General features: G+C 43.8%; 35 protein-coding genes. 17 read left to right on the forward strand and 18 right to left on the reverse strand.

Features of this window, described 5'->3' with window-relative positions:
• Positions 1 to 234, forward strand: a 234-nt coding sequence (locus F6K53_RS27640; protein ID WP_293067981.1) for a hypothetical protein, incomplete at its 5' end; no start/stop codon positions are given.
• Positions 231 to 746: a choice-of-anchor E domain-containing protein gene (locus F6K53_RS27645; RefSeq protein WP_293067978.1), complete on the forward strand. Its 516-nt coding sequence runs from the start codon at positions 231 to 233 to the stop codon at positions 744 to 746. The genes F6K53_RS27640 and F6K53_RS27645, both read left to right, overlap by 4 nt.
• Positions 747 to 796: 50 nt before the next feature.
• Here F6K53_RS27645 and F6K53_RS27650 read toward each other — a convergent pair whose 3' ends face one another.
• The 10 genes from F6K53_RS27650 to F6K53_RS27695 form a co-directional block, all read right to left on the reverse strand.
• Positions 797 to 2,287, reverse strand: coding sequence for a glycosyltransferase family 39 protein (locus tag F6K53_RS27650; RefSeq protein ID WP_293067975.1), 1,491 nt, complete (start codon positions 2,285 to 2,287; stop codon positions 797 to 799).
• Positions 2,288 to 2,303: 16 nt separating this feature from the next.
• Entirely contained in the window at positions 2,304 to 3,164 is an 861-nt protein-coding gene (locus F6K53_RS27655) for a sulfotransferase family 2 domain-containing protein (RefSeq protein WP_293067972.1), read from the reverse strand.
• 229 nt (positions 3,165 to 3,393) lie between these two features.
• Entirely contained in the window at positions 3,394 to 4,659 is a 1,266-nt protein-coding gene (locus F6K53_RS27660) for a lipopolysaccharide biosynthesis protein (protein WP_293043370.1), read from the reverse strand.
• Complete coding sequence (locus F6K53_RS27665; RefSeq protein ID WP_293021830.1) at positions 4,659 to 5,801, reverse strand: hypothetical protein; 1,143 nt, start codon at positions 5,799 to 5,801, stop codon at positions 4,659 to 4,661. Before F6K53_RS27665 ends, F6K53_RS27660 begins: the two co-directional genes overlap by 1 nt.
• A 167-nt stretch (positions 5,802 to 5,968) precedes the next feature.
• Positions 5,969 to 6,931 carry a glycosyltransferase gene (locus tag F6K53_RS27670; protein WP_293067968.1) on the reverse strand — a complete coding sequence of 321 codons (963 nt, stop codon included), beginning with the start codon at positions 6,929 to 6,931 and terminating at the stop codon, positions 5,969 to 5,971.
• Positions 6,932 to 7,038: 107 nt separating this feature from the next.
• Entirely contained in the window at positions 7,039 to 8,532 is a 1,494-nt protein-coding gene (locus F6K53_RS27675; RefSeq protein ID WP_293043376.1) for an O-antigen ligase family protein, read from the reverse strand.
• Positions 8,516 to 10,735 carry a polysaccharide biosynthesis tyrosine autokinase gene (locus F6K53_RS27680; protein ID WP_293043379.1) on the reverse strand — a complete coding sequence of 740 codons (2,220 nt, stop codon included), beginning with the start codon at positions 10,733 to 10,735 and terminating at the stop codon, positions 8,516 to 8,518. Before F6K53_RS27680 ends, F6K53_RS27675 begins: the two co-directional genes overlap by 17 nt.
• Before the next feature lie 84 nt (positions 10,736 to 10,819).
• The gene (locus tag F6K53_RS27685) at positions 10,820 to 12,265 is read right to left on the reverse strand and encodes a glycosyltransferase family 4 protein (RefSeq protein WP_293067963.1); all 1,446 of its coding nucleotides are present in this window, start codon (positions 12,263 to 12,265) and stop codon (positions 10,820 to 10,822) included.
• Between the two features lie 141 nt (positions 12,266 to 12,406).
• Positions 12,407 to 13,633, reverse strand: coding sequence for a glycosyltransferase family 4 protein (locus F6K53_RS27690; RefSeq protein ID WP_293067960.1), 1,227 nt, complete (start codon positions 13,631 to 13,633; stop codon positions 12,407 to 12,409).
• Positions 13,634 to 14,161: 528 nt separating this feature from the next.
• The gene (locus F6K53_RS27695; protein ID WP_293067957.1) at positions 14,162 to 15,619 is read right to left on the reverse strand and encodes a phospholipid carrier-dependent glycosyltransferase; all 1,458 of its coding nucleotides are present in this window, start codon (positions 15,617 to 15,619) and stop codon (positions 14,162 to 14,164) included.
• A gap of 850 nt (positions 15,620 to 16,469) precedes the next feature.
• On the opposite strand from F6K53_RS27695, the gene F6K53_RS27700 reads away from it, so the two are divergent.
• From F6K53_RS27700 to aroB, 7 genes are all read left to right on the forward strand, one after another.
• Positions 16,470 to 17,006: a hypothetical protein gene (locus tag F6K53_RS27700; RefSeq protein WP_293037434.1), complete on the forward strand. Its 537-nt coding sequence runs from the start codon at positions 16,470 to 16,472 to the stop codon at positions 17,004 to 17,006.
• Positions 17,007 to 17,197: 191 nt separating this feature from the next.
• Positions 17,198 to 18,112 carry a PEP-CTERM sorting domain-containing protein gene (locus F6K53_RS27705; RefSeq protein ID WP_293067953.1) on the forward strand — a complete coding sequence of 305 codons (915 nt, stop codon included), beginning with the start codon at positions 17,198 to 17,200 and terminating at the stop codon, positions 18,110 to 18,112.
• A gap of 733 nt (positions 18,113 to 18,845) precedes the next feature.
• Positions 18,846 to 19,577 (forward strand): peptidylprolyl isomerase, encoded by a 732-nt coding sequence (locus tag F6K53_RS27710; RefSeq protein WP_009149356.1) that lies wholly within the window; start codon positions 18,846 to 18,848, stop codon positions 19,575 to 19,577.
• 476 nt (positions 19,578 to 20,053) lie between these two features.
• Positions 20,054 to 23,029, forward strand: a complete 2,976-nt coding sequence (locus F6K53_RS27715; protein ID WP_293082869.1) for a peptidase domain-containing ABC transporter — start codon at positions 20,054 to 20,056, stop codon at positions 23,027 to 23,029.
• 439 nt (positions 23,030 to 23,468) lie between these two features.
• Positions 23,469 to 25,103, forward strand: a complete 1,635-nt coding sequence (locus F6K53_RS27720) for an HlyD family efflux transporter periplasmic adaptor subunit (protein ID WP_293025648.1) — start codon at positions 23,469 to 23,471, stop codon at positions 25,101 to 25,103.
• A gap of 143 nt (positions 25,104 to 25,246) precedes the next feature.
• Positions 25,247 to 27,634 carry an ATP-dependent Clp protease ATP-binding subunit gene (locus F6K53_RS27725; protein WP_293067892.1) on the forward strand — a complete coding sequence of 796 codons (2,388 nt, stop codon included), beginning with the start codon at positions 25,247 to 25,249 and terminating at the stop codon, positions 27,632 to 27,634.
• A 161-nt stretch (positions 27,635 to 27,795) separates the two neighbouring features.
• Complete coding sequence (gene aroB, locus F6K53_RS27730) at positions 27,796 to 28,920, forward strand: 3-dehydroquinate synthase (RefSeq protein ID WP_293067889.1); 1,125 nt, start codon at positions 27,796 to 27,798, stop codon at positions 28,918 to 28,920.
• Here aroB and F6K53_RS27735 read toward each other — a convergent pair.
• A complete protein-coding gene (locus tag F6K53_RS27735; protein WP_293025643.1) occupies positions 28,889 to 29,026 on the reverse strand; it encodes a hypothetical protein in 138 nt (45 codons plus the stop codon). The genes aroB and F6K53_RS27735 overlap by 32 nt on opposite strands.
• 191 nt (positions 29,027 to 29,217) lie before the next feature.
• On the opposite strand from F6K53_RS27735, the gene F6K53_RS27740 reads away from it, so the two are divergent.
• Positions 29,218 to 29,442, forward strand: a complete 225-nt coding sequence (locus tag F6K53_RS27740; RefSeq protein WP_293082872.1) for a hypothetical protein — start codon at positions 29,218 to 29,220, stop codon at positions 29,440 to 29,442.
• A gap of 1,096 nt (positions 29,443 to 30,538) precedes the next feature.
• Positions 30,539 to 31,204 (forward strand): hypothetical protein, encoded by a 666-nt coding sequence (locus F6K53_RS27745; RefSeq protein ID WP_293025637.1) that lies wholly within the window; start codon positions 30,539 to 30,541, stop codon positions 31,202 to 31,204.
• A gap of 11 nt (positions 31,205 to 31,215) precedes the next feature.
• Here the strand turns inward: F6K53_RS27745 and F6K53_RS27750 are convergent, their stop codons facing one another.
• Positions 31,216 to 31,494: a LapA family protein gene (locus F6K53_RS27750; protein ID WP_293025635.1), complete on the reverse strand. Its 279-nt coding sequence runs from the start codon at positions 31,492 to 31,494 to the stop codon at positions 31,216 to 31,218.
• 151 nt (positions 31,495 to 31,645) lie between these two features.
• On the opposite strand from F6K53_RS27750, the gene F6K53_RS27755 reads away from it, so the two are divergent.
• Entirely contained in the window at positions 31,646 to 32,224 is a 579-nt protein-coding gene (locus F6K53_RS27755) for a Uma2 family endonuclease (protein WP_293025633.1), read from the forward strand.
• 126 nt (positions 32,225 to 32,350) lie between these two features.
• On the opposite strand, the gene F6K53_RS27760 is transcribed toward F6K53_RS27755, so the two are convergent.
• Positions 32,351 to 32,632, reverse strand: a complete 282-nt coding sequence (locus tag F6K53_RS27760) for a type II toxin-antitoxin system mRNA interferase toxin, RelE/StbE family (protein ID WP_293025631.1) — start codon at positions 32,630 to 32,632, stop codon at positions 32,351 to 32,353.
• Positions 32,629 to 32,847 carry a hypothetical protein gene (locus tag F6K53_RS27765; protein WP_293025629.1) on the reverse strand — a complete coding sequence of 73 codons (219 nt, stop codon included), beginning with the start codon at positions 32,845 to 32,847 and terminating at the stop codon, positions 32,629 to 32,631. Before F6K53_RS27765 ends, F6K53_RS27760 begins: the two co-directional genes overlap by 4 nt.
• A gap of 227 nt (positions 32,848 to 33,074) precedes the next feature.
• Between F6K53_RS27765 and F6K53_RS27770 the strand changes: the two genes are divergently transcribed.
• Together F6K53_RS27770 and F6K53_RS27775 are read left to right on the forward strand one after the other, a co-directional pair.
• Positions 33,075 to 33,347 carry a hypothetical protein gene (locus F6K53_RS27770; RefSeq protein WP_293025627.1) on the forward strand — a complete coding sequence of 91 codons (273 nt, stop codon included), beginning with the start codon at positions 33,075 to 33,077 and terminating at the stop codon, positions 33,345 to 33,347.
• A 1,770-nt stretch (positions 33,348 to 35,117) separates the two neighbouring features.
• Positions 35,118 to 35,441, forward strand: coding sequence for a transposase (locus F6K53_RS27775; RefSeq protein ID WP_293025625.1), 324 nt, complete (start codon positions 35,118 to 35,120; stop codon positions 35,439 to 35,441).
• Positions 35,442 to 36,347: 906 nt separating this feature from the next.
• Here F6K53_RS27775 and F6K53_RS27780 read toward each other — a convergent pair.
• From F6K53_RS27780 to F6K53_RS27790, 3 genes are all read right to left on the reverse strand, one after another.
• Positions 36,348 to 37,331: a DUF4157 domain-containing protein gene (locus F6K53_RS27780; RefSeq protein ID WP_293067876.1), complete on the reverse strand. Its 984-nt coding sequence runs from the start codon at positions 37,329 to 37,331 to the stop codon at positions 36,348 to 36,350.
• 552 nt (positions 37,332 to 37,883) lie between these two features.
• Positions 37,884 to 38,054 (reverse strand): hypothetical protein, encoded by a 171-nt coding sequence (locus tag F6K53_RS27785; protein WP_293025621.1) that lies wholly within the window; start codon positions 38,052 to 38,054, stop codon positions 37,884 to 37,886.
• A 200-nt stretch (positions 38,055 to 38,254) separates the two neighbouring features.
• On the reverse strand, positions 38,255 to 38,437 hold the full coding sequence (locus F6K53_RS27790) for a hypothetical protein (protein WP_293025619.1): 183 nt from the start codon (positions 38,435 to 38,437) through the stop codon (positions 38,255 to 38,257).
• Between the two features lie 175 nt (positions 38,438 to 38,612).
• Here F6K53_RS27790 and F6K53_RS27795 point away from each other — a divergent pair, with 175 nt between their 5' ends.
• Positions 38,613 to 39,164 (forward strand): Npun_F5560 family protein, encoded by a 552-nt coding sequence (locus F6K53_RS27795; RefSeq protein ID WP_293025617.1) that lies wholly within the window; start codon positions 38,613 to 38,615, stop codon positions 39,162 to 39,164.
• 310 nt (positions 39,165 to 39,474) lie between these two features.
• Here F6K53_RS27795 and F6K53_RS27800 read toward each other — a convergent pair whose 3' ends face one another.
• Positions 39,475 to 39,654: a hypothetical protein gene (locus F6K53_RS27800; protein WP_008183384.1), complete on the reverse strand. Its 180-nt coding sequence runs from the start codon at positions 39,652 to 39,654 to the stop codon at positions 39,475 to 39,477.
• Between the two features lie 63 nt (positions 39,655 to 39,717).
• Between F6K53_RS27800 and F6K53_RS27805 the strand changes: the two genes are divergently transcribed.
• Positions 39,718 to 41,049 (forward strand): transposase, encoded by a 1,332-nt coding sequence (locus F6K53_RS27805; RefSeq protein ID WP_293082875.1) that lies wholly within the window; start codon positions 39,718 to 39,720, stop codon positions 41,047 to 41,049.
• An 87-nt stretch (positions 41,050 to 41,136) separates the two neighbouring features.
• Positions 41,137 to 42,005, forward strand: an 869-nt coding sequence (locus F6K53_RS27810) for a serine/threonine-protein kinase (RefSeq protein WP_293082878.1), incomplete at its 3' end; no start/stop codon positions are given.

Genomic DNA, 42,005 nt, shown 5'->3' on the forward strand with positions numbered 1-42,005 from the left:
AGAAGTCAGAAGTCAGAAGTCAGAAGTCAGAAGTCAGAAGTCAGAAGTCAGAAGTCAGAAGTCAGAAGTCAGAAGTCAGAAGTCAGAAGTCAGAAGTCAGAAGTCAGAAGTCAGAAGTCAGAAGTCAAACTCTTGCGCTTACTTAGGTTTGAGACTTTTGTCATGTCCGCGCCTGCCCTGGCGACTGCTATATCAACCCGTTCGACACCAGTCTCGGTACCCTTGATTCCGTGACCATAGAATTTAACGGGCTAATGTCAGGGGACCCACGGAGCGAAAGCCTAGACGCAAAGCCAGCAACTCTGACTTGGAATCTGGAAGGCTTATTCACATTGGTCGGACCAAATAATACAACCCTGTTCACACAGACAGCAACAGTAGGAGATTCAGCCCAAGTCGCTGCCTATGATGGCACATTAGATTTTCAGGGTGAGTCTGCAGTTTCATTTATCGGACTAACCGTTAATGTATTCGGTGATAAGACCTTCACAAATGGTTCCGTGTTTAATGCATTCCTGGGCACTGAACCCGTAGACTTTTTGTTCTCTGCGAAAACCATATCAATTATTAACGGAACCGCTAATATACTCAATGCGATCGCAACAAAAGCCCAAGGGGATGTTCAGGTTACTTACAACTACACACCATCAGAGCCAGAGTCAGTACCAGAACCCGCGACTCCCCTTGGCTTAGGTTTAGTCCCAGGACTAAAACTGTTGTGGCAACGAAAGGCTGAAGATTGTTAATTGTTAATAGCCAATTTTAAAGTGGTTTAAGTGATATCTTTGAAAGCCACTTAGTCTAAGGCTGTTTCGGTGTCCTTAGGGGTGACCAAAAATACATCGATATAACTTTTATACCCGATCTCATTCTTGAATACTTGATGGTTTTGGATTTGAAATCTTTTCCTGAGCTCATTCTGTAATTGCTCAGTGCTATCTGGGTTTCTGTTATTATTATGTACCAGCCACAGGCGTGATGGAAATGGTGACAAACTTTGTTCCCACTCCTCTAAATCTAAAACCTGAATAGGTGCTGAACCCTGATAGTAATGATTTAAGGCAAGACGCGGGCGAGGATAACCGATGTGTAAAGCAATGACATCTTCCGGTTGCTCATTAATCGTAATCATTTGTGACACACTGCGCCAATCGTGACGGTACACCTTGGTATAGTAATGCTCCAACCCACCACCAACTGCCACGAAATACATCAGAGCGATCGCAATCCCTAATTTCCGTGCTCGATGCCAAATTTTGCTAAACCCTACTGCCAGCAAAATCAGCAGGTATGGAGCAATGAATAGCAGATAGCGTGGTAGCCAAACCGGACTAAAGATCCAAGACATTATAAACAGCACAGCTGTCGGTAAAAATCCCCAAGCAGCAAGCCAAAAAATGTGGGGTTTAAGCTGCCTATTAAATAGAGAAAAGCCCAGCAAACCAGCCAACATTATGGTATATAACTTGTAGAAATGTTCACTTACAGAGGACTGTAAAGACTTCAAGGGCCAATAGGCTGTAAATATCGTTAGTCGGGACAACACATTAACTAGGGTTGGTTTCGGGTTGTTAGCTGTCCAACCGTCAAAGAATGCAGATGAAGCAGTAGCGACCTGGAAAATCCATGGTAAGGACACAATACCAACAACTAGGAGTACTGCACCAACCCCTAACAAAACACGGTATCGCTTACGAAATTTCCACACCAGTAATAGACAATCTGGCAGTAGCAGCAAACAATTGAGTGGTGTAGTCAAAGTCGCTAAAAGCCGTGCAATCAGCCAGCAACTGATTGACACAGTGGTCATACGTTCGAGCCCATGAGTCAGAGCCAGTGTGCCTACTAGACCAAGGAAAGTACTTAAGCTGTACATCCGCACTTCTTGGGCATGGTTGATGAACACAGGCGATAGGGTTACTAAGAGGGCTGCAATCAGTCCAACTCGCTGTCCCACTAAACGACGACCAAGGCAATAGGTCAAGAAAACACTACCTAATCCAAACGGAATCGACAATCCCCGCAACCAGACATCACTCTCACCGAAAAACATCCAAAGCCGTAGAAGTATGAAATAGAGTGGGCGTGTCAGACGAAGCTTCTCTGGTATCGCTTTAGCGTCATGAATACTATAGAGTTCATCGATCCAAAGGCTCTCTGTACCAAGTTGATAAAAATACAACGTAACAGCTAATAGCAGAATCAAGGTAATGGGAATCCACTCCTGTAGCCAATTTGCTCTAGCTAGTGGTGGAGAAAAAGATTGTGTTTTTGATTTCATATTCATATCATTTTTTCCTTTGTTATTTGTATTGATATTCAGAATTATTTGAATTTAAAAAATTTTCGATTGCATACTCATATATTTCAAGATCAGGCTGACATATCCTTTGGATTTTTTCTAAATTTTTTTCAGTGATGACAGAAGATTGGTGCTTTTTTGATTTAGGATTACGATTTAAATTCCTAATCCTTAATTTTCTGCCAAAGCGCTCTTCAAACTGTTTCAAAAATTTTTCTGGGTACTCTAGGAATCCGATCAGAGCAAATTTATGCAAATTTTCTTTAGCTTGATTAACAGCTTGCTCTGGGCTGTAGTCTCCTATCTCATGGTTACCTCCTAAAAACGTTACATATTTATGTCCTTGTGCTTGACCAAACTCTGAGTCTAAATACTCTTCGATTTCCATATCTATTTTACAATGTTCATGGCTTTTATAACGATTATATAAATATTCGGAAATCCATCGTTTTACTGGATCTCGTAAAATAGTAATAAAGGCATAGTTTTCTTGAAAATGACGATGAGCTACTGAACTAAATACCAAGTGACCAGTAATGTAATTAACATTTTCCCGACACATAAAATAGACAAGTAAATTCTCTCGAAGCTTTAACACAACCGGGTCATCTACCCTACTCGATGATAAGTCTCGATCAATCAGTTTCTGAGCAGCCTTCAAAGATGCAGCGGCATCCAGATGACATAAATTACGATCTCTGATATCCCAAGTAGCATAACAAGATTTAAGGGCTTTGCTAATTGACGACCCTCCACATTTAGGAATATGAATAAAAACAATATTTTCCTTCAAGCTTCCCTGAAACAAATTGCTAGTTCTGGCACTAACTTCCAGAAAGATACTATTGAACAAGTCATTCATTTTTTGTCTCCTATGTCATTAGAGTATTTATCAATTGGTTTAGAAAGTTATAGGTTTTAGGGAGCAGGAATCCCCCCTAACCCCCCTTAGTAAGGGGGGAAGGGAGCAGGGAGCAGGAACCCACCCCTAACCCCTCCCAGGAGGGGAAGTGAGGGAAGTGGGAAAAAAGTTTGTGTACCTCATAAGTATGGTAAATGCTATATAATACTGAATAAACGCGGACTTGATATTAATCAGACGACGCTGACCTTTTACCAAAGACGTATCGAATGATCCAAACCGCAAAAATTGGCATCGCTACTAATTGGGTGATCAGAACAGCTACAGCTACCCAAAAAATTCCTCCTTGCATGACTAGGAGTAAGGAAGTAGTAAACACAACAGTGAAAATCACGTTCCAGCCTAGATCAATGTGAGCTTTATCCAGCGCTTGAAGTAGCCGAGATGTGGAACGAGACAAGGCAATTGGCAAGGCTGAAAAGCAAATCAAGATTAAAACAGGAATTGCCGTTACCCATTTTTCACCAAACACAATTGGCACATAAAATGGAGCCAAACTAGTTTGTATAACAACCAGTGGTAATACAATTGCTCCAATCATCTTGAAACTCCCAAAGTATCGCTTTTTCAGCTCCTTTAAATCCTCACGAACTTGACAAAAATGAGGATACCAGGCGGAACCTAAGGCATTAATAACACTCTGACTAATCCCTAATCCAGCATTGAATGCAAAAAAGTAAATCCCCAATACTTCCATACCGAGAAATCGACCCACTAGTAAATAATCGATGTTGAGTCTTAGCTTATTTAACAACTCAACTCCCAGCAGTTTGCTGCCAAAACTTGTAATGTTTTGCCATTGCTTCAAACTGACAGATTTAGGGGGTCGCCAAGGATGATTGGAATAGGTAATTACAATCCATACTGGATAGGATAAAACCATCGACCATACTACAGCCCAAACCCCCATATCCAACAGCGCTAAACCAACGATAATGATATTGCTGACTATTGCCTGTGCAGCATAACACCAAGCCCTAACGTTTAGTCGGTTTTCTCGTTCAATCAAAGCAGACTGAACCATGAAAACTGGAAACATTAAGTAAATTAGGGAAAGGGCACAGATGGGTAAAATCAGTTGGTTGTTGTCATAAAACCAAGCAATCGGATAGGAAGCAATACACTGAAGAATAGCTAGGGAAACACATAAAATCCAATTCAGCCAGTAGGCGGTATTACAGATAATCTCTAACTCTTGCTCATCAGCCTGAATCAGCTTAGCTCCAATCCCCGCTCTCAGGCTGAGAGTGTTAGCAAATTGAAAAGTAGTAACAATGACTGATACCATTCCATAATCATAGGGAGTGAAGACACGAGCTAGAGTAACCGTTGTCGCTAAACGGAAGATGCGCTGCACTAGTTCAGCACTTCCTAGCCAGCTAATGTTACGAATGAATTGGTCAGATGATAGCTGCTTGAGCTTTTTGATTAGCATTAGGATACAGGTACATTAGCAAAGGGAGGAGCTAAAGGCGCTCTAGGTCTACCGCCTCCACCTACGCGGTTTGGACTATTGTTAGTAACAATATGTAAAGATTGAAAGAGTTCCATAAAATCTTTGTAAAAGGGATTATTATGGTGAGCTTTAGCAAATAACCGATAACCATAAGCTGATTTAAACTCTTGTTTCACCCCTTTTTCCACAGCTAAAGCATAAGCATCTCTACCTGTTCCATCCACTACATAACCGCCATAATCTTGTAAAGCATGAAAAAGTTTTTTACCGGCTGGTGTAGTTATACCAAGACTTTCTTCTGTTACCTTAGGAGGAATTGCTAACAGAGATCCCATTACCAGTTGAGAATCCTTACCTTTATATTTAGATGGAGCTCTACGATCTGCTCTATCCGCAGGCCAGCGGTATCCAGGTGTAGGGCTTTGGGGATTGTAATTGAGGTATTTTCCCCAAAGTTCTATTTTTAAAACATGGCGAATTGGCTCGCTACCAGTCAACTCTCCCTTGCGTATCGTTCCACCTATAGAGGACAATCCAGAACCAAGATGACCTCCAGCAATACCTTGACTGTATAAATCTAAGTCTTTTTTTGGCCAGTGATAGCCATATACAGGACCACCTTTAACACAGCGAGCCATAGGTTCTAGTTGGATTATGGTGTGACCATCAGGCTGAAGCAAAGCAGCAGCATTATTGGGAGTAGAATACTTAGTGGGAGTGTTAATCGCATCCGGAACAATTAAATCATCAGGAATAGGAATAGATAAATTTTCATAGCTTGTCTGACCGCTACATCGCTTTGTCCAACTGCCAGGATTATACAAGGGTTGCAGTGGACTACCTGCGGGGATAATAAATAACAGATCAACATCTACAGAAGAACGGGCTGATCGAGGTAGATTAGCCGGTTTATACTTAGCATGACTACCAATCGGCATGTTCCAGATTGAGTCCTGAGAAAAGGGCCAGAGCCAGGGGTCACGAGTGGTAGGAGTGCTGCTCTTAGCATACATCAAATTGTTGGGTGGTAGATAATTAGCCAAACCAATGCTTATAGCTATTGTTACCAGCAGCAGTAATCCTAATAAATACCGTTTGAATTTCCAAGATTTGAAGATCATATAAGGCTTAGTAAAATGCCGTTTTATATCAAATCTATTAGCATCGGTATTGCCTAACACAAGAGTGTTCGTTAAAAAGCAAAACCTTGTGGAGCTCAAGACTTTTGATAAATGACAAATGACAAATGACAAATCACAATAAATGAAGGAAACAAGCGAACTTGATATCATGCAACATTTGATAGTCGCTGACGCACACTGTAAGCCAGCTCTAGCACTTTGCCATAGCCCTCAGGTCCGAACCACTGCATCAATGCGATCGCTATACTGAGACGGATGTACTCTCGGGAGAAGCGTAGCTGAGGGTAATGCATGAGAGCTTGACGACGAAAATGATTAGCCATTTTGTAATCTTGATCACTACTTTGAATACATTTCCACGCTAGGCAGAGGTTAATATTGCCATAGCTTCGATTTCTTAAATGTAAGCTTTCAAAGGGAGCAGATTGAAAAGCTTTTTCAATGATTGTACGGAAGTCTTCTAGCCTTTTTACATACTTTTTGGACTTATTATTTTGATGCTGGCGATAGCGAACTAAGGGTTCTTTTACCACAGCAAAAGGATAACGTGAAGCAATCCGAAGCCACATGTCCCAATCTTCAGCCGCGCGAAGAGTTTGATCAAATACCCCTAGGCTCTCAAAGCAGTGGCGACGAACCATTGCTACACTGCCACATTCAACTATATTGTGTTCAACCAGCTTCTCCCAAACATTACCCTCGGCGTGATGTTCAAACACTCTACCTGTAGGTTTACCGGTTTCATTGATATAGGCAACCCAGGTGTATACCAGACCGACATCTGGATTTTCTTCCAGAACAGACAGTTGTTTTTCTAGCTTAGTGGGCTCCCAAAGATCATCAGCATCAATGAATGCTATATAATCCCCCCTAGCATTAGCAATTCCCTTGTTTCGTGCTGCAGAAGCCAAGCCTTGATTGGCTTGGGAAATTAGTTTAACTCGCGGGTCAGCTATCTGAGAAATCCATTGCTCAGTATTATCTGTACTGCCATCATTAACAACTATTACTTCAAAATCATCATAGGTTTGATTGAAAACACTATCGATAGTTTTGGGAAGATAAGTCATGGCATTGTAGGTGGGAATAACTACAGAAACCTTTGGCATATCTATAAACTCCTAAGTTTTCTAGTTAGATCACTAAATAGTTAAAAAACTAAAGTTAAAACACGAAAGTTAAAACACTAAAATTAAAACACTAAAATTACTAACCCTCAGTTGCCAACTCTAGTTGAGAACCGAGTTGGTTTTAAAGTACTAGTAACAACAGTACTATCAGAAGGTGGACGCCTCTGCCAGTTCCAACCTGCAATTGCCAACAAGGTATACCAGTAGAAAAAGAAATTGGTATGACTCCAGATGTTCTCGGTAATCATCCCTACAGGTATAGCCATAAGAGTTGCCAACAGGATAAAACACAAATCCCGCTGTCCACTTCCAGCAGGTGCATACCGAAGTAACTGAACAAGACGCACAAACTGAGCAAAGAGAAAAGCTAAAAAAGTCCCTAGACCCAGTAACCCACCTTCTACCAGACTCCGGACATAATCATTGTGGGGAAGAAGACCATTGGTACTAATGTGATCACTCAAACCCAGACCATAACCCAAGATTGGGACATGCTGCCATTGCGTCAGTAAGTAAGTCCACTGATCGAGCCGCCAATTAAAACTGTTGTGGTCTACCTTCGAGAGCAGAATCGCACGCCAGATATCAATGTCAGGATTGAGTAGCGGTGTGTTAGCAATTGATCCGAGGCGTTCTTGTCCAAACTCTGAACTTGCAAATAGTCCTATAACTAGGGCGAAAAATAGCAACCCACCGATTAGGTTAACTAGACTTAATCTAGGGGCAATCAAAACCAACACAAAAGTCGCCAACATCATCAAGCCAAATAGGGCTTTGGTACTCACAAAGAAAAAGGCGAGTAAACCTAGCAACAGAAGCCAGAGCAAACGCTGCTTTGAATGACTTAACTTCCAATAGGTCAGACCGATAAATAGCAATATAAAGGTAACGAAGGTATTGGGGTGACCCAGAGTCCCTCTGATTCGAGATGTTCCTCCAGAGATTGTGGCAGAGTGATTTGTAATTGGTGAAAGTATCGAAGGTAACACTGAAGGAATGATCATCTGGATCAAGGCTAATGTAAGTGGTAAAACAAGAGCCAAGAACAGCATATGGATAATTTTTTCAGGAGGAATTCGGTTTTTAAGCTGCATGATCAACAGGTAGACCATCAGCCATGAAAATAGGCGCACCCACTCCCGGATACTCACTGAAATATACGAACTATCAAGTCCTAATCCTCCCAAAGCAAGCAGGATAACCCACAAACCCTGTAACCCTACCCAACCAGCAAATAACCACCAAAATTTATCAGTTTGAACCCTCCGACCTGTTAATAACATTACTGTCACGTAGAGTAATGTTAGAGCATCAAGCCCGATGGCAAATAGTGCTGGTAACTGTTGCTTTGAGAAAATATCAAGAGAGCTACGCAGGATTAACATACCCAGTACAATTTGCTCAAAGCTGGCAAAGCAGTAGACCAGCACTGCTACCATACCTGCGCCCAGGGCTAAAACCAGTAAAAGGGGATTAATGCCAGCCAGTAACCCTGTAACTATACCAACCCCTACACCGGCTGACCCTACCAAAACGGTAGGGTTAGGGAAACGACTCGGACCGTTATTGCTCCACATCATCTGAACCCCGCGATAAAACAGACTTCCCAGGCGCTACAGACTTGTTGAGGGAACCATTGAGATCGCTCAAACGCTTCAGGGATTTGGATAAAGACTGGTAACTCTGATCGGAATAGGAGTAAAATCTTTCAGTCTGAGCCGTCATCCCATTGATCACCACCCCTAGTATGGGCAAGCCATTATCTTTCAATTCTTTCAATTCTTCTCCTGCTTGAAGTAGGATGTCCTTTGGTGTGAAGTTGGGACGGGTAATCATGACTAATCCCTCACTATACCGACTCAAGGTATGAACATCGGCACAGCTACTAATGGGTGGAGTATCGATGATGACCAGATCATAATGAGTTGCTGCTTTGGCTAACAGATGTTTCATCGAAGCTGACTCTAGCACCCTAGAGGGGTTAGTAAACAGCCCACCAGAGGTCAAAATTGAGAGGTTTTCAATACTTGTGGGTTGCACTGTCTCAAACAGATTGATATCTCTGTCAATTACATCCGTCAGACCAGGCAATGGGGTTACCCCCAAGATCCGATGCTGCTTGGGCTTACGTAGGTCTGCATCAATAATTAATGTCTGCCGAGATAACATAGCTGACACAGCTGCTAAATGGGAAGCCACGATTGACTTACCTTCACCAGAAACCGTACTGCTGACCACAATCAGCTTCAACTTCTGTTGAGTCCGAAACTCTAGCTTCTTGAGGAGTAGGCGGTAAGGTTCAACTAAACTGAGATCATCCAAAAATTGTTCGGGATGCTTAAGACTCAGAGCAGATAACGGTATTTCCGGTAAGACTCCCAGTCTGGGAAGTTTCAGCAGTACCTCTGCATCAGAAACATCGTACAACTTGTTATCTATCACCTCCAGCAGTAGAATAATACCGATGGCTAGGGTAATTCCAGCAGCGGTAGCAAGTACTAGCACCACTTTCTTATTGGGTTCACTGGGTAAGGAGGGGACTTGAGCTTCAGCAATAATACGGATATTGCTAACGAGTTGAGCTTCAGCAATCCGTGCTTCCTCTAGTTTGTTTTGTAGAAATTTCAACGATTCAGTTGCTTCTTCTCGTTGGCGAACTAATGCCGTAAGACGTTGCTGTTTAATGGGTAGTTGCTCAAGATGATTCTGAAGTATAGCTCGCTCACGCTGTAAAACTTTTAGCTTCTCTGCCAGTGCTAATTGTTCAGTGTTAGAAATAATATATCTGGAGGTAAGCTCCTGACTCAACTGATCAGATGCTACATCGCTAGGGCTTATGGTCTGAGGGTTGGGGGCAATAGTAGCAATTTTATCATTGTAGAGTGAACGGATAGCATCTCGCTCTTCCAGCAACGATAGTACTGTGGGATGATTCTCGTTAAAACGTGAACGAACCGTAGCTAACTCGGAATCCAAATCTGCTAGCTTATCCCGTAATTTATCTAGTTGTTCATCTTGACCAACCCTTCCACCTACGTAGGCATTATTAATAGTATTAAAGCCTGTTAGTTGCTCGATTGCCTTCAGCCGGGCATTGATCTCTTCAAGTTGGGCATACAGAAGACGTTCCTGGTCTTCTACCTTAGCAAGACTCTCCACCAAGCTTTCGGTTTGTTCATTAAAGGAGACTAAACCACTACTTTTTCTATACTTGCTCTCCGCCACTTCTGCTGCTTCAGTCAATGCCCGTTGCTGAGGAAGCTCCTTCTCCAAAAACTCCCGTACTGCTCTAGCTTCTTGGCGAATTGCTTCAGTACTTTCGTAAACCATTGCGTTGGCAACAGCATTAAGCAACACAGTAGCTAATTCCGGGTTTTGATTCTGATAGCTGATTTCAAGAATGTTAGTAGCAGGAATATTTTTGACTGTTAAATCCTTCTTAAGTTCTTTAGGAGTTATTTTTGTCACTAAATTACTGACGTATTGTGAAAATACTTGGTCAATTGCTTGCTGCAGAATCCGTTGGGACTTAACCAGTTCTGCTTGATTAGCAATTGGGTTAGCCCCACCCGGTCCCCGGTTAGGCAATTGGCTAAGGTCACGACCTAAGGGAGAAACACTTACCTGTTTATTGTCAAGCATTAGCCTTGCTTTCACCTCATACACTGGTGAAGTATAGACTAGATAGGCGATCGAGGCACCAATTACGGAAGCAAAGGTAGCCAGAGCTGGCCAAAACCGACGCTTCAAGACTGATACTAAAGATGAAAGGCTGGTCTCCATTACACGTTTTTTAAGTCATTTGCTAATTGCTAATTGCTAATTGCAGCAATTTTAAAGTTTAAATTTGCCTTTTACCTTAATAGTTCACTTTTCTAGGGGGACCTTATTGAGTTCCTGTGGCTTGCTAGACAACAACAGGTCAAGTTGGAAGTTGACTTGTTCTAAGATTTGTTTACGTAAGGTTTTTTCCAAATTCTCTGCATCAGTCTGTTCCCGAGAATTCGTTTCTTCGTACAGAAGAGTAGTGAGTTCTTGTAGACAAGCTTGTAGACGCTGCCGTTTTTCAGGTGTCATAGTCATTGCTTTAGGCTTGAGTGTTGACTGGAATTCCTTACCTAGACTCACCTTTAGTTCAGTGGTAGGCTGCTGAATTGAGTCGTTTGTTTGCTGTGTGATCACAACAGGTGAGTCGGTAACTTTGGCATACAGGGCTAAGTGATCAGCAGTGATTTTTTCCCAGTTGTAGTTAGCTTGCACATATCGTTGTGCCTTCTTAGCCATTTTTGCCAACTCCAGAGGTTGCTGTATGCCTTGGGCTAGACAACGAACGCAGGAGTTAGGGTTTCCAGTCTCGAACAGCAGACCTCGCTCTTGACCAACAAGTTGCCGATGTGGCGGAATGTCACTTGCCACCACTGGGATTCCTTCCCGCATCGCTTCTAGCATCACTAGGGGCATTCCTTCTAAATCAGAAGGCAAAACGAAAATCCCTGCTCCTCGCATGATCTCTGATAAGCGAGATCCTTGGAGTTCACCCGTGAAGAGTATATCGTTATTTCCAGCTGCCATATTGACCAGCTTCGAGGTAAACTCAGGCATTTCACTGATACCACCAGCTAGAACAAGTTTCCATCCTCTAGGCTTGAGGGATTGAAACGCCTCTATCAGTAAATCGGGTCGTTTTTCCGGTACCAGTCTGCCTAGGAATAGAATATAACGTCCCTGTTGTAGTGAGAGGGATTTAAGATAGGGAAATTTCGGGTCTGACTCAGCATATATCCCTGGGGCGTTGGGGATGTCAATTGTATCAATGCCGTAGGTTTTCCAAAAATAAGACTTGAGATTGTTTGATACTACAACCAGTTCATGGGCATAGTTCACTGCCACCTTTTCTCCCAAGTGGATGATACTACTAGAAAGTCGGCCCCACTTAGCTCGTTGCCAGTCCAATCCATGACAGGTAACCACAATCCCTGTAGAAGAGGTAATTCTGGGAATCCAGCTAAACAGGGCTGGACCGACAGCATGGAAATGCACAATGTCATAGCGTTTGATAATTGAAGCGATCGCAGCGAAAGCAGAACTGGTCAACGCATCTAGCCCTCTGAATGATAAGGAGGGTAGGCAAATCACTTGCACACCTTTGTATTTATAAGAGGAAAACCAGGGGGTTTGGGTATAACTCGGTCGAGCGAACAGATCTACCGAGTGACCTTGTGCAACCATTTTGGGATAAACTTCCTGACAGCAGCGCTCAATTCCACCCTGTTTAGCCGGTAAACCTTTTGCTCCAATTACGGCAATTTTCATGATTTGCGATTCTCTTTTAGAAACGGTAGATGTAATCAGACATTGGATAGTAGACCTCTTGCAAAAGTCCCAAACTAGTCTCCACAATCCGTATTGCCTATTGCCTGATCGGAAGTACCCTACTTATGCAAGAAGTCTAATTTAAATGCATTCTGCGGTAGTAGTAGATGACACAGAGCGCTGTTTCCAACGATGCAACATGTCTTTGTAGACATCGCTGACGACTGTGTGGGCTGCATAGGGCTGGGCATTCCTGACACAGGACACAGCCGGATAATCCTCGGCATGTTGCAATACATGACCCAGAGCATTTGCGATCGCATTTGGTGTTCTTTCGTAGGCCACCATCCCACTGTCAGCACGGAGCAGTCTAGGGGTTTCACCACAGTTGGTAGTTACTACAGGTGTTCCACTCGAGAGTGCTTCCAGGACAACCATAGGAAGACCCTCGTAGGCACTGCTCAGTACAAAGGCGCTGCTGATCCGGTGCAACTGGGCTAGTTTTTCAAAGGACACGGACCCGAGCATGGTGACTCGCTCACAGAGCGCCAAACGAGCAATTTCAGAACGGACTTCACCAGCTAATTCTCCATCCCCTGCTATGAGCAGATGAAGACTCGGGTCGTTGAGCGCTGCGTACGCTCGCACCAGTAAAATCGGATCTTTCTGGGGATGAAGGCGACCTGCGAACAAAACAAAACGTGTCTGTTCTGGTAAACCTAGCTGCTGGGCAAGGAGTTTCCTTTGCTTCTCCTGTTCCCTCGCTTCTAACGGATAAAAAATCTCAGTATCAACTGTGTTTTTCAGAAAAGTGACACGCTCAGCTACAGCGGGGTAACGTTCCTGGTAGAATTTTGCTGATTCCGTATTACAAGAATAAATCTGGTCAAATTGCTTAATCAGGAAGCGCTCCAGTGCAAAATACCCTGCCGGAAAATACTGCCATAGCATGGCCTTCTTACTAGTGCCAGCAGCAATCTGCTGCTGAATATCATTGTGAATGAAAAGGGTCTTATCTCCATACCAGTTGAGAGCTGCTAGAGTTGGTTCAAGGCGATGGAAGTGGATAAAATCAGATGCCAAGCAACGACCTAACAAAGCTGCTGTATACTTGACAGTAGTCGGTATAAAGCCCCTAACATTATCATTGAGCATATTAAATAGGGGCATGAATTGGATTGACCGACCAGCATACTCAGTCTTTTGCCATACCCCTGTCGATGATTTGGGTTCTCCTGTTCCTACCAACCGCACCTCAAACTCACTCGGAGCATATTTAATGAAGGAGCGGATCACTGTCTGAATGCCACCGATGCTGCTATTCCATGGATTGAACTGGTAGAAAATCGTCAAAATGGGCTTACGCATGAATTCAAGTTGAGACTTTAACTAATTGCCTGAGGCAACAAAATCAGAGTGATTTGCGCCAACCACTGGTTTGAGGGGGTTCAACTTTTCCTGAAACCAGATGGATTGCCAAGTTGGCAGGATTTTCTAGCCTCGAGAGTATATTATTCACAATTCTGTTCTTTTTCACACAAAATTACTATGAAGTTTCTGTCAAGTATCTGTATATTTTTTGTGAATTTATTGTGGACAATAGTATTGCGGTAAGCATTCCTTAGGAAAGGAATGCTTACCTCTTTTATTCAAAAACTGTTCGCGTAGCGTGGCCAATGGCTGATAGCTGATTGCTTACGTATTGGGATACTTCAGAGGGGCATACAGCAGGTTGGAATTTCTTGGAGTACAGTAGCTATAGCGGTTTTTTCAGCAAATGCAACAGGCAACAGAACAGAAACAACAGATGACAGGGGAGACGCCTGTTCTACGGAGCGCTGATAGCTGATTGTTCTTCTGGCTCAACATCTCAATTCAATACAACTCGGGATTACCCTAAATCCAGGAACGGAACCACATCCGCAGGTGATACCCTGACTCAGACAAGGGTAGACCTAAGTAAATTGGTAACCAGAATATAAAAGCTACTACAACTACCAAGATGACGGTGACACCAGCACTACGATACTGGTTTTGCTCACTGTGTAGCCAGCGGTCAACTAGCCAAGCCAGTGCTAATCCAGAAAACACTGAAGCTCCCATATAATGATAAAGAAACGTGCAGCGAGTCACTTTCGTCCACGGCAATAGGTTAGCGGCGTAGTTTACGATCAAATAGAGGGTAATCCAGGTATAGGAAGTTGGTATGGATTTCCAGCCCACCCCTTCTAAGATCCGTTGGGTTAACAGCAGCAGCAGCAACAAAATTGCTGTAGTCGAGAGCCACCATAGGAAAGGATTGCCCATGGCATGGACATCATAGATTACATTGCTCGCACCAGCCGATAAGGGGGAGTCAGTGGCAACAGCTTCAGGGGTGTGACTAGCAGTCTGATAAAAGTAAGCAACCGGACGCCACATCAACAGCCAACTATACCACCTGGAACAGTAAGGATGGACGTCAGTGCCACTGCCCACATTTTGATGGAAGGTTAAAATTTTGACTTGAGACTCCCAGAATCCAGGGCTAGGATTCATCAGTAAGTGAGGAATCCAAAGGAAGCTGTAGGTGACAACTGGTAAAATCACCAAGTTTAGCACGATGTGCCCGACATTCAGTTCCGTCAGGTTCTGTAATGGATGGCGTCCCGATGCTATAGGGCGAGTACGGGTTTTCTGGCCAAAATAAGTTCTAAATAATTGCCATACCCAAGCGACAGCCCATACTATATAAATGCCTAACAAAAACCACAAGCCATTCCACTTAATCGCTGCGGAAGCACCAAAAAACACACCAGATAGGATTAGCATCAGCCAGCGTTTTGCACTGTGATGATTCAGAGCTAGCAGAAAAAACAACTGACCCAGTAATCCCAAGATCACTAAATATATATTGTTCAGGGCATAGCGGGATTCTACCAGGAATAAACCATCAGTAGCTGCGAACAGAGCAGCAATCAAAGCATAGCTGCGACGTCGATTGAGTTGATAAGCCACAGCCGCCACTACGATCGGAATCAAAGAACCCGTCAGGGCATTCAGCCATCGGTAACTCCAGGTAGACCGTAAGGAACCAGTCAGGTCGTTAACCGTATCCTGCCCAAAGGGGAGGTGAGAGCCAATCCAGATGCCAATGGCAATGATGTACTGACTTAGGGGAGGATGGGGATTGAAAAAGGAAGTACCGGTTAAGTAGTTATTGGCAAATATAGCGTAGTAAACTTCGTCGAATACCAGGCGATTAAATCGACCCAGTCCCCAAAATCGCAGGGCGAGTGACAGTAAAACAATGGCAGTTATGCCAATGCTAAACCAGGGGATAGACGAATCAGACGGCTTTTTTGGCAAAATCATCACCATCGAGGCTTGGGTTATCGGTGAATGGCACACTCAATCTGGAGTAGAGGAGACCTTGATCAGAAATTCTTTTCTGGGGGAAGAGCGGGAAGAGAGATAAGAGTGGAAAGACAACACTGCCCCTTTATCCCCCCTTGTCTACCTTCCCTAATTCAGAAAGTATAAAATATGCCAATTAAATGCACACTAGCTTAATAACCTGTAAGCTGATCACCTGCAACCTGTAACTTATACCTGCTCAGCATCTGTAGCTCGAATAAATGAAATTGGTATAACTTATCCCTATTATCCCTATTATCCCTATTATCCCTATTATCCCTATTATTCCTATTATCCCTATTATAATTTTTACCCTTTTTATGATTTTGACACGCTTATCCTCCCTTCGTCTCTCCCTCTTGCCTATACAATTGTGATAAAAATTGTGATATAACTAGAAAAAATATCAGACAAGTATTCCTGATTTTCCTCTAACTGGATTGAAAAACTAATAATAGGCCTCACCACTGACCTGGCGTTATTATTATCAAATAACTTCACAATTTACACACAAAATATCCCGAATTTATAACTGTTGGTAAAGATTATTAATGGATAAACCTTTTATCATAAAAACGGTTATTTATGCCAGTTTTTGAGTTAAAATTTATCTGGTTTATATGGACAAAGAGAAAAATATATTTTTCTCTTTGAGGAGAGTTATTACTGGGTGTGCTGCCACTCTAAACCCTCAATAGCAGTAAATATAATTTTCTCTATTAACGAGAAAATTATGCCTCTGCTAATGACTTAAAATTAAATGATTAAAACAATCACAACCCACAGAGTTAGCACATACTAAACACTTATGAGCGGACGACTTATTAATCAAAAAAATGGCATAAACAGTAATCAAAGAAATGACACAGAGATTAATCAAATAAATGGCACAGAGCACGATGACGACCTCCGAGGTAGCGATGAACAAGTTGTACGAGATGAGATCTACGGCCAAGGGGGTGCTGACAGTCTATTCGGAGGTCCCGGAGGTGACTATATCAACCCTGGTATTGATAATTATGCTGATGTGATCTGGTATAAGAACTTTTCCGAGAGGACGGACATCATCGAAAACTTCGATCCCAACGATGAAGATATTGTGGTTCTAACCTCTGGTTTCTTTTGGGATCTTGTTCACAACCAAGGTTTGAATTCAGATGCAAATCTTGGAGATTGGTTGAAAATTGAGTTGGAAATTGATCAGTTTGGTTCACATGCTCTTATTAAAGTAGATCGAGATGGTCTTCAAGGCAACACCCCCTTCAGAACATTAGCTACCCTGAAAAATGTTGATACAAACGATCTAACTATAGATATAGTTGATGGCGATTTTATCATCGGATGATTAACCACAGGTGATTTAGGATTGTCAAGATCAGCTTCGAGGTTACGTGTGGAACCAATCAGCAATCCGGTCAGTCTTTAACCCAAGACTGTCAGATGGGTTTCCAGCGTCTACTCGGAAAAAATATCCAGTTTGGAACTGGGAAGCATCTACCCATGACTAATCTCTAGTTCTCAACAAAGATAATAAATATGTTTCACCTTAAAAACCACAAGTGCTTCTCTTTGAGAACAGGTATTGTCAGCCTGATCGGTGTGGCCAGTCTATTTGATACTAATCCTGCCTCAGCCATCATCATCACTAATGGTAGTTTTGAAAACAATTTTACGGGCTGGGAAACATTGGGTAGTGCTTCTGTGCGCACCGCAGGTTTTGGTAGTAAACCTACTGACGGCAGTTTCTATGCCCAGCTAGATACATTCCTTCCCCAGGAACAAGAGAACTTCATGGAGCTAGCCGATTTTCTAGAGCTGGACATTACAGCGCTGGATCAGATCGGCAATGGAAAGGGGGAGGTGTTTGAAGGATCAGCAATCAGAACTAGCTTTACAGCAGAAGCAGGAGATGTTATTAATTTTGATTACAACTTCCTCACAGATGATTTCGGTTCTGAGTATTTTAATGACTTCGCTTTTGTGGGAATTTCCGGTCAGGTGAATGGTTTGGCTGATACGTTCTCAGTATTAGCTGATTCCAAGACACCGTTTGTGAATGAAACTGGTTTTAGCACCTACTCTCAGACAATTGTTGGCTCTGGAACCTACACCCTGACCATAGGTGTGACAGATGTGGGAGATGGTGCCTTTGATTCAGGAGTACTAATCGATAATGTCAATGTAGTCAGACTCGAAGCACCTGATCCCCCCCCAGTTCCACAACCAGATCCTCCCTCAGTTCCACAACCAGATCCTCCCTCAATTCCACAACCAGATCCTCCCTCAATTCCACAACCAGATCCTCCCTCAATTCCACAACCAGATCCTCCTACCTCAGTTCCAGAACCAACCTCTGTATTGGGGTTACTAGCCCTTGGGGCAATAGGTGTGAGAAGTAAGTTGAACAAACACAAAAAAAAGTTTGAGGGAACTAGTAAAACACAGAGCTAGCTAATGGGGAAACCCGCGAACAATGGACTACAGACAACGGACCAATGAACTAGAGCGACAAGGAGCGAGTTTTGGTTGCTCAGTAATTCTAATCATGACAGAACGCCAGGTCAGATTTATATTCTGCAATAGTTTCGCTTCACGCCTATCCCAACGGCATGACAATCTCTTAACTTAGACTAATTACCAAAGACCGTCATACAAAGTTACACATGCTCTATAATCAGAGTTATGTTATTAGGAAATAATACTTATTATGCTAATCAGTGACCAACGTAAAATCAATCTCCGCAACTTGTAATAGCCTTGTAATAGCTCCGTGCTCTAGGGCTTGTGCTCCTCGTGTTATTATTAATGGTCCAATGAGCAGAACTTTCTCGCTTTACCAAATCTTTTGAAAACTTAATATATAGTGATACCAAGTGGCGAGTAGTCAGCTATCAGCTATTAGCCGTCAGCCCAGAAGCTTAGATCTGACCCTCAACCAATAACCAAAAGCTGCTTGGGGCTTGGCACAATCAATGGCCTTACTGAACTAAGCAATGATATCAAGTAGTGTGGTATCAGTAGTCAGTTACCCAGTAACCATTACCAATTAGCTATTACCAATACCCTATTTTCGTGAATGTGGAAAAACTGTACTGTTGAAGCTTGAAAATTAGGAATTATAATATACTGTGGGTAAGATCTCCATCCTATCCACCTAGCGCTACCACATAGCACAACATTTCTTATGGGGACAACTACAGTTTTACGAATAGGCGATCGCGTTATTAGTGCAGAAGAAATTGTTCCCCTGCTAGCTGGTTACCAATTGCTGCCACCGTTAATCCGTGAGATTATCATTGACGAGGCAGTGGCTACCGCAAGCTGCACACCAGAGGAGAAGGCTCAAGCCTATCAGCAGTTCTTGGAAAAAAATCAGCTCATTGACGAGACGGCTAAACAGGCTTGGCTAAAGCAGCGTGGTATGAATCCAGCTCAATTAGAAGCCCTAGCGGTACGAAGTATTCTGATTGAGAAATACAAACAACAAACCTGGAGTCACAAACTGGAATCTTATTTTCTGGAACGGAAGGGACAATTAGACCGGGTGATTTATTCCCTGATTCGGACTAAAGACCCAGGGGTAGCCCAAGAAATATATTTCCGGATTCAAGAAGGAGAAGAGTCTTTTGCTGACCTAGCCAGGGAATATTCCCAAGGACCAGAAGCTCAGACTGGCGGATTAATCGGTCCGGTGGAACTGAGCGTACCTCACCCCGCTTTAGCCCAAATGCTTCGCCTGAGCCAACCCGGACAACTGTTCCCACCGACACGCTTGGGAGAATGGCTGTTAATCGTGCGTTTGGAGAAGTTTATGCCAGCGCAGTTAGATGATTCGATGCGCCAGCGACTGCTGAATGAATGTTTCAGTACCTGGCTAAGTGAGCAACTGAATCAGCAATTAGCAGCGCTAGATTAACAACTTTACTCTCTTATGAAACAAAACTTAAGAAACTAAAGAGAGGGCTTTGATTCCGGATTTGGGGGAAGATAGGCGGGATTTGGCTAATAGTTTGATCATCTCGCGCCAGATGGAGAAGATTCCAGAAAACCCGTCTAGCTTGCACATATGGTAATCCTGAAACTGTGCCGTGGCTAAATGATCAGTAGTCTATGGCGATCTGGTAAATTTTTGTTGTTTAAGGCTAGTCTCAATAGATTTTCCCTGTTTCCATCATAGCATAGCGAACTAGTTACATTTCTTAATGAAAGAAGCGCTAAGCAAGTCCTAGGGTGCTCTACAGAGTCTTTACATAAAAGACAGACCTAGTATGCCTAGCATATCCTAATAAATACCCCATGAGAAGCTGTTATTAAATTTAAGCTAACTAATCTCAAATTTAAGCTAACTAATCTCAAATTTAAGCTAACTAATCTCAAATCCTAAGAGGCTCAATGACCTATACAACAACAATTCAAGAGTTTCTAGCTGGTATTTCGCCGTTCAATCAATTGTCAAGGACAGCACGGCAAAAACTGTCCACTAGTTGCCAACTGTTGCGCTACCGCATGGGCCAGACAATTGTGGTCAGGGATAAAATGCCAGGCCAAGTCTCGATTCTATTCCAAGGTAAAGCCCGTCTGATTGGCTATGACCAACGCCGTCAAACCCCCACAACCCTCAAATTACTACAACCAGGAGCGATTATTGGCTGGGTAAGTTTGGTCAGGGGAGTACCGTGTGAAACTGCGATCGCATCGGTGGAAGCCGTTTGTGTCACCATCAATGCGGCTGACTTCTTAGGGCTGCTAGATACAGAAAAATCTTTCTCAGATGCCTTCAAAGCCCGTTGTGGTCTAGTGGAAATCTTTGATCTTTTGGGAACAGAGTTGGGGCGTCGGGCTGAGGCAGAGACTGACCTCAAAGCACTTGCCATGTATGCCTGGTCAGACGCTTTAGTTTATAACCTACCTCGGGGCAAGCAAATGTCGAGCCAACTCGACCCCAATCGAGTATGGTTTGTGAGTGGGGGAGCAGCCGCCAATTTACCAGTAGGGTCTTGTCTGAGTTCAGAAGCATTGTCTAGCTTACAGGTCAATGGTCATGGCGCAACGCGCTTGGTGGGAATTCCAGAAGCTATTTTCTCTGAGCAAACCGCCACTGACTCGGAAACCCTGGCTGAGCCTACCGATACAATTCCCAGTATACAAGACGATATTCCCCAGGCTCCAGACCGACCGGATCAGGCTCCCGAGACGATTTACCCTGAGCAAACAACTCCTACAAAATTCCCCTTTATACGGGGTAAAGGAGCGGTGCAGGAATCCTTGGCTTGTTTCCAAATGCTGAGTAAGTACTTTAAAATGCCTTTCCGCAAAGATAGTATACGGAAGGTGCTAAAAAACCAGCATGCTCGCACCGGTCAAATCTCCCTTCAGCACTGTGGTGCAGTGGCAGAACTGATGGGATTAACTGCCCAACTCGCAACAATACCAGCTCACGCTATCAAACGTTTACCGACCCCAGCGATGCTGTTGTGGCACGATAGCTTAGCTATTCTCTATGAAGCCAGTGAACGGCAAATAGTGCTGGCGGTGCCACAGCTGGGAATTCAAAAGCTTAAACCCAAGGATTTTGAAGAAAACTGGGGAGAAGGCGGGCAGGTACTTCTGTTAAAACCTACCAAAGACACCCCTACCCAGCGGTTTGGTCTGAGTTGGTTTTGGCCTTCTATCGTTCGTTACCGCAAGGTATTGACGGAAGTTTTAATTGCTTCTTTCTTTGTCCAACTGTTGGGTCTAGCCTATCCCTTGATTATCCGGGTACTGATTGACAAAGTGATCTCCCAAAACAGTACCGATACCTTGCAAGTACTGGGAATTTTACTGTTGGTGGTGTCGGTTTTTGAGGGGGTTTTAATCACCCTCCGTACCTACCTGTTTGTAGATACGACCAACCGTATCGATATGGCTCTCGGTTCCGAGATTATCGACCACCTGTTGCGCTTACCCTTAAACTATTTCGAGAAACGACCCGTTGGGGAGTTGTCCACTCGCATCAATGAGCTAGAAAATATCCGCCAGTTTTTGACCGGGACAGCCCTAACCGTGGTGTTAGATTCAGTCTTTTCTGTAATCTACATCGTGGTCATGTTCATGTTTAGTTGGGTGCTGACCCTGGTGACTTTGTCAGTGATTCCTTTGTTCATGCTCCTGACCCTGATCGTTTCCCCAATTGTCCGGCAACAGCTACGCACTAAAGCAGAACGGAATGCTCAAACCCAATCCTATCTAGTGGAGGTGTTATCTGGCATTTCCACCGTTAAAGCCCAGAATATTGAATTGCGATCGCGTTGGAAATGGCAAGAGAAATATGGGCGCTATGTTAGTGAAGGCTTCAAGAATGTGCTAACCTCTACCGCTGCTAGTTCTATGAGCACCTTCTTGAACAAACTCTCTGGTTTACTTGTGCTGTGGGTAGGGGTCTATCTAGTACTAAATGGAGAATTAAGCTTAGGGGGCTTGATTGCTTTTCGGATTATTGGGGGCTACGTTACCAGTCCCTTGCTGCGTTTAGCCCAACTTTGGCAAAACTTCCAGTCTACAGCCCTATCCCTCGAACGCCTTAGTGACATTGTCGATACACCCCAAGAAGTGACTGAAGCAGACCAGGGTAATATCCCCTTGCCCTCTGTCAGGGGAGACATTCGCTATGAAAATCTCTCCTTTCGCTTTGCCAAGAGTGGACCAATGCAACTCAATAACATTAATGTGGAGATTCCAGCCGGTTCATTTGTAGGGATTGTGGGTCAAAGTGGTTCCGGTAAGAGTACCATGACCAAACTTTTGGCTAGACTCTATGCTCCAGAGTCCGGTCGCATCATTGTGGATGGTTACGATATCTCGAAAGTCGAACTCTATTCCCTGCGGCGTCAGATTGGGATTGTGCCTCAGGAAACCCTCTTGTTTGAGGGAAGCGTTCAAGAGAATATTGCTCTGACCAATCCTGATGCAGACAGTGATGAAATTATTCAGGCAGCAAAGATAGCAGTGGCCCACGATTTTATCATGGAATTGCCTTTGGGTTACAATAGCAGCGTTGGCGAAAGGGGTTCAGGTCTTTCCGGGGGACAACGACAGCGTATTGCGATCGCCAGAACGATTTTGCAATCACCCCAGTTAATGATATTAGATGAAGCCACCAGCGCCCTCGATTATGACACCGAGCGGCAAGTGTGTTTAAATCTAGCGGAAGCTTTTCAACAAAGCACGGTATTGTTCATTACCCACCGCCTAGGAACCATTCGCAACGCTGATATCATTTTGATGATGGATCGGGGTTCAATAGTAGAGCAAGGTACTCATGATGAACTGATGGCTCAGAAAGGTCGTTACTATTGCCTCTACATGCAACAAGATGCTCAAATGTAGCTATGAAGGGTGAAGCATGAAGCAATATTGGGTGAAGGATTAAGTATGAAGAATTATGAAGTGTGTATTGTCTTGGCAGTTGCTATTTGGTTTAACCCTTGGTGTCGGATAGACTAGGCTCAAGGATAAAAAAATACTAGTGGTCGGGGAGTTGGTTGTACAGAGGCTATCAATTGAAAGAAAGAAGTTTTGGCTAACTCCCCCTAAAGTAAGTGATAAAAATGAGCAATGAGTGAGGTGATTATTAGTTACTAAATATTTAATTAGTCAACCAGATAATTAGTACATTATTCGTTATTTAGATTTTATCCTTCGTTCTTTATCTTTTATCCTTCATACTTCATTCTTTAGACTTCATTCTTTAGACTTCATTCTTCATACTTCATACTTCATACTTCATACTTTCCCAAGTATTAACGAATAGCAGGAGCTAATAACGATGAGCCAATATAATGGCAATGGTAATGGCAATGGTAATGGCAATGGTAATGGCAATCGTTCCAAACCAAATCCAAAAATCAACATAGGTGCTGTCGGTACTATTAGCAAAACCACAGTTCCTCAAGACACCCGAGATAGACATCGTGCTTCTAATAGTCACATCGAATTCGACCAGCCAGTTATTCTAGAACAATCCTCCCATTGGTCTCATGCCATTCTCTGGGCACTGTTGAGTCTAACAACTTTTGGTATGGTGTGGGCTTACTTTGCCAAAATTGACTATGCCGTTCCCGCCCGGGGCAAGCTAGAGCCACAAGGTGCGGTTAAAGAAGTCCAAGCTCCTGTGGGTGGAGTGGTAACAAAAATTCATATTAAGGAAGGACAGCGGGTTAAAGAAGGGGATTTGCTCCTTTCCTTTGAGCCCAAAGCTACTCAGGCTCAACTCACGTCTCTCAATAAACGCCGGGCTACCTTAATCAGAGAAAACCAGTTTTATCAAGCTGCAATTAGTAATCCTAATTATCCACCTGTACCACCACCAGGTATGGATATACAACTGTCCTCACAACTGCCTTCTCTGATCGCTAGTCGAAACACGCTACTGTCAGAAATTGGACTTTATCGCGCTCAACTTAGTGGAGGTTCTTCTAGGGCTAATCTTAACCCTGAACAACGAATTCGTTTACAATATGGTACTGCTGCACTTGACGCTCGGATTGCTGAACTTGAGAGTAGAATTGGCTCCCTACAGGAACAGCTGAAACAGAATCAGATTCAACTTGCCAATGGCAGAGACATCCTAACAGTTGAGCAGGGTATTCTGACAGACCTCAGGCCCCTGTTTGAACAGGGGGGCTTTTCTAAGATTCAGTTCTTGAGGCAGCAAAATGAGGTCAAAAATCGCCAAACTGAGGTAAACGCTAGGATTGAAGAAGAACAACGCTTGCAAAAAGAAATTGCTGGGGTCAGAGCGAGTCTACTCAATACCATTGCGTCTTCTCAACGAGAACTGGCTGATTTGATGGCCCAAAATAAAGAAAGGATTGATAGCATAAACACCCAAATAGCTAGCATTATCAGTCAATTAAATCAACGCATTGTTGATAACAATAAACAGATGGCTGAAATTGATAGCCAGTTGCAGCAGGCTCAACTAACCCTAAGCTATCAAGAACTACGAGCTCCTGTTGATGGAACAGTTTTTGATTTGCAACCCTCAACTCCTGGTTTTGTTGCCAATACCAGTGAGCCAGTGCTCAAAATTGTTCCCGGTAGCTCTCTGATTGCTAAGGTATATCTGACCAACCGAGACATCGGGTTTGTGGAAGCAGGTATGAAAACCGAAGTCAGAGTTGACTCTTTTCCCTTTAGTGAGTTTGGTGATGTCAAAGGGGAGGTACTATCTATTGGTTCTGATGCCCTACCACCGGATCCTGCGGAATTGCGTCAAGACTATACTTTCCCTGCCAAAATTAAATTGGATCAACAGTACATTAAAGCTTATGGCAAAGAAGTGCCATTGCAATCGGGTATGTCTATCAGTGCCAATATCCAGGTGCGTAAGCGAACAGTGATGAGTATTTTCACCGAGATGTTTTTGGATAAGACTGAAAGCTTTACCAAAATGCGTTAGGCGGCAACCACTCCTCAAGATTACGGTTCTACCGACTGCTGAATTTAAGCACAGATGGGTACATTGATGGAAGTAAAGTACATAAAACTTTACACCAGGGTGATGTCTCACCCACTGCTTAAATTCGGTAAGGTGAACCGGGGATGTTTGAACATTTTACAGATAAAGCGATCAAATCCATCATGCTGGCTCAGGAGGAAACCCGTCGCTTGGGACACAGCCTCGTAGGAACTGAGGAACTGCTGTTGGGTTTGATTGCACAAGGAACAGCTGTGGCAGCCAGAGTACTGAGTGATTTTGGTGTTACCCTCGAAGATGCTCGCTACTCGGTTGAAAACACTGTGGGTCGGGGTTCGAGAATGTTTAGCTCAGAACTCCCTTTCACCCCCAAAGCCAAAGAAGTTTTTCAGCAATCTTTCCAGGAAGCTAAGCAACTTGGACACAACTACATCGATACTGAACATTTGTTGCTAGCTATCATTAAAGACAGGAACAGCGTTGCGACTCAAGTATTGGTAAACCTGGGTGTAGACCTAACAGAATTACGCACCCATGTCATTAGTACGATAGCAGAATTAACAGCAGCAACGACTGCTAAGGGACAAGGTTCCTCGTTTATAGGGAATACTCAAAACCAGAAAGCTACCTTAGAAGAATTTGGAACTAATCTGACCAAGTTAGCTGCAGAGGGAAAACTGGATCCGGTGGTTGGTCGTCAGCAGGAAATCGAGCGGGTGGTCCAGATTTTAGGTCGTCGTAGCAAGAATAACCCGATCTTACTGGGGGAACCTGGAGTTGGGAAAACTGCGATCGCAGAAGGTCTAGCCCAACGGATTCTATCTCAAGATGTTCCAGACCTGTTGGCAGACAAACAAGTGATTAGCCTAGATATGGCTTTATTGGTTTCTGGTACTCGCTTCCGGGGAGACTTTGAAGAACGCCTCAAGCAGGTTGTGTCTGAAGTCCAGCAATCGGGGAATATTATCCTAGTCATTGACGAAATTCACACCTTAGTGGGTGCAGGTTCCTTAGAAGGGGGTATGGATGCGGCTAATTTGCTTAAGCCTGCTCTCGCTAGAGGTCAACTCCAGTGCTTGGGAGCTACTACTCTGGATGAATACCGGAAGTATATTGAGAAAGACGCAGCACTAGAACGTCGTTTCCAGCCAGTCATGGTCTCGGAACCTTCTGTAGAGGATACCATTGACATACTCCATGGTTTGCGCTCAACCTACGAGGAGTATCACAAAGTCCAGATTTCCGAGCAAGCGTTACTGGCTGCAGCTCAATTATCAGACCGCTATATCTCCGACCGTTATTTACCTGACAAAGCCATTGACCTGATTGACGAAGCTGGGAGTCGGGTTCATTTGATGCACTCAAAGCCTTCTTCAAGGGCTAGAGCAGAATCAGAGTGGGAGAGTGAGGGAATTGAAGGTAAGTTATCCCCATCTCCAACTATTCCGATTGTGGATCAAGAAGACATTGCTCAGATTGTAGCGTCTTGGACTGGGATACCGGTCAATAAACTGACGGAATCTGAATCAGCTCTGCTACTGCACTTGGAAGAAACTTTGCACGAGCGGATCATTGGTCAAGACGAAGCTGTTACTGCTGTGTCTCGGGCAATTCGTCGGGCAAGAGTTGGATTAAAGGATCCTAATCGACCGATTGCTAGCTTTATCTTCTCTGGTCCGACTGGAGTTGGTAAGACAGAACTGGCTAAATCTTTGGCTTCCTACCTGTTTGGGTCAGAAGACAAGATGATTCGCCTTGACATGTCGGAATATATGGAACCCCACACTGTTTCCAAGCTGATTGGTTCTCCTCCAGGGTTTGTGGGTTACGACGAAGGTGGTCAACTTACCGAAGCTGTCCGACGCCAGCCCTACTCGGTGGTACTATTTGACGAAATCGAGAAAGCTCACCCTGACGTTTTCAATGTACTGTTGCAACTGTTAGATGATGGTCGCTTAACCGATGCTAAAGGTCGTACTGTAGATTTCAAGAACACAATATTAATCATGACCTCCAACATTGGTTCTAAAGTGATTGAAAAAGGAGGTAGTGCTTTTGGCTTTGAGTCATCAAATAACCAAGATGAATCTAGGTACAACCAGATCCGCACTCAGGTCAATGAAAATCTCAAAGACTATTTCCGTCCTGAGTTCCTCAACCGCCTTGACGAGATAATTGTCTTCCGTCAGCTCAAGAAGAATGAAGTTAAGGAAATTGCTGACATCCTGCTCCAGGAAATCTCTAGCTCTATACAAGAGAAAGGAATTACCCTCGAAGTCACAGAGCGATTCAAAGACCACTTAGTCACAGCAGGCTACGAACCAAGCTATGGTGCTAGACCTCTACGACGGGCAATTATGAGCTTGTTAGAAGATAGCTTAGCCGAAGCCATGCTATCTGGTCAGATTCAAGAGGGTGATACAGCAATTGTTGATGTGGATGAGCACGGTCAGGTCAAGGTATTATCTGGTAATGTCCAAAAAAGGCTGCTGCAACCAGTTGGTGTTTGCTAGTGCTAAGGAGTGATGCCAAATTTCCTTCTAGGCTGGACTTTAAAGGCTGGATCTGTAGAGGGGTTGCCTGCAATCCCTCTAATATATATATCTACATCTACATCTTTATTTTTAGTAGATATATACAGCGCCATAGTTAACCAGGAAAAAGGCTCCTCCTCATGAAGTTAGTTATTCCCGTTGCTCTACCAGAACATTCCTATGATATTGCGATCGCACAACACCTTCCTGATGGCAAGATGACCACAGGTGGCTTAGATGATATTGGGGTTTGGATGAGCCGTCTACAGTTGGGCAAAAAAGTTTTAGTGGTATCTAATCCAGCAATTTTCCGAAGATATGGGAAAAGAGCGATCGCAGCTTTGGAGTTAGTGGGATATCAGGTATCCAGCCTTACCCTGCCGGCTGGTGAACGATACAAAACTGTCAAATCTATCCAAAAGATCTATGATGTTGCCCTAGAAAACCGCCTAGAACGCTCCTCGACTCTAGTGGCATTGGGCGGTGGGGTAATTGGGGATATGACAGGATTTGCTGCTGCCACTTGGCTAAGGGGAATTAATTTCGTTCAGGTACCCACATCGCTGTTGGCCATGGTTGATGCTTCAGTTGGTGGCAAGACCGGGGTGAATCATCCCAAGGGCAAAAACTTGATCGGTGCCTTCCATCAACCACGATTTGTCTTAATTGACCCGTCGGTATTAAAAACATTGCCAGCCAGAGAATTGCGAGCAGGGATGGCAGAAGTGATTAAGTATGGGATTATCTGGGATGAAGAGCTATTTGTGAAACTAGAGGAATCGAAGCGACTTGACCAATTGCGTTACCTGAAAAAGGATTTATTAGAAACAATTCTCTCTCGGTCTTGCCAAGCTAAAGCAGATGTGGTTAGTCAGGATGAGAAAGAAGCTGGGATCAGAGCAATTTTGAACTATGGTCACACCATTGGTCATGCCGTAGAAAGCTTAACTGGCTACAAGTTAGTGAATCATGGGGAAGCGGTAGGGATTGGAATGGTAGCCGCAGGCCAGATTGCCGTGGCACTCCAGATGTGGCAGCCAGAAGATGCCGAACGCCAGGATGCTTTAATCAAAAAAGCTGGACTACCTACTCAGTTACCCAGTGGGCTAGATATTGATGCGATTATTGATACCCTGCAAACTGATAAGAAAGTAAAAGAGGGTAAGGTAAGATTTGTTTTGCCTACCAAGATTGGTGAAGTAACCTTGACAGATCAGGTGCCAACTGATGTGATTAGGGAAGTCCTTCGGCAAATACAGCAATAGGAAAGGGAGTAGGGAGTAGGGAGTAGGGAGTAGGGAGTAGGGAATCGGGAGTCGGGAGTCGGGAGTCGGGAATAGGGAGTAGCTTACAAGGGTAGGTTTTTGACAAAGGGGCGAGTAGGTAGTTTTATTGGCGTTGCGTCAGTCTTTGAATGAATAGGAGTAGAGTGGGCATCCTGCCCGCCCGAAAATATAGAGTGGGCATCCTGCCCGCCCGAAAATATAGAGTGGGCATCCTGCCCGCCCGAAAATATAGAGTGGGCATCCTGCCCGCCCGAAAATAAGGAGGAAACTGGCAAGATGCCAGTTCTACACAAGATGCCAGTTCCACGCAAGATGCCCATTCCACCAAGATGCCAGTTCCACCAAGATGCCCATTCTACAGGTGCGACCCGTGGCGAATTAAATTCGCTACAGGTCGCACCGCTCCCGACTCCCGACTCCCGACTCCCGATTCCCGACTCCCGATTCCCAACTCCCGACTCCCGATTCCCGACTCCCAACTCAAATGTCAAGGTTTGGTAACTTGTTATTAACATCTATCGAAGATGCTATGAAACCATTGATAATCGGCTAAAGGGTTTTACCCCTCATGTCACTCAATTCCTTACTGGGTAAGACTATCTTCAGGTTACCCTAGGGGGCTGAAAGGATTTGCCCACACCATTATCCATAGCAATTAGGGAAAGTTGATCGAGAAATCGCAAAATTTTGAAAATGAGCTAGGGTAGACATTGGCCGCAATCTAGTTATGAATGCTCCCCCCAACTGCTACGGGAGGTGGGGGTGTCCGTCTTGATTACAAGGGTTTATCCCTCGCGACAGGCGGCATTCGCGCCGAAAAGCCAGGACTTTTGCTGGACTTCTCCCCCAAGTCGTTTCCGCTATGGGGCTTGTATTAGAAAATTTTACCTAGAGTCTGACGTATATAAACCGACTACACAGGATTTACAGGTTTGTTTTCCCTGGCGTTGAGAGGTCGTGCCTCTAGGTTGCTCAGAATCTTGTTCTGTCCTTTACCGTACCGCTCAAGCTAAACCAATTATACCACAATAGGCAGTTCTCAGACCCCCACCTGCGTTCTCGTGGTGGGGGAATGGGTCACTCATCTTGTTCAATTTAGGGTATGGTTGCAATTGTTACACCAAAATTCCCCAAAACTATGGGCACAGGGCTTATTGCCCAACGTTAAGGGTGAAATTAAGTGACAGCTCCTAAACTGACCTTTCAGGTTCAGTGTAGGCAACAAGCGCCAATCCGGCTATTGCTTAGGAGGCGCTGGGCTTTAAGAACGGACTGCCCTCTCTTGATGCAATAGCGAGTGGGGGAAACCCCCAAGACCGCGCTGCATCGCTGCCGCTCTGTTTTCTTGGTGTTTTTTTTAAGACTGTTGTCCTGACAAACCAGCATTTAAGGCCGTAGGCCACGCTACGCGAACGGCTTTGTTTACCAGTACATATATTATAGCAATTCCATGCATACCCTGTGAAAAATTAATCCCACACTTATTATGCTGCGCGTTAAAATGTCAGGGGCTTCTTTTGCCGTAAGCTAAAAAATATGCGACCTTAGCAGTAGTGGCAATTCGTTGTAATTCGGTTCCAGTTGAGAGGCAATATTAATGAGTGATGGTATGGCATTCCTGACGGGGGCTGCCTTTGCCGGTATGGCAGCTTTGTTTCTCCTCAAAGGAGGAGGCAATATGGTGGCGAATAACCTTCCCTCTTCCCAACCCTTCCAAATTTCCCCTAACAATCCCTATAATTCCCCTTACACAGATCAACAGCCAAACCAGGCTCTAGCTTCACCGAACTTAAATAATTTAAATAATAATTTAAATAATATGCTCAATGTTGAACAGCAGCGGCGGGACACTGAGCAGCTCAAAGCTATGGTTGAGCAACAACGAGCTGAAACTGAACAGCTCAAAGCCCAACTTCACAATCAGCAGTTACTGCTAGACAATCTAACTGCTCAGGTTGATGCCAGTGTGATCAGGGCTCCTGAGCAACTAATCCCTAATCGTAAAACCACTAATCAAACGGCAAATACCCTGATGTCAGGCATACTTTGGGGACTTGGCGGTATGGCCGTAACCATTGGTGGTGGTGCCGTTGTGATTGGGGGGTTAGCCTTGCTCTCACGACCACAGCGTCCTCCTCGTACAACTTACGTCGTCCAACACCCCTACTCTAGTGTTCCTCCTTCCCTACCAGCGAGACGGCGCTCTGAGTTTATGTCTCATCAATATGATGATAGACTTTATGACCGGATCGACTACGAATAGATTCTCCACGTCTAGTCATCGTAATATAGGTCATCCTCAGAGTCTCGGAATTTCCAGGATTGCCCCAAAAGCTGCCACACTAGAGGTGCGATCGCTCCCCCAAGAAGACCAATACCAACGCTAACAGCCAAGACAACACCGATTGGCAGATCAATTGACTCGAAGACTAAAAACTTCACGGATACTTCCGTGATATTTTGGATCGAGAAAATAGCGATCGCACTAATCCAAATCGCAACTATCAGAGATGTCAGAAGTAAGCCAAGAATTCTGATATGGGAATAGTTCATTATGGTTACTAGTTTCTGGTGACTAGTGTGACTCTATGTCTTCTTTTTTCTAGCACAGTAGCCCATAGAATCCCTTTTTCCGTCAACAGGTTGATCTGGCTTGCCAACCCTGTGCCACAATTGCTGGTAAGAATAGCCCGAGGTGAGAGGGATGCCCCCACTACTCGACCAAACCACCGATCAACGCATTGTCCATGATGGCACCTGGGAACAGTTTAAGTTCATCCAGAAGGGATTTGATGGTTCTCCTGGAGTACGGCTGTTCTACTATGATGGGATAATCGAGATTCTGATGCCAGGACGGGAACACGAAATTTTTGCCAGTATCATCGGTTACTTAATCACAACCTTTCTGACGGAAAAGGGTATTTTCTTTCAGCCAACTCGTTCCATGACTCAGGAAAAAGAAGGCGTCGCCTCTGCCCAAGCTGACGAGTCTTACTGCATCGGTAGTGTTAAGCCGATTCCAGATTTGTCCATTGAAGTAGTTTTTAGCAGTGGTGGCATCAGTAAGTTAGAACGGTATCAAGCTTTAGGTGTTCCAGAGGTTTGGTTTTGGGAAGATGGATTACTAAAGCTTTATCATCTTACTGATGGTAGTTATGTCCCAATCGAGCGTAGCTTGCTACCTGGACTGAGTGAATTGGATCTTGATTGGTTCAGACGCTGTGTTTTGATGGCGGAAACCGATGCGGGAGAAGCGATTAGAGCGTTTCGTCGGCAGATTTAGCTATCAGCTTTCAGTTATCAGCTGTCAGCTTTCAGTTATCAGTTGGGTAGGGTGGGCAAATCTAGATAGTTTCTCCAAAAGTACAGTTATCATCGATATTTGCCCACCCTACTGACTAGGGCTTCGCTAATATACTTCATCATGAGTACCTAAATTAAGCAACAAAATAGCTTCTTCTTGATCTTCAGGATTTTCGATAAATTCAAATAAAATACGGTAGCTGTAGTCAATTGAACATGACCAGATATTGGATAAATCGCCTTTAAGTTTGTGGGTATGTAAGCTAGGATGAAAAGGATCTTCTGCTAACTGACGCACGGTTTTTTCAATTAGCGGTCTAAAATCTGGTCTTTTACGAATTATTCGTTTAAAACCTCGTAGGGATTGGGGTGTCCATGCTATTTTCATGGTTGATCGAGTTCTTCAAGGAATTGATCAACTGAACCAAATGTTACTTTTCCTTCTGCTAATTCTTGGTGAATTTCTTGGATTTCTTGGGATATTATGGCTCTACGTTGTAGATGGAATCGTTTGAGAAGAGTATCGAGTAATATCTCTTGCTCTTCTAAGGACAATTTTTCAACGGTTTCAATCGCTTGCTGAAAGGCTGAGGTTTTGAGCATACTTTCAAGATGATTTGCTGGTTCTTTCTATTTTATCTTTATCAGTCATCCCCTCAACCCAACCTAAAAGATCGGCTTACGCACTCAGTCGGCAGATTTAGCCGTAGAGTGGGCTGCGTCATGAGAGTTTCATCATTTGATCAGTTATCATCAACCTTTGCCCACCCTACTGACTATCAGCTAATGGGCTACGGGAACAGCTAGTCAGCCGTAGGGTGGGCTGCGTCATGGTATTTTCAACATTTGTAGAGTTATCATCGACCTTTGCCCATCCTACAAAAGCGATTGACCGTAGGTCACGCTACGCTCCGGAAGCGTTTCGGCAAAGCCGACGCTACGCGAACGCAAAGCGTGGCCATTCGCGTAGCGTGGCCTTTTGGCCAAGGCCTCAGCTTCCGCGCTTATGCGATCGCACTACGCGCAAGTCAGAAGTCAGAAGTCAGAAGTCTGCTATGACTTACGTTTCGGAGTTTAGGAATGTCAAAGATCTGAATGCGTAGTGCGATAACCTTCAACTAACTAACCTTCAACCAACTAACCTTCAACCTAATTTCAACTTAATAACCCCAAAAAAAATAGCCGCAGAAATACTTTCCACGGCTAGGAATTTTCGCTTATGCACTCAATTTTATCACCTATCCGATTTTGATCGGATGCTTTGTCCAGGGGGGAAACCCCCCCAGAAATTTAAGGTCTTAACGCCAAATCCAATATCTCATCATAATTGTAATAAATTCTCCTGGATTTCCCGTCGGCTGAAGAGGACCCCAGTCAGTAAGTTGAGCGTAGCCCAGGCCATTAAGGATATACACGGTATGGGTTATTTGCTGGCGAGACCCCTTCAAAATGTACGGAACAACGAATCCGTTTGAATTATTGTTTGAATTTGGCTGAGAGTTTTGAGGCATAGTCGAATAATTGTTTTTAGGTTAATATATATAATCATAATGATTGTAATTTAAGTTGTCAAGGGTTTTTATAATTTTTTTTGTTGAGGGGTAATTGAAAGAAAGGTAAGCTATCAGCTATCAGCATAATGCTTAATTTTTTTTTTGATCGAATGGTATAACTGAATAGGATTAAATTTGGAGATAGTATGAATAATATTTGGAAATTTTGTAGGGTGCGTTAGGCGGTTTGGTTGAGAAGATTAGATGATATAACCAAGGGTTGAAGCCGTAACGCACCATGGTATTGGTTAAGAATGGTTTGATTTCAATTTGGATATAGTATGAATAATATTTGGGAATTTTGTAGGGTGCGTTAGGCGGTTTGGTTGAGAAGATTAGATGATATAACCAAGGGTTGAAGCCGTAACGCACCATGGTATTGGTTAAGAATGGTTTGATTTCAATTTGGATATAGTATGAATAATATTTGGGAATTTTGTAGGGTGCGTTAGGCGGTTTGGTTGAGAAGATTAGATGATATAACCATAGTTGAAGCCGTAACGCACCATGGTATTGCTTAAGAATGGTTTGGTTTCAATTTGGAGATAGGATGAATAATATTTTTCAATTTTGTAGGGTGCGTTAGGCGGTTTGGTTGAGAAGATTAGATGATATAACCAAGCGTTTAAGCCGTAACGCACCGTGGTATTGGTTAATGATAGTTTGGTTTCAATTTGGATATAGAATGAATATAATTTTGGGATTTTGTAGGGTGCGTTAGGCGGTTTGGTTGAGAAGATTATATGATATAACCATAGTTGAAGCCGTAACGCACCATGGTATTGCTTAAGAATGGTTTGGTTTCAATTTGGAGATAGGATGAATAATATTTTTCAATTTTGTAGGGTGCGTTAGGCGGTTTGCTTGAGAAGATTAGATGATATAACCAAGGGTTGAAGCCGTAACGCACCATGGTATTGGTTAAGAATGGTTTGGTTTCAATTTGGATATAGTATGAATATAATTTTGGGATTTTGTAGGGTGCGCTAGGCGGTTTGGTTGAGAAGATTAGATGAAATTACCATAGTTGAAGCCGTAACGCACCATGGTATTGGTTAAGAATGGTTTGGTTTCAATTTGTATATCAATGGTGCGTTACATTTCATGCTTCGCACCCTACAAGAGCGATCGCACCAAAATGAGTTAAGCTAGCATCAACACAAAATTACAAGCAACAACAGAGGCGATCGCACGAGCTTGGGTGTGAAGTGCGGTAGCGTAACGCACCGAAGATCACCATACAGATGGTGCGTTACATTTCATGCTTCGCACCCTACGAGAGCTGGGAATACTATAAATGTGAGCATATAGCAGATCCTAATGCCCAATTATAGAAGACCTCATGTTTCCGGTGGTACATATTTTATCACTCAAGTCACTTATCAAAGAGTACCTTGGCTCTGTAGTGACATTGGCAAAAAGGCTCTCAGAGAAGCGATCGCTAAGGTAAGGGAAAAATATCCTTTTTCCATTGAGGCATTTGTTTTGTTACCAGACCATTTTCATGGTTTGTGGACTTTACCCCCTGATGATCCGGATTTTTCGGTGAGATTGCGATTAATTAAAACTTATGTTACCAAACATTATGGACAACAATTAGGGATTAATCGAGCAGTTTCTTGGTCACGACACAAGCGAGGGTAAAGCAATCTTTGGCAACGTCGTTGTTGGGAACATTTAATCCGTAATGAACGGGATTTTGCTCACCATTGTGATTATATTCATGATAATCCGGTTCGACATCGGTTATGTAAACATCCCCAAGATTGGAAGTATTCCAGTATTCATCGGTTTATCGCTCAGGGAATTTATCCAAGGGATTGGGGAAAGGATGGAAGGAAAGAAAAACCACAGGGGATTTGGGATGAATAGAATTTTTTAATTTTGTAGGGATTTCGTGAAATATATTGGCCAAAGCGAAGGCTATAACCCTTGCCCAGCAACGATTCCAGATTTTACGGATTTGACAAATGATAAAGGAATTGCTATATCTAATGAAGATAATTTGTAAATTTTGTATGTAGAGATTTTGTAGGGTGCTAAGGGCAGTTTGGTAATAAGACACGATGTTATGACAAGATTTTGAGCCGTAACGCACCGTAGTATTCGTTGATAAAAATAGATGATATTACATAATTTTAAGCCGTAACGCACCGTGGTATTAGTTACCGTGGTATTAGTTAATAATGGTTTGGTTTCAATTTGCAGATAGATGGTGCGTTACATTTCATGCTTCGCACCCTACAAGAGCGATCGCACTTAAATTTTATTTGCTCGAATGGTATAATTTAATGGGTTTCAATTTGGATATAGTATGAATAATATTTGGTAATTTTGTAGGGTGCGTTAGGCGGTTTGGTTGAGAAGATTATATGAGATTACCATAGTTGAAGCCGTAACGCACCTTGGTATTGTTTGAGAATGGTTTGGTTTCAATTTGGATATTGATGGTGCGTTACATTTCATGCTTCGCACCCTACAAGAGCGATCGCACTACAAGAGCGTACGCTCTTTATTGCATCCATCCATACCCATGCGTACGCTCTTTCATCATCGTAATAAATCCTTTCTGTATCTTTCTATATCCTTCGGGAACTCATACATCTTTTCATAGTTACACGCCTCCATGTATTCCTTAGTATCGCATTTAATTACTGGGCCGTAACCATTGCTCAAACCATTTGCTATTTTGTGTAATGCATCTGATCCGTGCCCTATAGCTGTGTGGTCTATTCTTCCTTGTTTAATGTAAACTGTTATCTCTCTATCAATTAGGACATTATTGTACTGATCTACTAAGTTATCTACTTTTAGATCACTCTTTGTTCTATCCGGATCAGCACCCCCTGAAAACACATATCCATGACAATTACCTTTGCCAAAATCCAAAACCATACAATCTTTAAATTTTTTGTATAACACAATCGATTCACATGTTGCCTTCCATTCATCAGTAAGCTCCTGTTTAACGCGCGTGGTACTATAATCTTCATCGACCTCTATCATTACATTCTCATCTTTTACCATTTTCTGGATTAGTTTGGTTGTTGAACACAATTCCTTGTCTCTTAACTCGTCTTCAACCCTACTGAACATTTTTAGATTTGGGTAAATTTGAACGTGGTTCCTGTTGGTTGTCACCTGCTCCTCTTTTAACAAAATCCTTTTTCTCTTTGTATTACCAACCGCCTCTCTCTCTGAATTCTGCTCATTTGTTTTCTCTTTTCTCCTCCCAAGCTTTTGCCAGGCCTTTTTTCCCATCTCCTCCGCTTCTTTCTCCAACCCCGTTTCCTCATTGATTTGTAACCCGAACTTTTGCCTCCCTGGCCTCACCCTCCCCTCCATCTGCTGCACCACATGCCAAGCCTCATGGGCCAAATGCTTCTCCTGCCCCGGTCCCACATGAATATCCGTCCCCTGCGCATAGGCAAGTGCATTCAACTGTGCCGGTTTGTCCGAGTTGTAATGCACCCTCACATCATCCATGGAGTAGCCAGAGAGGTTTTCAATGCCTGCTTTGAGGCGATCTGGCATGCCAGTTTTGTTTTGATTATCACTCCTCGATGCCCTCAAGCTTTCGCCAGTTATCACCGTATCCCCCGCCAACGGTTGTGCTGTCCGCTGCACCATAATCCTTTTAGGCTGCACTACCTGATGCCCACCGTGATTCGCACCTTGCCTGCTTCTTACACCAGGCTGTCCAAACGAAAACTTGGCTTGCCGCCCCATCTCTCTCCGTCCCCTTTCCGGTTGGGTTACTCCTGATTCTAAGGTGCGCATCACATTAGCACTCATACTTCCCCATTCCCCGACCGCGTTTTCCGCGTTCCACTCCCTTTCCTCTGCTTCCAATATTTCTCGATAACCTTTCCGTCTGGAGTCTTTCTTTTTTTGTTCATCTGACCACGAGGTAGAGTGAGAATATTTCGGTTTATAGGTATGAGTTGTGCGCATAGCTAGTTCCTTTTTCTTAGGTTTGTATTCTGCTATCAGCTGTCAGCCGTCAGCTAATCAATGGGAGGTAGTAAACAAGCTAGGGGGTGCTGGTACGGCTGGTTGAAAATCCCTGCTCGTTTTACACTATCCCTACAGTGCCGTAAACAGGCGTCGAACGTTGACCCATCCCCCCATCACCTGATAGCTGTTCGCTTTGCGATCGCGTAGCGCATTAGCTGACGGCTGAATGCTTACATCCCCTGTACCCTTGAAGAAAACAATATCAGTGGTAGGGTGGGCAAATTCTGTGAATCTGACCATCAGTACCGTTATCCTGTGCATTTGCTACAAGGCGTAGGGTGGGCAAATTCTGTGAATCTGACCATTAGATCAGGAATACTGTCGATTTGCCCACCCTACAAAAGACTTTTTTTGGGGAATCCTTTGGCCTTCATTAATATACAAATGCTAAAGCAGGTTAAACCTAGAATTACTTTCTCGCACCGTATAAGTAACAATTATTAACAACAATTTCTCTGCAAAGGGAATCGGGAGTCGGGAGTCGGGAATCGGGAGTAGAGGGGTAGGGTGGGCAAATACATGTCATCTGACCTTATCCTCACCGATTCGAGTCCATTTGCCCAGCCTACAACAGCTAATTTATAGCAAAGGGAATCGGGGTAGGGTGGGCAAATACATGTCATCTGACCTTATCCTCAGCGATTCGAGTCCATTTGCCCACCCTACAAGAGTTTTGAATGGTCAATTGCTGGGTTTGGATGGTACATTAGCTGCAACAGTATATTGTTTGATCAGTGATCGACACCCCCGGTCGCCATCTACTATTGGAAATTGTATATTTACTTGGAGTGGTAAGCCATGGTGAGGCAGATTGAAACCCTATCGAGATCAGCTCTGCAAACGGAAGTATCTCGCTTGCGGGAAGAGTTGCAGCTTAGAGACCAGTTAGTGCAGCAGCTGTCTCAAGAACTATTCCGGTTGGTGAAGGGTAATGCTAATTTCAAACCTCCCCAAGAGGTATCTGAGCGCCATAAGGCTCAGATGGTGGTCTTGCGAGAACAGTTGCACGATGTGGAGCAGCAGGTGGAATTTTATCAACAGCAAATTGCCACCCGTGACACGGAAATTAAGCAATTGCGGGATAATGTAGAAGAATTAACCGAGCGCTCCCGTCAGCTAGAACAAGTGGTACAAGAGCTACCAAAAATTTATCACCAGAAGTTTTCGGAACGGATGGCACCAGTTAAGGAGAAGGTGACCATGTTACAGCGAGAAAACCGACAACTCCACGCTGAACTCCAGAGTGTCAGTTACCGACTAGCGGTCAGAAGCCGCAATATCACCCGCGTTGACCTACCGAGCTTCAATCGTCAGAATGGTAGTCCAATCCCAACCTTTGGTAGTGTGTAAAAGCCTTTGGGTTAGGGGTGCCTCATCTGGTTTGTTGAAGGTTGAAGGTTGGTTTGTTGAAGGTTGAAGGTTGGTTTGTTGAAGGTTGAAGGTTGAAGGCGTAGGGTGCGTTAGGGGGGGCTCGCCGTAATTTTCCGCCTCAACGCCAGCCAAAAGATCGCCCCCCCGTAACGCACCACCGGGTCAAACTTAAACATAGGTAACACTTTCAACTACAAATGGGGAAAACAGAGAAATAACAAGCGAGAGTTAGCCACCCAATAAATTAGGTGGCCGGGGAGCGTACCGGGATTCCCATACGGCTATCGTGTCATGGAAGCTGTTTTGTCCTCCCTAGGGTTTCCAGGAACTCAGAAAGGCTTAAACCAGAATCTTTAGCCATCTCCTTTAATCCATTCCAGGCCGTTTCTGTAGTCATGACACTATAGGATTTCTTTCGTACACCATGCAAACTCGGTCTTCCAACTTTTTTCTTAGTTTCTTCTGGCATTTGCTTGACACCTTGATTATCAGGGTATATAATTATATTAACACAGCAAAAGGTCGATGCAATATGTACGGTTGTCAACAACATTTAATAAGCACGACATCTGAAAACCAAGCGGTTATAGAATTTATCTGCTCAGAGGCTAACAAATTAACAAATTGCGGAATATATTATTGCCGTCAAATGTTTTTCAAGGCTGGCAAATATCTCAATAACGCAGAATTGGACAAAATAATGAAAAGTAATGTCCACTTCAAAGCGATGAGATCAGCCTGTGCTCAACAGACATTGCATGGAGTTATTGAGTCTTTCAAGTCTTACAAAGCCCTCAAGAAGTTGTATAACAAAGGGCAGTTGGCAGATAAACCTAGAGTCCCAAAGTACCGCAAGAAGGGAGGTCTGGCTGTAGTTAGTTATCCCGCTCGGTGGGTGAAGTTAGTAAAAGGCCAACTCAAGTTTACTTTAGGAAAGCAGATTAAGGTCTGGTTTGGTATTGATCACTTCTTACTACCAATGCCATCTAATATAGACCATAATTCAATTAAAGAATATCGTTTTGTCCCTAGGAATGGCTGTTTTTATTTAGAGTTTGTATATGAAAGGCCAAATCCTGAACCAGTGACGCCAACAAATAAGGTCTTAGGCATAGATCCAGGTCTCAATAACTGGCTAACTTGTGTCTCTAACTTGGGAAAGTCTTTCATTATAGATGGCAAAAAAGTTAAGTCACAAAACCAGTGGTACAACAAACGTGTAGCTGGGATCAAGAAAGGAAAATCTCAAGACTACTGGGATGAGCGATTGGCTTCTTTGACCGAGAAGCGCAATCGGCAAATGCGTGACAACGTGAACAAGGTGGCTAGATTTATTATTAATTGGTGTCAAAGAAACCAAATTAGTACAATAGTCTTTGGCTGGAACAAGCGTAATAAAGACAGTATCAATATTGGCAAAAAGAATAATCAGCAGTTTGTACAGATCCCTACCGCTAAATTAAAGAATCGAATTGAGCAACTGTGTGTCGAGTACGGAATCAAATTTGTTGAAACCGAAGAAAGTTATACGAGTAAAGCCAGCTTTTTAGATCGCGACTTCCTACCTGTACTTGGCGAGAAACCTAAGGGGTGGGTAGCAAGCGGACAGAGAGTTTTGCGTGGACTTTATAGGTCAGGTAAAGGCGAATTGATAAATGCCGATTGCAACGGAGCTTGTAACATCCTCCGGAAAGTAGTGACACAGCTAGGGTTTCCCCTAGCCGAGGTCAGTAGGGCAGATTTGAACCTGCCACAACGATACAGACTGGATTCTCTTTCTAGATCCTATCGTGAAGCGTCACTTCGCGCGGTTTCAACCCGCGAAGTGACATCCGCGCTTGTTTCTACGTTTTTCAAAGCGTAGAGAGTTCAATTGGGGAAAACTTTCTTTTAATCTGTCAACTGGCTAACTTGTCAACTTGCCAACCCTTGGACTTGACCACCCCATATCATGAGCTACTGTCTTAATCCTAAATGCCAAAATCCCCAAAATCCCGATCAGGCCAGGTTTTGTGCCTATTGTGGAACTAGATTACGATTGGGCGATCGCTTCCGTGCTCTGAGGCTGATTAGTATTGGTGGTATGGGGCGTACCTTTCTAGGGGTGGATGAGGCAGATGATAGCAATGCTAAGTGTATCATCAAACAGTTATCCTTACAACAGCAGGATACGAACAATGCTCAGAAAGCGGCTGAGTCTTTCCGCCAAGAAGCGACTAGGCTGCAAGTGCTGGGACAACATCCTCAGATTCCGGAACTTCTGGCCTATTTTGAGGCGGATCATCAATTAGGTATTGCAGGAGAACCTGCTCTAGTCCACAAGTATATCGAGGGGGAAAGCTTAGCCACAGAACTGGAAACGGAAGGGACGTTTAGGGAAAACCAGGTTCGGCAAGTCCTGATTGAATTGCTGCCAGTGCTGCGCTTTATCCATAGTCATCAGGTAATTCATCGGGATATCAATCCCCACAATATCATTCGTCGCCCTCCTCCTGAGTCCTCTTTGTCCCAGCTACCAACACAAAAAACCAGGAAGAGGTTTTATTCTTGGGGGGGAAGGGGGAGCGAACTGTTTCTGGTGGATTTCAGCGCTGCTAAGCTGACTACAAAAACTGTGCTAGCACGAACGGGAACTATGATTGGCTCTGCGGCTTACACGGCTTCGGAACAGTTGATGGGAAAAGCGATCGCAACCAGCGATTTGTACAGTTTAGGGGTGACCTGTATTCATCTGCTTACCAACGTTCACCCCTTTGATATGTTTAATAGTCTAGAAGGGAAGTGGGTTTGGATCGATTACCTCAGGCAACCTGTCAGTGA

It is taken from the genome of Moorena sp. SIO4A1, from assembly GCF_010672065.1.
Classification (GTDB): domain Bacteria; phylum Cyanobacteriota; class Cyanobacteriia; order Cyanobacteriales; family Coleofasciculaceae; genus Moorena.

What these genes read in the sequence shown, in the direction of transcription:
- F6K53_RS27750 (WP_293025635.1), bottom strand. Translation starts at nt 31,494, where the DNA reads ATGAACTATTCCCATATCAGAATTCTTGGCTTACTTCTGACATCTCTG.
- F6K53_RS27705 (WP_293067953.1), top strand. Translation starts at nt 17,198, where the DNA reads ATGTTTCACCTTAAAAACCACAAGTGCTTCTCTTTGAGAACAGGTATT.
- F6K53_RS27740 (WP_293082872.1), top strand. Translation starts at nt 29,218, where the DNA reads ATGCCAGTTCTACACAAGATGCCAGTTCCACGCAAGATGCCCATTCCA.
- F6K53_RS27775 (WP_293025625.1), top strand. Translation starts at nt 35,118, where the DNA reads ATGCCCAATTATAGAAGACCTCATGTTTCCGGTGGTACATATTTTATC.
- F6K53_RS27760 (WP_293025631.1), bottom strand. Translation starts at nt 32,632, where the DNA reads ATGAAAATAGCATGGACACCCCAATCCCTACGAGGTTTTAAACGAATA.
- F6K53_RS27675 (WP_293043376.1), bottom strand. Translation starts at nt 8,532, where the DNA reads ATGATGTGGAGCAATAACGGTCCGAGTCGTTTCCCTAACCCTACCGTT.
- F6K53_RS27670 (WP_293067968.1), bottom strand. Translation starts at nt 6,931, where the DNA reads ATGCCAAAGGTTTCTGTAGTTATTCCCACCTACAATGCCATGACTTAT.
- F6K53_RS27795 (WP_293025617.1), top strand. Translation starts at nt 38,613, where the DNA reads ATGGTGAGGCAGATTGAAACCCTATCGAGATCAGCTCTGCAAACGGAA.
- F6K53_RS27770 (WP_293025627.1), top strand. Translation starts at nt 33,075, where the DNA reads ATGGTATTTTCAACATTTGTAGAGTTATCATCGACCTTTGCCCATCCT.
- F6K53_RS27710 (WP_009149356.1), top strand. Translation starts at nt 18,846, where the DNA reads ATGGGGACAACTACAGTTTTACGAATAGGCGATCGCGTTATTAGTGCA.
- F6K53_RS27725 (WP_293067892.1), top strand. Translation starts at nt 25,247, where the DNA reads ATGTTTGAACATTTTACAGATAAAGCGATCAAATCCATCATGCTGGCT.
- F6K53_RS27650 (WP_293067975.1), bottom strand. Translation starts at nt 2,287, where the DNA reads ATGAATATGAAATCAAAAACACAATCTTTTTCTCCACCACTAGCTAGA.
- F6K53_RS27720 (WP_293025648.1), top strand. Translation starts at nt 23,469, where the DNA reads ATGAGCCAATATAATGGCAATGGTAATGGCAATGGTAATGGCAATGGT.
- F6K53_RS27790 (WP_293025619.1), bottom strand. Translation starts at nt 38,437, where the DNA reads ATGACATGTATTTGCCCACCCTACCCCGATTCCCTTTGCTATAAATTA.
- F6K53_RS27780 (WP_293067876.1), bottom strand. Translation starts at nt 37,331, where the DNA reads ATGCCAGATCGCCTCAAAGCAGGCATTGAAAACCTCTCTGGCTACTCC.
- F6K53_RS27755 (WP_293025633.1), top strand. Translation starts at nt 31,646, where the DNA reads ATGCCCCCACTACTCGACCAAACCACCGATCAACGCATTGTCCATGAT.
- F6K53_RS27660 (WP_293043370.1), bottom strand. Translation starts at nt 4,659, where the DNA reads ATGCTAATCAAAAAGCTCAAGCAGCTATCATCTGACCAATTCATTCGT.
- F6K53_RS27785 (WP_293025621.1), bottom strand. Translation starts at nt 38,054, where the DNA reads ATGGTCAGATTCACAGAATTTGCCCACCCTACCACTGATATTGTTTTC.
- F6K53_RS27805 (WP_293082875.1), top strand. Translation starts at nt 39,718, where the DNA reads ATGTACGGTTGTCAACAACATTTAATAAGCACGACATCTGAAAACCAA.
- F6K53_RS27665 (WP_293021830.1), bottom strand. Translation starts at nt 5,801, where the DNA reads ATGATCTTCAAATCTTGGAAATTCAAACGGTATTTATTAGGATTACTG.
- aroB (WP_293067889.1), top strand. Translation starts at nt 27,796, where the DNA reads ATGAAGTTAGTTATTCCCGTTGCTCTACCAGAACATTCCTATGATATT.
- F6K53_RS27765 (WP_293025629.1), bottom strand. Translation starts at nt 32,847, where the DNA reads ATGCTCAAAACCTCAGCCTTTCAGCAAGCGATTGAAACCGTTGAAAAA.
- F6K53_RS27745 (WP_293025637.1), top strand. Translation starts at nt 30,539, where the DNA reads ATGAGTGATGGTATGGCATTCCTGACGGGGGCTGCCTTTGCCGGTATG.
- F6K53_RS27690 (WP_293067960.1), bottom strand. Translation starts at nt 13,633, where the DNA reads ATGCGTAAGCCCATTTTGACGATTTTCTACCAGTTCAATCCATGGAAT.
- F6K53_RS27680 (WP_293043379.1), bottom strand. Translation starts at nt 10,735, where the DNA reads ATGGAGACCAGCCTTTCATCTTTAGTATCAGTCTTGAAGCGTCGGTTT.
- F6K53_RS27695 (WP_293067957.1), bottom strand. Translation starts at nt 15,619, where the DNA reads ATGATTTTGCCAAAAAAGCCGTCTGATTCGTCTATCCCCTGGTTTAGC.
- F6K53_RS27800 (WP_008183384.1), bottom strand. Translation starts at nt 39,654, where the DNA reads ATGCCAGAAGAAACTAAGAAAAAAGTTGGAAGACCGAGTTTGCATGGT.
- F6K53_RS27685 (WP_293067963.1), bottom strand. Translation starts at nt 12,265, where the DNA reads ATGAAAATTGCCGTAATTGGAGCAAAAGGTTTACCGGCTAAACAGGGT.
- F6K53_RS27655 (WP_293067972.1), bottom strand. Translation starts at nt 3,164, where the DNA reads ATGAATGACTTGTTCAATAGTATCTTTCTGGAAGTTAGTGCCAGAACT.
- F6K53_RS27715 (WP_293082869.1), top strand. Translation starts at nt 20,054, where the DNA reads ATGACCTATACAACAACAATTCAAGAGTTTCTAGCTGGTATTTCGCCG.
- F6K53_RS27700 (WP_293037434.1), top strand. Translation starts at nt 16,470, where the DNA reads ATGAGCGGACGACTTATTAATCAAAAAAATGGCATAAACAGTAATCAA.